This is a genomic window from Clostridium sp. (genome assembly GCF_036639235.1).
Classification (GTDB): Bacteria; Bacillota; Clostridia; order Clostridiales; family Caloramatoraceae; genus Clostridium_AB.
Genome location: NZ_JAVWJB010000008.1, coordinates 1 through 57,671, shown reverse-complemented (window position 1 = coordinate 57,671; position 57,671 = coordinate 1). Strand labels below are relative to the sequence as shown.

Sequence of the window (57,671 nt, the reverse complement as noted above, 5' to 3'; positions counted from 1 at the left end):
GATACAGCAACATATGTTAGAACACATGATATTATGGGTATAGTTGTTGACTATAATGAAGAAACTAAAATAGCAACAATCGAACAACGTAACAGATTATTTAAGGGAGATAAGGTTGAGATATTAAGTCCTAAGGATGACAATTATCACCTAACTTTAGACGTTATTTGGAATGAAGCAGGGGAAGAAATTGAAACTGCACCACATCCACAAATGATATTTAAGATTAAATGTGAGAAGAGTCTTAAGCCTTTTGACATGATAGTTAAAGAGAAGGGAGAATAATATGAGACCAATACTTATAGGAATAACTGGAGGTACAGGTTCAGGTAAGAGCACTGTAGCCAATGAAATCTATAATAGTTTACCGTCTGCTAATATCTGTATGATACAGCAGGACTCATATTACAAAGATCAATCACATCTGTCACATGATGAGAGAATCAAAACTAACTATGACCACCCAAATGCATTTGATACAGAGTTATTATTAAGTCATCTAAAGACTTTAATGGATGGAAAGAGCATAGATATGCCTATATATGACTTTTCAATTCATAATAGGACTAAGGACACTAAGAAGGTAGCCCCATGTGAGGTTATTATTATTGAGGGTCTTATGGTACTTGTTGAGAAGGAAGTTAGAGATCTTCTAGACATTAAGATTTTTGTTGATACAGATGCAGACCTTAGAATAGTTAGAAGAATCAAAAGGGATATTGAAGAGAGGGGTAGGACCCTAGAATCTGTTATTAATCAATATACAGATTCAGTAAGACCTATGCATCTTGAGTTTATAGAGCCTACTAAGAGATATGCAGATGTTATTATTCCAGAAGGTGGATATAATAAGGTTGCAATAGATATTATGAAGGCAAGACTTAAGCAGGTTATTGAAGATAGCAACATATAACAAAAAAGTAGCCATATGGCTACTTTTTTTATTTATTCAACAGTTAATGGGTTGTCTTTATCTATTAATAAATGGCCTGTTGCATATGGTTTAGAATTAACAGTAATTACAACGTTTTTACACTTATATGACTTGCCAAGTGTATTTGCAATAGACTGTAAAATACCCTCTTCACCACTTGTTCCAAGATTCATAGTTTCTGTAAATGACTCTGAAACATCAAGTGTTATAAGTGAAGCTGCATTATCAACCTTAATATTATTTATCTTAGTTGATGCAGGCATAAGTGGTTTAATTCCACTAGGTGGTGATTTGAAAAGGTTTTCAAAGAATTTTTTGGCATCCTTTGATGATGTATCCTTATCGATTGGTTTTTCTATAACCGCGTCTTTTTCAACATCATAGTAGTATATATTATCTACCTCAGCTGAAAGGTTATTATCCCCGGGTTCATTGTCCCCATCCTCAAGACTTGCTTCAATTGATGATAATATATATTCAGCAGATGTATTATTACTTAGTTCAACTATCTTAACTATACCTAAATTTTTAACAAAATAAAGTGTATAAGTTATAGGATCCTTTTTGATTTCTATTTCATACCCATAAAAGTCTCCAAGGCCTGTTGATATAGGAGCTGAATTGTTTTTAAGAGTAACCTTACCACCTGTAATATCCCATGATGAATTATTTTCAAGTGGAAGTTTAAGTATATATTCGTTATTAATTAGTATCCCATCATTACTAAACTTAATATTTGTTTCTTTTAATGAAGACAATACAATTGTATTATTTTCATTAGATTTAACCTTAACTTCTGTTGATTTTTTAGTAGTAGTGTTAAAGTACTCAAGTTTTGCATCCTTTGTATATGGGAATAGTTCTTTAAAATTCACTTGAACTTGAGGTTTGTTTGAGTCTGTATCCTCAGGTTTAGCGTTTGACTTAGAACATGATGTGAATATGAATGCTAAAGCTAGTAGAGTTAATATTGTAGTAAATATTTTGCGTCTCATAAATTACCTCCTAACCTAAAATAAGTTAATTTAACTTAATTATACCCTACTATGAGAGTTATAGCAAAATTAAAAGGGGATATAGCATAGCTATATCCCCTATAGGTAAGTAAAATAGATCTTTAAATAAAAATGTATTGGCTTTGATAACAATTACATAATACTCTGAAAATTTGATACTGTCAATAAAATAACAATAATAATTCTATAAATTATAGGGGTATAGGAAATAATTTGTTGGATTTGGGTATAATACCACTAAAAATTCATTTAATAATGAAAAATTTGTGATAAAATAGTATGAGAGTATTTTTGGCTTGGAGGATTGATTTCATGGTACTTATTGTTGATAATTATGATTCTTTCACATATAATTTAGAACACTATTTTATTATGCTTGGTGAAGAAACAGTAGTTAAAGGAAGAGACGAAATAAATATTTCTGATATAGAGAAAATGAACCCAGATTACATTGTCCTATCTCCAGGACCAGGAACTCCAGAGGAGGCAAGATTACCCCTTGAAATACTAGATAAATTTAAGGGTAAAATTCCAATACTAGGAGTATGCCTTGGGCATCAGTGTATAGGTCATTATTTTAATGGAAGCGTACTACAAGGTAAGGAGCCTGTTCATGGAAAGGTTCATCCAATAGTACATGATGGTGAGGGAGCATTTAAGGGACTTAAGAGCCCACTTAATGTAACAAGATATCATTCACTATCTATTGCACCGGAGACACTACCTGAGGAATTAGCAGTTACTGCTGAAACAGAAGATGGAGTTATAATGGGTGTTAGGCATAAAAAGTATAGAATTGAGGGGGTACAGTTCCACCCAGAGGCTATACTAACAGAACACGGAATAGATATGTTAAAAAACTTTTTAAGAGGTGACAAGTAATGTCTTTAACAACATTAGATTATTGCCTAGACCCTTTCTATGTATATATGAGCGTTAAGGGAGAGAATACTCATTTACTAGAAAGTAGTTTAAGGATAAAAGATACAGGAGATAATTCTATTATTACATTTAATCCTAAGGAAGTAATAAGCTATATTGATGGGGTTACATTTCTTGAGAAGAATGGTAACAAAATAAAGCTTAATGGATATATATTAGATGAAATGGATAAGCTTATTTCAGAAAAAAACAAGCTTTCAACTGGGCTTGTTTTTGATGGTGGGTTTGTTGGATACTTATCATATGACTTTGGAATGGAGATTATGGGAGTTAAGAAGAGTAATACAGACTCATTTAAGATTCCAGAGGTATATTTTGGTTATTATGAAGATTTTGTGATTATAGACCATGTAAACTCAAAAACATATATACACACAGATAATGAAGAAATTGTTAAAACTCTAAAAGGGCTTAAGGGTCTTGAGTATGATATGAAAGCAATTGAAGGAGTGAAGCTAACTTCTAACTTTACAAAGGAAGAGTTTGAGCAAAGAGTTACAGGAGTTAGGGACTACATTAAAAAAGGTGATGTGTATGAGGTTAATATAGCACAGCAGTATGCAGGCTATGGTAATGTTAATGCACATGATGTATATTCTGTTTTCAGAAGGGTTAATAGGGGTCCTTATAACGCATTTATGGATATAAGCGATGGAAATTATGTTTTATCAACTTCACCAGAACAGTTTATTAGAAAAAGAGGTAATACTATAACAACTAGACCTATTAAGGGAACTGTTCCTAGGGTAGATGATAAGGAAGAAAACGATAAACTTAAGGAATATCTATATTATAGTGAAAAAACAAGGTCAGAGCTACTAATGATAATTGACCTAGAGAGAAATGATTTATCTAGGGTATGTAAACCAGGTACAGTAAAGGTATCTTCATTATTTGATGTTGAAGAATATGCAACTGTAAACCACTTAGTTTCAACTATTGAGGGAGAAATTAAGGATGGGTCTACTTTTAAGGATATTATTCAGGGAACATTCCCAGGAGGTTCTATTACAGGTGCTCCAAAGCTTAGATCACTTGAGGTTATTGATGAACTTGAAAATGTATCAAGAGGAATATATACAGGTGCTATAGGTTATATATCAAATGATGGTAACTTTGACTTTAATATTGCAATTAGGACACCTGTTATTACAAAGGAAGGTGTGTTCTACAGCGTAGGTGGAGGAATGGTTTGGGACTCAGACCCTGAGGATGAGTACAATGAAACACTACACAAGGGACGTGCAATAAATAGATCACTAACTGGAAGGGAAGATTAGTATTGAATTTATTTAAGCCAGAGGTAGCCTTTGGATTAACACCATTTGAAACTATATACTTCAAAAACAAAAAACCTGAAAGATTACAAATGCATTATAATAGATTATTAAGGGCCTCAAGGGTCCTTAATGTTTTATATAGCAAAAATTTTAAGGATTTTGAAAAAAGTATATTAGTATATTTAGATTCGGTAGATATTAATGAAGGTGTTCTTAAGGCTATTCTTATAGATGATAATCTTGAATTTGCAACAAGACCTAGCGGGTATACAAATGAGTCATTTAATAGGGGAATGAGGCTAACTATAGCAGATGCTGTGCGTGATCCTAAAAACATACTTAATTATTTTAAAACATTAAATTATGGTGAAAATGTAATTGAGGATAGACGTAGTAAATCAAAGGGTTTTGATGGATGTTTATTTAGAAATTATAAGGGCTATATATGTGAAACTTCATATGCTAATATTGTTTTCAGAAAAGAAAATACACTATATACTCCTCATATAATGTGTGGAATTCTTAAGGGCGTTATGAGGGATGATGTTTTAAAATTTGCAAGAGAGAATGGATATACTACAGAAAAAGTATTTTTAAAACTTGATGACATAAAAGATATGGATGAATGTTTTATAACAAATTCTGTATGTGGACCATTTCCTGTTAATAGCATAGATAATATAGAATTTAAATCTAGAAATTTTATTAATAAAATAGTTAAGGATAATACATTTAAACGAGAATTTAATATGTAGATTAACATATACTAGAAGTAGGCTATTTAATAACTTTAATTAGCCTATTTTTGTTGTGAAAACTTAAATGATAAATTTTTTAATAAAATTATTAAAAATCCTATTGTCATTTTTGTGGAGTCGTGATATTATAATATTAACAAATAACAATTATTATTTAGGAGGAATTATTAATGAGTAAGAAAAATAAATTATATAGATGTGAAATTTGTAACCTAATCGCAAAGGTAGAGAAGGACGGATTTGGAAAGCTAGTTTGCTGTGGTAAGCCAATGGTTGAAATTGTAGAGAACACTGTTGAAGCATCAGTTGAAAAGCATGTACCAGTAATTGAAAAGGTTGATGGTGGAGTTAGAGTTAACGTAGGAAGCGTTGATCACCCAATGGAAGATGTTCACTTTATTGAGTGGATTGAACTACATGTTGGAGAAGAGGTATACGTTAAGTACCTAAAGCCAAGTGAGAAGCCAGAAGCATTCTTTAAGATCGAAAATGCTGATGGAGCAGTTGCGAAGGCTTACTGTAACCTACACGGATACTGGAAAAGTAACTAATAAGATAATTAAAAGGTGTCAGAAATGACACCTTTTTTTAGTTTTGAATAGCAATAAATAGATTTAAATAGCCTGCAAATGTAACCCATAAAAAATATGGAATCATTAAATAAGCAGCAGGTTTTGAAATTTTATAAAATTTAATTATGGTAATTAGTATAAGTATCCATAAAAGAATTAGCCAAATAAATGAGAAGAAATATAAATTAAAATTAAAGAATATAATAGACCAGAAAAAGTTAACTATAAGCTGAATAAAGTAAAGCCTAATAGCTGAGGATGTATTAACTGAGCTTTTACTAGAAGTAAGAATAAGGTAGGATGCTATTCCCATTAGTATGTATAAAATAGTCCATACTATCGGAAATACTATTCCAGGTGGTGAAAGTGGTGGCTTTATTAATGTTTGGAATTGCTCCATGCTATTTTGAGTAAATAGCGAGGCAATGCTACCAACAATTAGAGGAATAGCAATTAGGGTAACTAGGGTTTTAATATTTACTTTAATAGTTGTAACCTCCAATAAGTATTATTTTAATTTATATGAAAAAACTTAATAAAGTATTATGATAAATAGTGTAAATACTAAAAAATAACCTCCCTAATATAAAAGCATTAGCTTAAATTAAGGAGGTTATTATTAATTATGGCTCTTAATATATGAATCTATTTCATTATCATATAGTTTTATGATTCTTTGCATTAATTCTTCTTTAGGTGAGAATGTCATGTTATCAAGATTTTTTATAGGTAGAGCCTTAGGTGAGGTTCCACTTATAAATATTGACGAAAAGGAAGGAAGAGAATCTACGTGGATATCATCTTCAACAACATTAATACCATCTTTAATTGCAAGAGATATAATTCTATCTCTTGTTATTCCAAGTAAAACGTCACTTCCTTTAGTTGTATAAAGAGTATTATCTTTAATAAAAAATAGGTTAGAACGACTTCCCTCTGTTATATAGCCATTATTATTAACTAAGATAGCTTCAAAGCAGTTCTTTTCTTGCATAAGAGCATTAACTTTTTCACGTAAAGTAGCATTTATAACCTTAGCGTTAGGATTATCTCTTTCTGCTGAATAAAGGAATGCATCTACCCCCTTAGTATATAGTGAAGGGTCTGGGTAGTTAGTAGTTATGAAAAAATAATATACATTAGGAGATGGGTTATCTAAGTTATTTATAACAATTTTTAAGTTGTAGTCAGTAGCATTGTTTTTATTAATAATTTTTTTAATATTGCTTCTGATCTCTTCAAGTGTAAGTGTTAGGCTATACCCAACTATATTAGCTGACTTAAAAAGTCTATTAAGATGCTCTTCTAGGAATAATGGAGTACTAGAGCATACTCTAATAACTTCATATAGTGACTTTGCATCCTCAATATATAAATTCTCAAATTCACTAGATGGGTATATATTATCGTTGAAAATAAAGTAATCTAATTTAATATCTGCCATTATTATCACCTCTAATTATATTTTAATTCTTTTTGGATATTTATCAAACTTAACTTATTTATTATAATTTACAATGTTTGTGTTTCATAAACAAGATTTTTTGGTTAAAATAGATAATGTACGTAATAAAGATGAAATTTAAGGAGAGAAATTAATGAAATATAAATTAATTGCTACGGCAACATTTGGTCTTGAAAGTGTTGTTGCAAGTGAACTTAAGAATCTTGGGTATGAAAATCTTAAGGTTGAAAACTCAAGAGTAGAATTTGAAGGAGACGAAAGGGACATTGCAAGATGTAACCTTTGGCTTAGAACAGCAGATAGAGTACTTATTAAGGCTGCTGAATTTAAAGCAGAAAGCTTTGAGGAGCTTTTCCAAGGAGCTAAGGCTGTTAACTTTGGGAATATAATCCCACTAGACGGGAAGATGCATATTACAGGTAAATCTGTAAAATCAAAATTATTCTCAGTTCCAGATTGTCAATCAATAGTTAAGAAGGCTGTTGTTGAAGCAATGAAAAGAAAATATAAAACAGATTGGTTCTCAGAGGATGGTCCCGTTTATAAAATAGAAGTAGGAATACTTAAGGATATTGTAACTCTTACAATTGATACATCAGGTAAAGGACTACACAAAAGAGGATATAGAGAAATTGCAGGGGAAGCTCCTATGAAGGAAACTCTAGCTGCAGCACTTGTTCTTTTAAGTAGATGGAACCCATCAAGACAGCTTATTGACCCACTATGTGGTTCAGGAACAATTCTTATTGAGGCTGCTCTTATAGGTAAGAATATTGCACCAGGACTTAATAGAGAGTTTGTATCAGAGACTTGGCCAACAATAGACAAAAAGATTTGGGATGAGCTAAGAGAAGAGGCAAGAAACGCTATTAATGACGAGGAATTTAAAATATATGGTTCAGATGTTGATTATAGAGTTTTAAAGACGGCTATGGAAAATGTAGAGAAAGCAGGTCTTACAGACTATATTTATCTTCAAAAGCTTCCAGTTCAAGAAGTTAGTTCAAAGAAGAAGTATGGATGTATTATTACTAATCCGCCATATGGGGAGAGACTTCTTGAGGTTAAGGAAGTTAATAAGCTTTATAAGGATATGGGTAGAGTTTTCTCAGAACTTGATACTTGGTCAGTATTTGTTATTACATCACACCCAGAATTCCAAAAACATTATGGTAAGAAAGCTACTAAGAATAGAAAGCTATATAATGGAACACTGCAGTGTTATTACTACCAATATTTTGGACCACTTCCACCAAGAAGAAGAGACAATGACGCAGAGGCTATAGAGGGAAATAATCTGTAAAGTAGTAAAGTAGAAACGTATTTTATTCCTAAAGAATTTAATTAAATGTGATGTTTTTTCTTTAGAAAAAGGCACATATATTAGAAAGGTCTCATATAATGATTATGAGACCTAGTCTTTAGGGGGGTAAAGCTTGTTACCGGATATGTTTCTTAATTTTTTTCAAAATCTAGTCGTTCTTGTTGGATATGTTAGCAATGGAAATTCATTTCCCACTCCTTTAAATCAAGATGAGGAAAAGGAGCTGTTTAAAAAGTACCGTGAGGGAGATGAAAGTGCTAAGGGAGAACTTATAACTAGGAATCTTAGGCTTGTGGCACATATAATAAAGAAATTTAGCCCACAAATCAGAGATGCAGATGATTTGATTTCTATAGGCACTGTAGGACTTATTAAGGCTATTGAAAGCTTTGATTATAAAAAAGGGAACAGGCTTGCGACATATGCAGCAAGGTGTATAGAAAACGAAATACTAATGAGTGTAAGATCAAGTAAAAAAATCAAATCGGAAGTATACCTTCAAGACCCAATTGGGGTGGATAAAGAGGGTAATGAAATATGTTTAATTGACGTATTAGGAACTGATGGTGACGTTGTACTTGAAGAAGTTGAATACAAAATATCAGTTAAAAAGCTATATGACATTATAGAAAGTGTACTTGAAGGAAAAGAAAAAGAGATAATAAAGCTTAGATATGGATTAAATAGTGAACCTAAGACCCAAAGAGAAATAGCACAGAAACTTGGGATTTCAAGGTCTTATGTTTCAAGAATTGAAAAAAAAGCTTTGAAAAAACTTTCAAAGGAACTTTCACAGGGATAGCTTAAGCTATCCCTTGTTTTATTGACTTAATTATGCTTTAACGGTAATATGTAAGAGAAAAAATATTAGAAAGAAGTTTTATATGATTAGTATTAGAGGCCTTTCAAAGGTATATAAAGAAACAGTACTTGATAATATTAACCTTGAAATAGAGGGTAACAAAATAGTTGGACTTATAGGTAAAAATGGATGTGGTAAAACCACACTTCTTAAGATTATATCTTCATTAGTAAAGCCAACAAGTGGAGAGATAAGCATATTTTCTAATGAAATAAGTGATAAGTCACGTGAGATTGTATCATTTATGATGGATGAAAATATTTTATTTAAAGGAATGAGAGTTCGGGATGCATTAAACTTTTATAGGGAGTTTTTCTGGGACTTTAATGAAGGAAATGCAAGGGGAATGCTTGCAGAATTTTCTATTGATATAGATAGGAAAATAGATACCTTATCATTAGGATCACTTGAAAAACTTAACGTAGCACTTACATTTTCAAGAAAGGCTAAGGTATATTTACTTGATGAGCCATTATTCGGAGTAGATCCTGAGGATAGACGTAAGGTAATAGAAACAATTCTTGATAATTTTGAGGAAGGGTCTATTATGATTATAAGTACCCATTTAGTGTGTGATATTGAGCCAATTTTAGATGAGGTGATATTTATGAAGGATGGAAAAATAAAGCTACATTCAACTATTAAAGAACTTAGAAAAAATGGAATTAATTCTTTAGAGGAACTTTTTTAGTTATGAAACTTAATAGAGTAAACTTATATTTTTTAAATCAAAGCTTTATGATGAATATACTACTAGCGTTACTAGCAGTACTTTCAATATTTTTACATCCTATTTTTCACTATGGTCAGTACATAACAGCATTTTTAGTTACATTAATAGTTATTATAGGGCTAATTGCACCTATTCTCAGATTTAAAAGCTTAATGTTTGGTAGAAGTAGAATAATATTCTTAACTCCTAAGAAATACGGATATATAATAAGGGGATTCATATATTCAGAGATTGCTATATTTGCAACATTATTTCTTGGTATTGCAGTATGTTTATACTCAATAGATGGAAAAGTTCTTCTTGTAGAGTACTTTATGTATTCAAATTCTATATATCCATCACTACCTTATTATTCTACATGGTTATTTATAAGAACAGTTGATATTTGGTTTAATTTCCTTGCAGTTGGAATATTATCTGTTGTGTTTAGTAAGATTTATTTAGAAAGATTAAGATTTGTTCTTATTAAGATTTTTTTAATATTTTCATCTATGCAGTTTTTAAGTATTGTTATAGTTGAAATTTTAAATGTTATAATGAATGAAACTGTTACAAGGATGATTATTTCTCTATATGCAATATATTTAGCATATAGAAAACTTCAAAAGACTGATATTTACTAAAGGGTATAGGAGACTATACCTTTTTTAGGCTTAAATAAAATTGGTAAATAACATATAATAAATATATAATATGTATATAAAAGTTTTTATTGGGTATATACATAGATGGAGGGCAAAATGAATAATGTATATGGGTTAATAGGTGAGAAGCTTTCCCATAGCATATCACCAGAAATTCATAATAGTATTTTTGAGAAAACAGATTACAAAGGAAAATATTATATATTTGAAATAGAGAAAAATAATCTAAAATCCTCTATAGATGGATTTAGACTACTAAAAATAGGTGGACTTAATGTTACTATTCCATACAAAATAGATGTAATTGAAAGAATGGACTGTATTTCTGATGAAGCAAGGGAAATAGGGGCTATTAACACAATTAAATTTAAAGATGGTAAGTGTTATGGATACAATACTGACTATTATGGATTTAGTTATATGTTTGATAAAAACAATATTGATGTTAAGGGTAAGAGTACCTATGTTTTAGGAGCAGGAGGAGCTACGAAGGCTATAATTAAGTATCTTCGTGATAAGAATGCTAGTAGCATAAATATTGTTACAAGAGATGTTAGTAAGACTAAGGGTAACTTAGAATTTAAAGAGTATAATGTTATATCCTATAAAGATCTTGAGAAAATAGATGCTGGAGATATAATTATTAATTCTACGCCTCTTGGAATGTATCCAAATATTAATGATTGTCCTGTAAGTGAGGATGTTATTAAAAAGTTTAAGGTAGCAATGGACATAATATATAATCCAAGTGAAACAATGTTTTTAAAACATGGCAAAAAGTGGGGCCTTATATGTGAAAATGGTCTTCCTATGCTTATAGGTCAGGCTGTTTATGCACAGGAGATATTTAGGGATATTACAATAGACAAATCTATAATAGATGAGATTTGTAGGGAGTTTGCTGTTAAATACTAAATAGGAGAGATGTTATTGTTTAGTGTTAAGCAGGAATTTAATAATAAAAGGGTAGAGGGAACAGATAAAGTTGTAATTTGTAATTCTCTAGAGGGATTAAGGGTAGATAGTAAAGTTACTAGTTTAATTCCAAGAGATATATGCTTAAAGTACAACCTTATCCCCCTTGAAGCTAATCATCAACTTAAGACGGTTAATATTTTAACTTCATATCCAATTATGGGATTAAATAGTGAGGATATACGATTTATACTTGGCTATGAACCTATATTTTTACATTATCATAACCTACAGGAGTTAGAGCAATTCATATGTAATGCACTTCAAAGTACATTAATCATTAAGGATACAAGGGATGAAATTAAATCAGTAGATGCTCCTAAAGATCAAGAGGGGGATGCACCTGCTGTTAAGATAGTTAATTACATAATAAATGAGGCACTAAGGCTTTTAGCTAGTGATATACATATAGAACCCTTTAAATCATATTATAGGGTTAGATTTAGGGTAGATGGTTACTTACGAGAGGGTTTTAGATTTTCAAAAGCGTCATATAATGCAATAATATCTAGAATAAAGGTTATATCTAAAATAGATATTTCGGAAAAAAGGCTTCCCCTTGATGGAAGAATAGGTATAAATTCTAACGGAACTTTATGGGATCTAAGAGTTTCTACTATTCCAACAGTTAATGGTGAAAAAATAGTTATTAGAATATTCCAAGAAAAGACAAAAATTAAAGGACTTCATGACATCGGTTTAATTAACGAAAACTTAAGTATAATAGAAAGTTTCTTAAACCAGAAAAGCGGAATAATTTTAGTATCAGGACCTACAGGAAGCGGAAAAAGCACAACACTTTATACCATGCTTAGACAGCTTGATATGAACAAAAGGAACATAATTACAATTGAGGACCCTGTTGAACAATGCATTGAGGGTATAACTCAGGTTAATGTTAACTCTAAAATAGGCTTTGACTTTGCAAGTGGTCTTAGATCAATTTTAAGGCAGGACCCAGATGTAATTATGGTTGGAGAAATTAGAGATAGTCATACAGCAAGTATTGCTATGAGGGCTGCAATAACAGGACATCTTGTGCTTAGTACAATACATACACATGATAGTCACTCGGTGGTTGAGAGGCTTTTAGATATGGGTATAGAACCCTATCTTATATCCTCTGGTCTTTCAGGAGTTATATCCCAAAGACTTGTTCGAAAAATATGCAATAATTGTGTAGAGAGCTATACTCCAAGTGATTATGAAATAAATATTTTAAATATAACTAGAAGTGACCTTTTGAAAAAGGGATCAGGATGTATAAAATGTAGCTATACTGGATATCTGGGAAGAATAGGCGTTTTTGAAACATTACAAATTAGTAGTAGTTATAGAGAGTCTTTAGGAAATAGATTAGGGAGTAGTAACCTCATTAAAGAAGCTAATGAAGAGAATTTTATTTCACTTAAAGATTCTGCAATTAGTCTTTTGAAAATGGGAGTTACAACAACAAGTGAAGTTTTAAGTATAATTTAATCTAATTCAAGGGGGAAAATCATGATAGAATTTAAAGATTTATTAAAAGAGTGTGAGATGCGAGGTGCATCTGACCTTCATATAACGGTTGGTGTACCGCCTATGCTTAGAATAAATGGGACATTAGTTCCAATAGGAGAAGATAAATTATTACCTGAGGATACGAAAAAGTATGCACAGTTTATATTAGACAAGGATACATACCAAAAGTATGAGGAAACAGGGGAAGTTGATTCATCATATGCAGAAAAGGGAATAGGAAGATTTAGAGTTAATGTTTTTAAACAAAGAGGTAGTGATGCATTAGCACTAAGAGCAGTACCACTTAAGGTACCAACATTAGAAAGCTTTAATATGCCACCAATATTATCAGAACTTACAAAGAAAACAAGGGGACTTATATTAGTTACAGGTCCAACAGGTAGTGGTAAGTCAACAACCCTAGCTGCTATGATTAATGAGATTAATAATACAAGGAATTGTCATGTTATAACCCTTGAAGATCCAATAGAATATCTTCACAAGCACAAGAAAAGTATTATAAACCAAAGGGAAGTTGGAGGAGATACTAAGAGCTATCAAAATGCTCTAAGAAGTGCTTTAAGAGAAGATCCAGATGTAATACTAATAGGAGAGATGAGAGACCTTGAGACAATATCCATTGCTATAACAGCAGCGGAAACAGGTCACTTAGTGCTATCAACTCTTCATACAGTAGGAGCATCAAAAACGATTAATAGAATAGTTGATGTTTTCCCACCACATCAACAGCAGCAAATTAAGGTACAACTTGCTGCTGTACTTGAGGGAGTTATATCACAACAACTTCTTAAAACAGCAGATGGTAGCGGTAGAACATGTGCACTTGAAATTATGACTGCAAGTCCTGCTATTCGTAACCTTATAAGAGAAGGGAAGACCCACCAAATAGATTCTGTTGTTCAAACAAGTAGCAAAAATGGGATGAAAACTATGGATATGTCTTTAGTAGAACTGTGTAAGTCAGGAACTATAAGCCTTGAAGAAGCAATGACCTATGCAGTTGATAGAGATATAGTTATGAGGCTGATTAATTTATAGGAGGTGCCTATAATAATTAACAGCATTATTAATTACAAAAATATTTACTTATTGTGTAGGCAGATTTCAATTATGCTTAATTCAGGCATAAATGTGGTATCTGCCTTTACCACAATTAGAAATCAAACAAAAAACAGAAAAACATATAGAGCTTTAGATAATATAGTAGAGAGTATACATGAAGGAAAAAGTCTATATGAAAGCATAAAAGACACTAAACACTTTGAAGATTCCTTTTGTGAAATGGTAAGGGTTGGAGAAGAAACAGGAAAGCTAGATGTAATATTTGATAATTTGTCAAACTATTACTATAAAGAGTACAAATCGAAGCAATTCATTAAAGAAGCAATGACATATCCGATTTTCATTTTAGTTATTACAATTATAGCTTCTATTGTAATGATGTTTACTATTTTACCTATGATAGATGATATGGTAAAGAGCCTATCAATAAAAAGTATCCCAATGCCTACAAAGATATTGATTACAATAAGTAGATTAATAGAAGATGATATGTTTATTTTGGTTAGCATAAGTATAATAACCGGAGTCTTAAGTATAATAATTAAGTTTAAGGGGTTTATATTTCATAGAATAATAACTAAGATAGCAGGATTTTCATCTCTTTATAAAATGGTAATTGCAGAAAAATTTGCAAGAAGCTTAGCATTATTGTGGTCTAGTGGAGTTCCAATAATTGAGGCCTTATTTCTATGTGAAAGCTTACTTGGAAAGTATTACAGTAGTTATGTAAGAAATATTAAGGTTTTAGTTGAGGAGGGAGGAAGTCTTTTCCTCTCGATAAAACAGTCAGGATTATTTCCAGAGTTTTTTGCTAATATGATTGAAACAGGTGAAGAGTCAGGTAGACTTGATTCTGTACTTGAAAGTATTGCTGATTTTTATGAAAAAGAAGTAGGATTTGCATCTAAAAGACTTTCAAAGATATTTGAACCTATTTTAATAATATCTATGTCCCTTGTTGTTGGTTTTGTATTAGCAGGTGTTCTTCTTCCTGTATTTCAGATTTACGCTGAGGTATAGCCTATGAAAAATAAAGGATTTACCTTAATAGAGGTTATATGTACAGTTGCTATTATAGGAATTATTACATCAATTGCAATGCCTATAAGCTTAAGATATATAAATGAATCTAAAGAAAAACGTTATTTAGTTGAGGGAAAACTAATAGAAAGTTCAGTGGATATGTATAATTTCGAAAATCCAAATAGTCAAATTAGAAGATCAGATTCACTAGAGAGTATAAAGCAAAAGCTTAGTACTATAGGAGGTAGATACCTTCAGTCATGGCCTAAAAATATTTCCGTACTATATGAAGGAGAATGTATTAAGGCTGAAGAAAATAACTTAAGCAGGTATACATATGAAGATCTACTAAAATACTCAAGAAAAATAGAAGACAAAATAGAGTAATTGGAGGTTTATATGGTTGTTTATACTATATTTGTGTTTATACTTGGGCTTATTATAGGAAGCTTTCTTAATGTATGTATTTATAGAATTCCAAGGGAGGAGTCTATTTCATACCCACCTTCTAATTGTACAGGATGTAATTCAAATATAATGTGGTATGATTTAATACCAGTTTTAAGCTATATAATTTTAAGAGGAAAATGTAGACACTGCAGAGAGAAAATAAGTATTCAATATCCTATTGTTGAGGTTTTAACTGGGGTTTTATTTACTCTTATATATTTAGAGTTTGATTTCACATATAGGTTTTTCTTTTTTACTATTTTAACAGCAGTGCTTATTGTTACTGGGTTTATTGACTACTATACAGAGTATATTTATGAAAAGGTAAGTATAGTAGGATTAATACTTGCAGTAGGTTACGTAGGATACCAGTTTTATTTAGGTGAAGCATATGGAAACCTAATATTAGGTGGACTTATATGTTCAGGGGTAATTGCAGTATTTGCTATTTTTAAAGCTATGGGATGGGGAGATGTTGAACTTGCGCTTATGTGTGGATTGTTTCTTGGGGTATATAAGGGAGTGTTAATGCTTATAATAGCTGTTTTACTTGGAGGAATAGTAGGAAGCATTATTCTTATAAGGCGTAAAGATAAAAGTGAAAGAACAATGGCATTTGGCCCATACATAGGTATAGGAGGATATATAGCTCTAGTATACGGAGATTACATATTAGAGTTTTTAAAGAATTACTATGGTTTCTAAAAAAATATTTTCATATAAAAGGGGGATTACTTATATAGAAGTAATCCTCTCTTTGTTTATATTGGTGTCTATTATGACAATAGTATACCCATTTGTTTCATCAACTAAAACCAGTAGTTTGGATAGTGAGTCTAAAAAAATAGTTTCTGCACTAAAGCTTTGTAAGTCAGATGCAATTGGAAGTGGTAGCCTTATTAAGGTTAAGTTTGAGGATGTTAATAGCGGTGGATATAAAAGATTTGATGTTTATAATGAAGAGGGTTTTATAAGAACTGTTAACTTATCAAGTGGATTTGTTTTAAAGGTTAGAAAAACTGATCTTAATGGCGGCAACCTTGTGTTTAAAAGCGATGGGACCCTCGGTCATGGGGCAACTACAATTTTTATATCAGATATAGGAAGTAGTAAAGATGCTGAAATAACATTAACCATAGGTTATACAAGAATAAAGAGGATTAATTAATGAAAAAAGGATATGTTTATATAGAGGCATTAGTAGCATGTATTATAACGGCTATTATGGTTGTATCTGTTTCTAAGATAATAGGTGATGCAAAGGAAAATATTAATTACTCAAATGAGTATATAAGAGGTTCAAGCATTGTTAAAAGCCTAGGAAGTATATATAGAGATGGACATGATGTTTTAATAGATGGAAATGGAATAATAGTTAGTTCTCCAGATGATGTATATAACTTTGTTGTAAATGGAGTGAAAAAACAGGAAGGAGAATATATTCTATATTGTAGAAATGGTTTTGAAGAGGGAATTAAGCATATTAAAATAAGCCTTGTATTTAAGGGTAATAAATATGAAAAGATTAATGAGGTGGTGGCTAGGTGAAAAAAAGGGGATTTACACTAATTGAAGCATTAGTAGGTGTGCTTATACTGGCTATTACTATTATAGGGTGCGTTAAATTTTATAAGTCTGTTAGTCAAAGTTATAGTGTAATAGATAAGAAGGGGGAGAGTAGTGTTAACCTTCAAATAGCACATGAATTTACTGTAAGTAAGGTTCAAGAAGCTAATGATATAAGATTATTAGGACATGATTATTTAATAGATGGTAATAGGATATATGTTTATAAGGGTACACTAAGATACTCCTCAGCATCACAGCATATAGCACCGAATATATCTGAGTTTAAGATAGAACATGTTTCAAACAACCTTTATAGAATTACAACAGGTACTACATTTGAAAGATTATCTACAATAGTAAAAAGGGGTGAGATAAACTGAGGAAAAAGGGATTTGTGTCTATTTACGTTTTGCCGCTATTTGTTGTGCTAATACTTATAGCCTCTGATATGGCCTCTTTAACAGTTGATGGAAGAAAGATAACCTCTAACTATATGTCTAAGTCAACTACGATTAATTTATCAGATATAGGTATTAAACATGCAAAGATATTAGAGACTAGCCTAAATGGGAATAAAACATACTATATTAATATTGTAGATGAAAGCATTATGGCATCAGATAGTATTTTGTCAGATAAATATGCTTGTATTAATATTAAGATTTCAAAACGCTATGAGTCTAGGGTAGTTAATGGTCAGAAGAAAATGATTACAATTAAAGATGTTAATATAGATTCTACTGGAATATATAAAAAATTCTCAAATACAAAGAAAGTGAATTATATAATAGAAAATAATACATAACTTAAAATTGACATAGGGGGTTAATTAAGTGGTATTATTTAGTTATATAAACGTATGGGGGAATTATAATGATTAAAAAAATTGCACTTATTGGCATGCCTGGATGTGGCAAAACCACAATAGGAGAAAAATTAGAAAGTGAAACAGGAATAGGTTTAATAGATCTTGATAAGTATATTGTTGAGGTATCTGGTAGAAGTATTGAAGATATGTTTAATATATCTGAGGATGAGTTTAGAAGAGAAGAAACAAAGGCTCTTAAAATGGTTAATATGGATAGTGTTATTTTGTCAACTGGGGGAGGCATAATAAAAAGGGAAGAAAATAGAGACCATTTAAAGAAAAATTATAGGACTATATTTATAGATAGACCACTTGAAAGTATTTTATCAGATGTAGAGGATGAATCTAGACCTCTTATAAAGGGGAATAAGGAAAGACTTATAGGACTATATAATGAGAGATATGACCTATATAAAGAGGTATGTGATTTTCACATAGTTAATGATTCTACTTTAGAAGAAATTACCTCTAAAATACTAGATATTATAAACAGTAATTAACTTCTAGAGTGTCAATAATTATTTGCATTATAGGGTTAAATTTGTTAAAATACTAAGTGCTATAAGTATATTTAAGTTGTGTTTAGGATGTGATTGTATGAACATTTTAGTTATAAACGGACCGAACCTTAATTTTCTTGGAATCAGAGAAAAAACTATATACGGAAGCGGAACATATGATGATTTATGCGCATTTATTCAAAGTGAGGCAAAGGAAATTGGAGTTAAGGCAGTAATCGTCCAGTCTAATATTGAAGGTGAGATAATTAACATTATTCAAGATGCATTAGACAAGTATGATGGTATAGTTATTAACCCAGGTGCTTATACCCATTACAGCTTTGCGATTCATGATGCATTAAAGTCAGTATCAATGCCAATTGTTGAAGTTCATTTAAGCAATATACATAACAGAGAAGAATTTAGAAAAAATTCAGTTACAGCCCCAGCCTGCGTTGGCCAGATTTGTGGTCTTGGATTCCAGGGTTATTCACTTGGAATGAGGGCACTATTTAATATGGGAGGAAAGTAACAAATGATTAGTACTAGATTAAGTAATTTTAGAAGCAAATTATTAAGTAAGAATATAGATGGGGCTTTAATTGCAAGTGATTTTAATAGAAATTATCTTACTGGATTTACAGGAGATGAAAGCTATATTTTAATTACACAGGATAAGGCTTATTTTATAACAGATTCTAGATATACACTTCAAGCAAAAAACGAAGTTAAAGGGTACCAAATACTTGAGTATAAGCATCCTATAACTAATATTTTAGAGGAGCTAATAAAAGAAAATAATATTAGAACCCTAGGTATTGAAGAGGAGCATATTACTCTTAAAACATACGAAGCCTACAAAAATAAGTTTAATACTATTTCACTTGTATATCTTGAGGGTATAGTAGATGAACTTAGAATTGTTAAAGACGAGTATGAAATTGAGCAAATCGCTAAAGCTGCAGCTATAGCAGATAAGGCATTTGCACATATATTAACTTTCATTAAAGAGGGAATAAAAGAAGTGGAGGTTGCAATAGAACTAGAGAGATTTATGAAAATGCAGGGTGCATCATCACTATCATTTTCAACTATTGTAGCATCTGGAGAAAGATCAGCACTTCCACATGGTGTTGCATCAGACAAAGTTATAGAAAATGGAGATTTTGTAACATTAGATTTTGGATGTATATACAATGGATATTGTTCAGATATGACAAGAACTATTGTTGTTGGAAAAGCATCAGATAAGCAAAGGGAAATATATAATTTAGTACTTAAGGCAAATGAAGAGGCACTAAAAAATATAAAACCAGGAATTAAATGCTTAGAATTAGATAAAGTTGCAAGAGACATAATAATAGAAGGTGGATATGGAGAGCGTTTTGGACATGGTTTAGGACATGGTCTAGGTCGTGAAATTCACGAGGAACCAAGGGTTTCACCTAAGGGAGAAACTATTCTTCAAGAGGGAATGGTTATTACAGATGAACCTGGTATTTATATTGAAGGTTTTGGAGGAGTTAGAATTGAGGATCTTATAGTTGTTACTAAGGATGGCTATAGAGTATTATCATCATCTCCAAAGTCATTAATTGAAATATAATTTTTTAGTAGTATGTATATTTATATTTAAAATGTTAATAATTACTAGATGGAGGGATATTATACATGATTACAGCAGGAGATTTTAGAAAAGGTAGTACATTCGAGATGGATGGTCAAGTATTTACTATAATTGACTTTATGCATGTTAAGCCAGGAAAGGGTGCTGCTTTCGTAAGAACTAAAACAAGAAACGTTATAACTGGAGCAGTTAACGAAAGAACTTTCAACCCAACTGAAAAGTACCCAGAAGCTATTATCGAAAGAAAAGAAATGCAATACTTATACAACGATGGAGAGTTATACTACTTCATGGACATGCAAAGTTTTGATCAAGTACCTTTAGAGTACTCAAAGGTTGAAGATGCTATTAAGTACATTAAAGAAAATGAATTTGCTATTATAAAGTTCTACAAGGGTGAGTCATTCTCAGTTGAAGCTCCTAACTTTGTTGAGCTTGAAGTAGTTGAAACAGAACCAGGAGTTAAGGGTGATACTGCAACTAACGTTACTAAGCCTGCAACTGTTGAAACTGGAGCTGTATTTAATGTTCCTATATTCATCAACCAAGGTGACAAGATCAGAATCGACACTAGAAGTGGAGACTACATGTCACGTGCATAGTTAATAATAATATTGACCTTCGTGGTCAATATTTTTTTATAAGGAGGGAATATTATGGATAACCTAATTAAAAAAGCAGCATACCTTAAGGGACTTTGTGATGGTCTGGAAATATCAGAGGGAACTAAGGAAGGAAAGGTCCTAGTTGCTATAGTTGATATGTTAGAGGAAATGGCTCTTGATATGAGAGAAATCAACGAATCATATGATGAACTTGATTCTTACGTTGAGTCAATTGACGAAGCTTTACTTGAGGTAGAAGAAGTTCTATTTGAAGATGAAGAAGACGGATGTGGATGTGGATGCCACGATGAGTATGACGAATATGATGAAGATGGATATGTAGATATAGACTGCCCAAACTGTGGGGATAAGATTTATCTTGATGAGGGTATGTTTGAAGAAGAAGATGAACTACATTGCCCAAACTGTGATGAAGCAATTAGCTTTGAGACTTCATGCGGCGGCTGCGACTGCACATGTGATGACTGCGAGTAATAACTAAATTACATAAAAAAAATAACACCTAATTTTTATTAGGTGTTATTTTTTTTATCATAATACTCTACTTTACGTAATATATATTTATTATGAAGGAGGGGATTAGTTGGCAGTACATATTAATGAAAAATCTAAGCTGGATTTACACCATGATGTTTTATCTGCTCTTCCTGAGAGTATATCTTCACCTATTAAGAAAATAAGTTTAGATTATCTAGAAAAATTAGAGGAAATAAGAATAAGGGTTAATAGACCATTAATGGTTGTTATAGCTGGAAGTGATTATTTTTTAAGTGATAATGGTACATTATCAAGGTTTGTTGCAGGAAATTTAATAGTTAATAAACAGGATATAGATAAGTGTATACAGCTAATGAGTAGTTTTTCTCTTTATGCTGTTGAGGAGGATATTAAACAGGGATTTATTACAATTAAGGGTGGACATAGAGTTGGAATGACAGGAAGAGTTGTATGTGAAAATAAAAAAATAAAAACAATAAAGAACTTATCTTCACTAAACATAAGAATGGCAAGAGAAATTAAAGGATGTTCAATAAATTTAATAAATAGGTTATATCAAGGAGACATAAAACATACATTAATAGTGTCTCCACCGGGATGTGGAAAAACTACTCTTTTAAGAGATCTTATAAGAAATTTAAGTAGTGGTGTTTCAGAGTGTAATTTAAGGGGACATAGGGTTGGACTTGTTGATGAAAGGTCTGAAATTGCAGGGTCTTATATGGGAGTTGCCCAAAGAGACGTAGGGTCAAGAACAGATATTTTAGATAGCTGCCCAAAGAGCATTGGAATGACAATGCTGCTTCGTAGTATGTCACCTGAAATAATTGCTGTTGATGAGATAGGAAGCGAAGAGGATTCTATTGCAATACAAGATGCTATTAATGCAGGAGTCAAAATAATTGCTACTGTACATGGAAGTAGCTACGATGAGATTTGTAAAAGAGCATATGTAGGTAGATTAATTGAAAAGGGTGAGTTTAAATACGTTGTAACCCTTAGTAGAAAAAAGGGGCCAGGTACAATTGAAGAAATTATAAGTATATAAGGAGGAGGGAAGATGTTATCAATTATTGGGTCAGCAATGATAATACTTTCAACTACACTAGTTGGGTTTTATTATGCAAGGGGGTTCTCCTATAGAGTAAAGATAATTAGGGACTTTCAATATGCACTTACAATGCTCCAGTCAGAAATACTATATTCATCATCGCCCTTGATTGAAGCACTTGATTATGTAGGTGAAAAAACAGATGGGAATGTAGGTAGATTTTTTAAGGAGTTTTCGAAATCACTGTATAAAAGGGAAGTTGAGGGTATACAAGAAGGGTTTACCCTTACAATGAATACATATAAAAAGCCTTTAATGCTTGAAGGTGATGAGATAGATACTATATCATCATTTTTAAAGTCCTTAGAATCTAGTGATAGTGAGAGTCAAAAAACTAGTTTTAATATAACAATGAAAAAGTTTGAAGCCTTTGAAAAACGAGCAGAGGAAATAATGAATAAAAATGAAAAGCTATATAAATACCTAGGTATTTGCTCAGGCTTATTAGTTGTAATAGTTTTAATCTAATATGAAAGAGGTGGTAAAGTGGACGTTACACTAATTTTTCAAATAGCAGCAATTGGAGTTGTTGTTGCTGTCCTTGATAGGCTACTTGATGGAATGGGAAGAAAGGAACAGGGAACCATGCTTGTAATAGTAGGACTTGTTACAGTGCTTTTATTAGTGCTTGGTTTAATAACACAGTTATTTACTGACGTAAGATCAATGTTCCAGTTTTAGAGGGGGATTAAATGGAAATAGGACAAGTTGTAGTTATAGGAATAGTAGCTACGATAATAGTAGTTTTTTTAAAGGATCAAAGACCTGAACTTGCCCTTCAATTAAGTTTAGCAGCTGGAATAATAATATTTTTGTTTATGGTAACAAAGCTTACAGTTGTGGTTCAGGCTCTTCAGCAAATATCACAAAGAGTTAATATTGATATGGCCTATTTAAATATAGTTCTTAAAATTATTGGAGTTGCTTATCTAGCCTCCTTTGGAGTAGAAATATGTAGAGATGCAGGTCAATCATCAATAGCCTCAAAAATAGAGTTTGCAGGAAAGATAATAATAATATCCTTATCAATACCAATACTTATGGCAGTAATGGATTTGGTAGTGAAAATATTACCTTAGGGTGGTTAGTATGAAAAAGATAATAATTGGACTTTTCATAGCAGTTATACTCTTGGCTTTACCGTCTAAGGTATATGCATATGAAGATGGTGGAGTTGACCTTAAGAGAATAGAAGATTTTGCCAATGATCTTAAGGAAAGTTCAGACTACATACCGGAATTTAGTATTAAAGAGATTGTAGCTACATATCAAGAGACAGGTTCCTTTTCTGGAACTGTAAAGGAAGCATTTGCTTCCCTAGGTAAGGTTATAGTTAAGGAAGTAGTAGCAAGTTCAAGGCTTTTAGTAGAACTTTTAATACTTGGAATTTTAAGTGCAGTGCTCCAAAACATACAATCTGCATTTAATGAAAGTAGTATAGGTAAAGTTGCACATTATGCCTGTATATTTACCTTAATAATGATAATAGTAAAAAGCTTTTTACTTGTATATAACCTTGCAATAAACACTATAGATAAGATGATGGAATTTATATGTATATTAATACCTCCTCTTATGATGTTAATAGCAGGAACCGGTGGAGTAGTGTCAGCTGCAACATTAGACCCTGTAATGATGATTGTTATAAGTATATTTAGCACAGTAATTAAGGGGTTTATTATTCCTTGTACTGCATGTGTTGTAGCCTTAAATATTGTAAACAGCTTAAGTGATGAACCTAAGGTTAAAAAGCTTGCATCATTAATAAAGCAGGTAAGTCTTTGGGCACTAGGATTTATAATGACAATATTTATAACTATGATGACAATAAGAAGCTCTACAGCAGCAACAATGGATGCAGTAACACTTAAAACCACAAGGTTCTTTGTTGATAATTTTATACCACTAGTTGGGAAGTCCTTATCAGACGCAATAACAACAGTAGTTGGCTATTCTGTAGTTCTTAAGGATGCATTAAGTATAGTAGGGCTTATTATAATGATATTTATTTGTATTTTCCCATTACTCAAAATAATGATAATTACACTTATATATAAATTTGTAGCTTCAGTTATGGAGCCTGTAGTTGATAGAAAAATAATAGACTGTTTAAGTAGTGTTGGTGGAAGTTTTACTGTTATTTTCTCAAGTCTTCTATGTGTTGCCATAATGTTTTTCATAATGATAACAATAATAACAACCACAGGAAGGTTGATCATGACTGTAGGGTGATAATTAATGATAGATTTTTTTAGAGAATGGATAATGTCGGTTGTTACAACTGTACTTTTTATAACAATAGTAGAGTTAATACTCCCAGACAATCCTATAAAAAAGTATGTAAAAATAGGAACTGGACTTTTGATTATGATAGTGGTTCTTACTCCAATATTTAAGGTTATACATAACGATTTTAATGTTGGGGATATGATGGACAAGTACACAGCATCACTTAATAATTATGAAAAAGTAGATAGTGAAAAGGCTAAGAAGCAGTTTGATAAAAAAACAATAGAGGCTTTTAGTGTTAGTTTTAAAACAAATATAAAGCAGCAAATAAAAAGTCAAACAGGTAAGGATTATGAAGTTGTTTCAATAAGTCTTAAAAATACCAATATGGGAAGTGGATATGAGGGAGTTAAAAATATAACCCTTAGGAAAACCCAAGGCGAAATGGCTGTATCTACAGTTGAGGAAGTAGTGATTGGGAAAGAGAAGAAAGAAGTAGCAGAAAGTGACCCTGATGTTTTAAGGGTGCTTAAAAATGACTTTAATATATCAGCATCTGAGGTTAAGTTTATAAAGTAAGGAGAAGGGTATGAAAATTAAAGAATATCTAAAAAAGCTTTATGAAGATCCTAAGAAATTTTTTACTAATGTTGCCTTCTTTTTAGTGCTTGGTGTTTTATTTATGTTAGTAGGTAAAACGGGAGCAGGGCTATTAAATATAAATAGTGATAAAAAGAGTATAGATAAGCCTGCTAAGGAAATAGTTGAGGATAGTGAGGTTGAGGTTACATCAAGTGAAAGTCAGCAAACAACTGGAGTTAAGGATTACGAGGAAAAACTAAAGAAGGATGTTGAAAATACATTAAATCAAATTGCAGGAGTGGGTAAGGTTACAGTTGCTATTTATTTTGAGGGAAGTAGTGAAAGTATTCCTGCTGTAAATAGTAATGATAGTAACAAAAAAACTGAGGAAAAGGATAAGGAAGGCGGAGTTCGTACCATTACAGAAAATAATAAGTCAAGCACTGTTGTTACAACAGGAGAATCATCTAAGAGTAAAGCCTTAATAGTTAAGGAAGTAAGGCCAACTATAGGTGGGGTTATGATTGTTGCAGAGGGTGCTACAAATTCCTCAGTTAAGGAGGATGTTATAGGTGCAGTTAAAACACTTTTAAATTTACCAGCAAATAAAGTTTTTGTTGCTCCTATGAAAAAAAGTTAAGAATATATCATCTTAACTTTACATATAATTTATTAAACATAATGGAAGGTGGGGTTATTAATGCCAAATTTTAAAAAACAAACAGTAATAATTGCAGTGTTAATAGGACTTATAGGATGTGCGAGTTTCTTTGCTAAAGAGTTTAACGATTCTTTTAAAGATACAGATATGGTCCTTAAGCCTGAAACAGAGATCACTGAAACTTTAGGTATGAAAAAGGAAACAACTAAGAACTTTTTTGCAGAGGGAAGAATGGCTAGAGAAAATCAAAGAACAACAATGAAGCAAGAACTTGAAAGCATAATCAACAATAAAAATGCAACTAAGGAGTCAAAGGAAAAGGCTACAAGAAAACTTATGAGCATAATTGAAAAGGGTGAAAAAGAAACTAAAATCGAAACTATGGTTAAGGAAAAAGGCTTTGAAGAAGCTCTTTGCATAATTGATGATAATGGTGTTGAGATTTGCGTTAAGAGCCAAGATAAGTTAAATGGAGAAAGAGTTAACCAAATTAAAGATATTGCTGTAAGGGCTAGTGGAGTAGCTCCAACAGGGATTATTGTTAAGCAAAACCAATAATACATATAATACGCCTACTAGTTAGGCGTATTTTTTATAAGGATTATGTGCAAAATACTATATAAAGCATATTAAACTTTGTAAATTAAAGTTTTTTCTGATATAATAACCTTAAAATATCCGATTCCTATTTGGGAGGTGTATATAATGGAAGAAAACATAAACGTAACTGAAGAAATTGGGTCAGTTAGAATCGCTTCAGATGTTATAACAGTAATAGCTTCAATGGCTGCTTCAGAAGTTAAGGGAGTAGCATCACTAGGTGGTAAAGACTTTACAGAGAAACTTGGAGTTAAGAGCTCTACTAAGGGAGTAAAGGTTCAAGTTGGCGAAGATGATGCTACTATTGATATACATTTAGTAATTGAGTATGGCGAAAAGATACTTGATGTAGCGTCAAAGGTACAAAGTAACGTAAAGAAATCAGTTGAGACTATGTCAGGTCTTTCAGTAGCATGTGTTAACGTACATGTACAAGGCATTACTATGCCAAAGGAAGACAAAGATAAATAATTAATTCATAATTAACCCTCTGTTTGCAGAGGGTTAATTTGAGTAAAAATACGTTTAGACCTATTCTATAACATGCACAGTAGGGTAATACCAGAATAATGGAGGAAGACACATGAGTAGAAGAAAAGCTAGAGAGGTAGCAATGCATCTTGTTTATCAGCTTTCTTTAAAGGATGCAGTAGCACAAGAGATTTTAGATAATTATAATGAAGCAAAAAGCATAGTCTTTGAAGGTGACGATGAGACAGAGTTTGATACATTAGAGCTATCAAATAGCGAAATGGATTATATCGGAACTACTGTTATGGGAATTGAAACTAATCTTGATAACATAGATTCTTATATAGAGAAGTATTCAAGAGGATGGAAGGTTTCTAGAATCGGTAAGGTAGAGCTTGCTATTATGAGAATTGCAATATATGAAATGACAAGCGAAAATGATATACCTAATGCTTCAGCTATTAATGAAGCCTTAGAATTATCTAAGATCTACTGTGAAGATAAATCAAAATCATTTGTAAACGGAATACTTGGAAGTATACAGAAGGAGTTTGATAAGTAGTGAAAAAAGTGCTTGGTATTGATACAAGTAACTACACAACTTCAATAGCTATATATTCTGAAAAAGGAATTATAATTGATAATAGGAAAATGCTTTCTGTTGAAAGTGGAAAAAGGGGTCTGAGACAATCAGATGCCCTTTTTGAGCATATAAAGAACTTACCTCTACTTCTAGAGTCTATTAAGGGACATAATGTTAATGGAGTAGCAGTAAGCACAAAGCCAAGACCTGTTAAGGGTTCATATATGCCTGTGTTTTTAGGTGGGCATTCAGTAGCATCAAGTATAGCATCTGCACTTAATGTTCCACTTATAGAAACAACTCATCAGGAGGGGCATATAGAAGCGGGACTTAATTCAATTAATAAGTCATTTAAGGAATTTATAGCAATACATATATCAGGTGGAACCACAGAGGTTTTACATGTTTTAGATGAAGGTAGTGGATATAGTATAGACTTAATAGGGGAAAGTCTTGATATTAGTGTAGGACAATTTGTAGATAGAGTAGGGGTTAAAATGGGATATAGTTTCCCAGCAGGAAGTGAAGTAGATAAGCTAGCCTTAAAGAAGATAGGGAATTTAATTATTCCATCTAAGGTAAATGGACTTAATATGAATTTTTCTGGTCAAGAAACAATGGCTATTAGATTTTTTGATAATAAGTATAGTAATGAGGAAATAGCATACGCTGTTATGAAATGTATCTCAAAAACTTTACATAAGATATGTGAAATTCTTATCAAAACGTACGAATTGCCAATAATATTTATAGGTGGAGTAAGTTCAAGTGAGTTTTTGAAGGCCCATTTTAAAAGAAATAACTTATGTAACATTCATTTTGCAAAAAGTAAATATGGTGCAGATAATGCAGTTGGTGTTGCTAAAATAGCTTATAAAAGGTTGTTTGAAGAGGGTTGTTAATAAAAAATCTTTTAATTTTTTATATTTTCACACTAGACATTTTTGCAACAAAATGATAAACTAATTTCAATTATAAGTAATGTATTCTTTTTAATTAAATGTGTTACACAATTGGTTTAGTTTGATAAAATATTAGTATTATTTAATTGTTTATTTATAGGTTTATGAGGTGATCAAATGAGTGGAATAGTAATTAACGCTAAGGAAATAGCTGCAAATATAAGAGAAGAACTTAAGGAAAGAGTTAAGGAGCATATTAATATTAAGGGAAGAGCTCCTGGAATTGCTGCAATATTAGTAGGAAGTGACCCTTCATCAATATCATATGTTAAGGGTCAACAGAAAGTGTCCCATGAGGTTGGGGTAGAATATACAATGTTTGAACTACCAGAGGAGAGCACTGAGGATGAGGTAATCTCATTAATAGAGAACCTTAACGAAAGAGAAGATATTAACGGAATTATTGTACAAGTTCCACTTCCAAAGCACATATCTCCAGACAACGTAGCAAGATCTATTTCTCCAAATAAGGATATTGACTGTTTTAATCTTGATAATACAGGAAAGCTTTTTAGGGGAGAAAAATGTCTAAAGCCATGTACTCCAAAGGGTATAGTTAGACTTATTAAAGAATGTGGCATGGATCTTGTTGGGACAAGGGTATGTGTAGTAGGTAGAAGTAATGTAGTTGGTAAGCCAGTTGCCCTGTTACTACTAAATGAAGGTGCGACGGTTAACATCTGTCATTCTAAAACAAAGGACTTAAAGTCAGAAACTCTAAATTGTGATATAATAGTAAGTGCAGCAGGTAAAGCTAACCTTATTACTGCTGATATGGTAAAAGAGGGCACTGTAGTTATAGACGCTGGAGTTAACATGGTTGATGGAAAACTAAAAGGTGATGTTGACTTTGAAGGCGTGCTTGAAAAAGCATCACATATTACACCAGTACCAGGTGGAGTTGGAGCTATGACAACTACAATGCTTGTAGAAAATGTTTTGGAGGCTTCATTAGAATATGAACAATAAATACTTTAGTGTTTATGAGGTTAACTCATACATTAGGGAACTTTTTGAATATGATTTAGAACTTAACAATATATATATAAGTGGAGAACTCTCTAACTTTACCCACCATTCGTCTGGGCATATGTACTTTACCCTTAAGGACGATAAGGCAAAACTTAGCTGTGTTATGTTTAAAACAGACGCAACTTCATTAAAGTTTAAGCCACAAAATGGACAAAAGGTTCTAGTTAGAGGTAGAGTTTCCGTGTACGAAAGAGACGGAAAGTATCAGTTGTATTGTAAGAGCATGAATGTAGATGGTATTGGGGATCTATATGAAGCTTATCAGCAGCTTAAGAAAAAACTAGAAACAGAAGGTTTATTTGATGTGGCAAGGAAGCAATCCTTGCCACTTTTTCCACAAAAAATAGGTGTTGTAACCTCTCCAACAGGTGCAGTTATTAGGGATATTATTAATGTTTCTACTAAAAGGTATAAGGGAGTTAATATTCTACTATACCCTGCAACGGTACAGGGAGAAGGTGCACATAAAACTATAATAGAAGGAATAAATTATTTTAATAGTAGAGGCGATGTTGATGTTATTATTATTGGACGAGGGGGAGGGTCTATTGAGGAGCTTTGGTGCTTCAATGAAGAAGAACTTGCTAGATGTATATATTCAAGCAAAACACCTATAGTTTCAGCAGTAGGACATGAAACAGACTATACGATTGCAGACTTTGTAGCAGATTTTAGAGCTTCAACTCCATCACATGCTGCAGAGGTTACAGTACCTTCTTATGATGAAATTAGTTATAAGATTAATGCGATTGTTTCAAGAATACACACTATTACAAAAAACTCTATTAAGCAAAAGAGAAATAACAACCTTTCATACGAAAAAACAATTAATATGTTATCACCTGAAAGAAAGCTTAAGGAAAATATGCAATATGTAGATACAATTTATAACAAGATATTTAATAGCTTTTATGATAATATAAAATCATCAAGAAATGATATAAATTTATACCAAAAGGACATATCAATTAATATCGAGAAATTAATTAATGCTAAGAAGCAAAAGTATATAGAATTAATTTCAAAAATTGATGTTTTAAGCCCACTTAATACTCTTCAAAGAGGATATTCATTTGTAACCTTAAATGATAAGGTTGTAAACACGGTACAGGATGTTGAAAAAGGTGATAGTATTAAGATTAACATGATTGATGGTATGGTAAATTGTAAAGTAGAAAAGATAATGGAGGGAACAAAATGGCAACTAGAAAAAAAGAAAAAAACTTCGAAGAAGCAATAGAGAGACTTGAAGAAATAGTTTCAAAAATGGAAAGTGAAGATCTTTCCCTTGAAGAATCTATAAAAGTTTTTAAAGAAGGAATGGACCTTGTATCACTTTGTAATGCCAGACTTGATGATGCTGAAACAAAGATAAACGTTATTATGAGGGAGAAAAGTGGAGAACTTAAGGAAGAAAAATTCCTACCTCAGGAGGAGATATAATGACATTCCAAAAAGACGTAGTAGAGTATAAGGAATTAATAGATAGCCATTTAAGTTCTATTTTAAAATATGATGATTCACATAAGACTATAATTGATTCTATGAATTACAGTCTATTAGCCGGTGGAAAAAGGGTTAGACCAACTCTTACACTTGCAATAACAAAGGCACTAGGTGGTGACGTTTTATCTGCACTACCTTTTGCTATTTCTATAGAATGTATTCATACCTATTCTTTAATTCATGATGACTTACCAGCAATGGATAATGATGATTTAAGACGTGGTATGCCTACTAATCACATTAAGTTTGGTGAGGCTAATGCAATACTTGCAGGAGATGGACTTTTAAATCTTGCCTATGAGATTATATTTAATAAAATTAAAGATCTGAATAATATTAAGTACATTGAAATTGGTAATGTAATATCAAGGGCAGCGGGTACAAGAGGCATGATACTAGGTCAAGTAATTGACATGGAATCTGAGAATCAGAAGATACCACTTGATACACTTATTAAGATGCATGCGAATAAAACAGGTGCATTAATAGAAGCTTCATGTGTAGTAGGTGCTTTAATATCTAATAGAGAAGATTTAGTATCTAAAATATCAGAGTATGGAAAGAATATTGGACTTGTATTCCAAATTGTTGATGATGTTTTAGATTATACAAGCGATTCAAAGTCCCTTGGAAAACGCGCTTTAAGCGATAAAGAGAATAATAAATCTACCTTTGTAACATTACTAGGGATAGAGGAATCTTTAAGTCTTGCAAATGATCTTACTAATGAGGCTCTTGTTATATCTAAAGAAATAGACAAATCAGGATTTTTAACATATTATACAGAGTACCTACTTAATAGGAAGTCATAATTTAGAATAAAATGTTGTTAGATTAAAGTTTATATGATAAATTAGAAATTACTTAGATGGTGCAGTATTCTAGTCAACTATATCCTCTTTGAAGGCGGGGCTAAAAATTCGTCAAAGGGCACATCGATGAAGCTTCTTGTGCTGGCTCGCTACGCCCAGTTGTGGGTTGGTGCTGGGAGAGAGAATTGTGGGGCGACCGCAATGGCATGCGCAATCGACCCTACTTTTCGTGGAGACCTATCCTCGTGGGTAACAAGATTATCTACGGCATAGGATTAAACCTGCGTAGTGGTTGGAAACAGCTACTTGCAGTGTAGCCTGCCTTGAGTGAGGTTGGCGGAGGATGGATCAGATTTATATTCTCAGGGCCCGAGGATATAAGTAATTGCTATAGGAAACCAATTTTGCAAAAGAGGCTAGGAGAGGATTATGTTGTTGAGGAAAACTCCTAGACTGTTCGTAATGAGATATTTTGGGGATTGCAGTGTGGACTAAGTGGTAATTCAGCCCTATATTTGGTAACAATATAGATTTTCAGTGAAAGGGAAACCACCATTATGGCGACAGATGGACATGAGAATGGGAAAGCCTGCTGGACCTAAGCCGCAAACTTAACTCAATATATTACCATCTAAGTTTATTAATTAAAGGTGATAAAATGGGAGAGAATAAAACTAAAAGGAAAGTAAAGTTTCATAGTAAAATTCCTCAAAAGGGGGCAAATGCAAAGTGGATAATATCAATTTTTATTCTTGCATTTATAATTTCATCTACAATAAGCTATGTTTCTGATATTTTCCTACACAGAGTAGATATTTTAATTGCATTTTTAATACTTATTTCTATAATTTTTATAGGAATAATTTTTGATATTGTTGGTATGGCGGTAGCAGCAGCAGATGAGACCCCGTTTCATTCCATGGCGTCAAGGAAGGTAAAGGGTGCTAAGGCGGCTGTTTTTTTAATTCGTAATGCAGACAAAGTATCAACATTTTGTAATGATGTTATAGGGGATATTTGTGGAATCATTAGTGGTACAACAGGTGCGGTTATAGTAGTGAAGATTCTTTCAACAACTACTACAGCAAGTGGTGGTGTTATAACACTTTTTATTAGTGGAATAGTAGCCTCATTAACTGTTGGCGGAAAAGCAATTGGTAAAATTTTTGCTATATCTAAAAGTAATAACATTGTATATAACGTAGCATGGATTTTGGAATCATTCATGATGAAAAAATAAATTTAATATAGGTGAAGAGTATGTCATTACTAGATAATATAAAATACCCTAAGGATATAAAAAACTTAACTACAGATGAATTATATAGATTAGCAGATGAGATTAGAAATTTTCTTATTTGTTCTGTATCTAAAACAGGTGGTCATTTAGCTCCTAATTTAGGAGTTGTAGAACTTACAATTGCACTTCATAAGGTGTTTAATATGCCTGAGGATAAAATTGTTTGGGACGTTGGTCATCAATCCTATGTACACAAGATTTTAACCGGTAGAAAAGAGAGATTTGATACACTTAGAAAGTATAATGGGCTAAGTGGATTCCCAAGACCTAATGAAAGTGAATACGATTCATTTTCAACAGGGCATAGTAGCACATCAATATCAGCAGCTTTTGGAATGGCTAAGGCACGTGATATTATGTGTAGGAATAATAGTGTGGTTGCAGTAATAGGTGATGGTGCCCTAACAGGTGGAGTGGCACTTGAGGCATTAAACCATGCAGGAAACACAAATACAAATATGATAGTTGTTTTAAACGACAATGAAATGTCAATAGCACCTAATGTTGGTAGCTTATCTAGTTATTTAGCTAGAATAAGAACCCAGCCTACATATATGAATCTTAGAGATGATATAGAGTATATGGTTAAGAAAATTCCTGCTGTTGGTAATAATTTATATAAAGCAGCAGAGAGGGTTAAGGAAAGTGTTAAATCACTTTTAGTTAAGGGAATGTTATTTGAAGAACTTGGATTTACTTATTTAGGACCAATAGATGGTCATAACATTAAGGAAATATCAAATGTTCTAACTAGGGCTAAGAAAATAAGAGGACCGGTACTTGTACACGTTATTACCAAAAAAGGTAAGGGATATTATTATGCTGAGAATAAGCCTGATAAATTCCATGGTATAGGTCCCTTTAGTATAGAGACAGGAGAGGCTTCAAAGGGTAAGGCTAATTATTCATCTGTATTTGGAGATGCAATAGTTAATGCTGCAAGTGAAAACGAAAACATAGTTGCAATTACTGCTGCTATGCCAGATGGAACTGGATTAAGTGACTTTGCATCAAAATATAGTGATAGATTTTTTGACGTAGGTATTGCAGAACAACATGCTGTAACATTTGCAGCGGGACTTGCAAGTCAGGGTCTTAAGCCTGTTTTTGCTGTTTATTCTACATTCCTTCAAAGGGCATACGATCAGGTTTTACATGATGTGTGCATACAAAATTTACCTGTTATGTTCTGTATAGATAGGGCAGGTATAGTTGGAGAAGATGGAGAAACCCATCAAGGAGTATTCGATATATCATATCTTAGGGATATACCAAACCTTGTGATTATGGCGCCTAAGAGTATTAGTGAATTTAAATCTATGCTTAAGTTTGGATTTAAGTATAATGATTCACCAATTGCTATTAGATACCCAAGAGGTGGAGATATATTTGAGGGATTTAAAGAAGATAATTTAATTGAGGTTGGTAAGTGGGAAAAAATACTAGAAGGTAGTGAAGTGGCTATAGTTGCAACAGGTAAAATGGTTCAACATGGATACTTAGCTGCTAAGAAACTAGAGGAATATGGCATAAAACCCACACTTATCAATGGTAAATTTATTAAACCTTTAGACGAAAATATGATAGAATATATATACAAAAGTCATAACATAGTATTCACCATCGAAGACAATGTAATAAGTGGCGGATTTGGTGAGGCTATAGTTAAGTGTGTATCTGATAAGGATATATACAAGAAAACTATTACTTTAGGATATCCTGATGAATTTATTCATCATGGAAGTGTTAATGAGCTGTATGAGGATTACGGTTTAAATACTGAGGGTATAGTAAGTACAATATTACAAAGCATTGAAGGAGAACATCATGGCAGAAGCTAAAGAAAGAATTGATGTATTACTAGTTGAAAAGGGATTTTTTGACTCAAGGGAAAAGGCTAGAAAAAACATAATGGCAGGACTTGTTTTTGTTAACAATAACAGAGTAGATAAGGTTGGAGAGAAGATTAAGGTAGACTCAGACATAGAGGTTAAAGGTGTTGCAATACCATATGTTAGTAGAGGTGGACTTAAGCTTGCTAAGGCTATGAAGTCATTTGGAATTTCTCTTGAGGGAAGAGTTTGTATGGATGTTGGAGCATCAACAGGTGGATTTACAGATTGTATGCTTCAAAACCACGCAGTTAAGGTATATGCAGTTGATGTTGGTTATGGACAAATGGCTTGGGTTTTAAGAACAGATGAGAGAGTTGTTTGTATGGAAAGAACCAATATTAGATATGTAACACCTGAGAATTTAGATGAACAATTAGATTTTGCATCTATTGATGTTTCATTTATTTCCCTAAAGCTTGTATTACCAGTTCTTAAGACTCTTTTAACTGACAAGGGTGAAATTGTTGCTCTAATAAAGCCACAATTTGAAGCTGGAAGAGAAAAGGTTGGCAAAAAAGGTGTTGTTAGAGATCCTAAGGTTCATGAGGAGGTTATTCTTATGATTATGAACTTTGCAAAGTCTATAGGTTATAAGATTAGGGGACTTGACTTCTCACCTGTAAAGGGACCTGAGGGTAATAGAGAGTATTTATTATATCTTTCAAAGGATGTAGATTTACAAGAGGATAAAGAAGTTATAGACCATGAAGAATTAACTAAGAATGTTGTTAAGTCTTCACATGAGAGTTTATAGATAATATTAAGTGCGGCGGTGAAAAAATGGCGAGATTTGGAATAATAGCTAATCTGACTAAGGATAAGGGACTTGAGTTTACATCTTCAATAATTAAATGGCTTGAAGATAAGGATTGTAAGGTTTGTTTATCAGAAATATCAGCTTCGAAGCTTTCAAGAAGTGATATTGGATATTCACATGATGAGATGTATTCAATCTGTGATTATCTAATTGTTTTAGGTGGAGATGGAACTTTACTTGGAGTTGCTAGAGGAGCATTTTTATCAGGTATACCTTTACTTGGAATTAATATGGGGAATCTGGGATTTATAACCGAAGTTGAGAAGGAAGATGCTTTTTTTGCGCTTCAAAGAATTATTGATGGTGAATATTCAATTCAAGAAAGAATTCTTCTTCAAGCAAATGTTATAAGAGACGGTGAAATTGGAGATAATCTATACTGTTTAAATGATGTTAACATAGCTAAGGGTACATTAAGTAGAATGATTACCCTAAACACTTATTCAGATGGTGAATTTGTTGATGATTATCATGCAGATGGACTTATTATTTCAACTCCAACAGGGTCAACTGCTTATTCACTTTCAGCAGGAGGTCCTATAATCAGTCCTGAGGTAGGGGTTATGTTAATGACTCCTATATGTCCACATACTTTATATTCAAGGAGTATTGTTATTGCTGATTCTAAAGAGATTACTGTGGAGATTGAAAGGGACGCTGATGAGATATTTTTAACTTGTGATGGTCAGCAAGGCCAAAAGCTTAGTAAGCTAGATAAGGTTATTGTTAAGAAGGCACCAGCAAATGTTAAATTTATTAAATTAGGTAATAGAGGATTCTATGATGTTTTAAGAAATAAATTTAGACAAAGAAATTTTTAAGTAGCGAAAGGAGTATCTAAATGAAAATCGCAAGGCATGCCAAAATTTTAGAACTCATAACACAAAATGATATTGAAACACAAGAGGAGCTTGTTGATGCATTAAGATGTCAGGGTATGGATGTTACTCAGGCAACAGTATCAAGAGACGTTAAAGAACTTAAACTAATTAAGGTGTTAAGTGCACAGGGAAGATACAAATACGCATCAATTACCCAAAGTGAAAATGTACTATCAGAGAAACTAGTTAATATTTTTACACAAACAGTTATTAATGTTGACTATGTTGGTAACGCTATACTACTAAAGACTCTATCAGGGTCAGGTTCAGCAGCTGCAGAGGCTATAGATACGCTATCCTTTGATGGTATAGTAGGAACGATTGCTGGAGATAATACTATATTAGTACTTGCAAGAACCGAAGAAAAGGCACAGGAACTAGTTGGTAAATTCAAAAAATTACTTAACTAATAGGAGAAGGTTATAATGCTTATTGAACTTCACATTAAAAATTTTGCACTTATAGATGAGGCATGTATTAGTTTCCATAGGGGACTTAATATGTTTACAGGAGAAACGGGTGCAGGTAAATCAATTCTTATTGACTCTATTAACTTTATACTTGGTGACAAGCAAAACAAAGACATAATAAGAGTAGGTGAAGAGTCTGCCTTTGTTGAAGGCATTTTTAGTGTAAATAACAAAAATATCAATAATTTATTTGAAGAAAACGGTATTGATTGTGAAGACAATATTATTATATCAAGGGAAATAAATAAATCAGGAAAAAGTATTTCAAGAATAAATGGGAAGGCTGTTACTGTATCGCTACTTAAGTCTATTGGAAAACACTTAATAGATATACATGGTCAGCATGAACATCAGTCACTTCTAAATGAAGGGTCTAATATTCATATTCTTGATTTATTCTGTGGGGAGGACCTATATTCTATAAAACAAGAATATAAGGATCTTTATAAGAAATACATATCTATTAATGAGCGTATAGATAGCCTTTCAACTAATGAGAAGGAAAGACTTCGTATGATTGACCTATTATCTTTTCAGGATGAGGAAATCAGAGAGGCAGACCTAAGGCCTAATGAAGATGAAGAGTTAAAGAAGGAGAGGGATATCCTTGCAAACTCACAAAAAATTCATTCTTCACTAACTAATATTTATAGCAAACTTTATATGGCCCAAATAGGAGATTCAGCATTAGATGCACTTTCAAGTTCACTTAAGGGTATATCAGCTATTGAGGAATATGATACGAATTTAGCATCTATGAGGGAAGCAATTGAAGGGGTATATTATCAACTTGAATCAATATGTGAAGATATTAGAGGATATAAGATAGGTATTGACTATAATGAGGGTCGACTTAATGAAATAGAGGGAAGACTTGATACCATAAATAAGCTTAAGCGTAAATATGGCTCTACAATAGATGAAATTATTGATTTTCATAATGGAATACAAGCAGAGTTATCAAATGTTCTTCAAGGTGATGAGATTATAAAGGACCTTGAAAAGGAAAGAGATTCACTACTTAGGGATGTTGAAATATTAGCTGATAAAATAACATTTCTAAGAAAAAAGGGGGGTCAAATTCTTGAAACAATGATAACACAGGAATTTAAGTATCTTGGAATGGAAAAAGCTATATTTAAGGTTTCTATTACAAGTGAAGCAGATCTTCATTCAAATGGACGTAATAAGGTAAGTTTCCTAATGACAGCAAACCCAGGGCAACCATTAAAGCCACTTTCAAAGGTTGCTTCAGGTGGTGAAATGTCAAGAATAATGCTTGCCATTAAAACAGTTATAGCAGATATAGATGATATACCTACATTGATTTTTGATGAGGTAGATACTGGTATAAGTGGGCGTACAGCACAGGCAGTTGCAGAAAAAATGTCCAATATATCTAAATCTCACCAATTATTATGTGTAACTCATCTTCCACAAATTGCTGCTATGAGTGATTGTCATTTTAAAATCGAAAAAACAACTAGTAATAACTCTACACTTACATCAATTAAAACTCTTACAAAACTAGAAAGAATTGAAGAGCTTGCAAGAATGCTTGGTGGAATGACTATTACTGACTTAACTAGAAAAAATGCTCTTGAAGTTTTAGAAATGGCTCAAAGCTATAAAAAGGCTTCAGTTTAAAGGAATCTTCACCAAATATTATTTGGTGAAGATTTTTCGCATTTTAAAACAATAACAGATTATCTTTTTATTGCTATTATTGTTGTTTTTCTTATAGTATATGTGGACAACAAAAAGGTTAAGTTAAAAACATCGAAGGGTGTTGATTTAACAAATTGGCAATAAGGAGTGATTTACTTGAAACTTAAATTCCCCCAAATATTAATTTCATTATTAATAGTTATTGCCGTTACTTTTTCAGTTGGATTTGTTAAAGTAGCATCTTTACCTGAGTCATTAAGTATTACCAGTAGTAAGTTAGAACTTAATAGCCTAGATAACAATAACCTAAAATCTAATATAATTTATACTGTTGAAACATTTAATAATACCAATACTTTAAAAGAAGATTTAGATCTGAATGTTAAATTATTTGGAATTATACCTGTAAAAACAGTAACAGTTAATTTAAAGCCAGACATTAAATTAATTCCAGGAGGAAAACCAATAGGAATAAAATTATATACGGAGGGTATTATTGTTGTTGGTTTTTCGGATGTTGATACGAATGATGGCAATAAGGAAAGTCCTGGTATAGCATCTGGTATAGAGATAGGAGACGTTTTACTTGAGGCTAATGGAGAGAAACTTAACGAAATTAATACACTTTCAAGTGTAATACTAAAGTCAAAGGGTAATAAGATAAAGTTAAAGATAAAAAGAAGAGAGAAGACGGAAAATATAACTGTTTCACCTGTTTTATCCTCTGGAGAATATAAAGTAGGATTATGGGTTAGAAACACAACTTCAGGTGTTGGTACATTAACTTTCTATGACGAGAAATCAGGAGTTTTTGGTGCACTTGGACACCCTATAAATGATATTGATACTGGAAAGCTTCTAACAATTAGAGAAGGTAGTTCTTATGACGCTAAGATAATATCAGTAGAAAAAGGTGAAAAAGGTAATCCAGGAGAGCTTAGAGGCATATTTCATGAAAAAGATCAGGTAGGTAGTTTATCAAAAAATTCTTTTAGCGGAGTATACGGAAAATCAGAAAAAATGAAAAATCAGTGTAAAAATCTAAAACCAATATCAATTGGTAGACAAAATGAAGTTAAAGAAGGCCCAGCTAAAATTTTAACATGTGTAGATGGTGTTGAAACTAAAGAATATAGTATTAACATCGAAAAAGTTATAAATCAGACTAAGCCTAGTCCTAAAAGTATGGTTATTAAGGTAACAGATAAGGAACTCCTTGAAAAAACAGGAGGTATCGTTCAAGGTATGAGTGGAAGTCCTATTATACAAAATGGAAAGATAGTAGGAGCAGTAACACACGTATTTGTTAATAACCCTACAATGGGATATGGTATTTATATTGAGTGGATGCTTAAAGACGGAAATGTAGCATCTTAAATTAGAAGGCCAGCACTTTGTGAAGTTCACAAATGTGTTGGTTTTTCTACATTGTTTATTAAATCTTTTGGTGAAATAGTAAACTTTTATATACATTTTAAAATATTTCTACCAAATTTAACTTTTTAATAAAAAATTAGAAGGAGTTATTTTCTTATTGTCGAATTAGTATAACAAAGAGATAATGGAGCACATTAGGAGGATATATAATGGAGAATAGAAAGATTAAAATTTTAATCGCAGACGACAACAAAGAATTTTCAAGCATACTTAGCCAATACCTTAAGGAGCAAAATGACTTTGAAGTTGTTGCAATTGCAAATGACGGACTTGAGGCAGTTGAGCTAGTTGGAAATTACAAACCTGACGTTTTAGTTTTAGACATAATCATGCCACATCTTGACGGACTTGGAGTGCTTGAAAAGATAAACTCAATGACGGGAATTAATCTTCCTAAGGTAATAGTTCTTTCAGCAGTTGGACAAGACAAAATTACACAAAGGGCAATTAACCTTGGAGCGGAATATTATGTTGTAAAACCGTTTGATATGGATATTTTTAGTAAGAGAATTAGACAAATGTTCTCACAGGGTTCTATGGATGAAATCAGAAGACCATCACTATTAATGCCAGAGTCTACTCCATTTTCTAATGTAAACTCATTAGAGGCTGACATAACTAATATAATTCATGAAATAGGTGTACCAGCACATATTAAAGGATATTTATATTTAAGAGAAGCTATTCAAATGGTAGTTAAAGACATAGAGCTATTAAGCGCTGTAACTAAAGAACTTTATCCATCAATAGCAAAGAAGTATAATACTACTGCAAGTAGAGTAGAAAGAGCTATTAGACATGCAATAGAAGTTGCTTGGTCAAGAGGTCAAGTAGAAACTATAAACAGAATTTTTGGATATACTGTTCACAACGATAAGGGCAAGCCAACAAATTCTGAGTTTATTGCAATGGTTGCTGACAAGCTTAGATTACAATCAAAGCTTGGTTAAATAAATATAAAGCACAATTTATTACCCTTAATTTTGAACTTTTTCCTAAGAAAAAGTTCTTTTTTTCTACAATTTTTTATGACTTTTAACTTTAATTTCGCAAAAAACGTCATAAAAACCTATTAAATATATTATAACGTCATTATAATAATAAGTAAATGAAAGAATTTCGACAAAGTGAGAATATTCGTTCATTTAAAAACTAAAATAAAATTAGGGGAATACATATATAATATATAAAAGGAATTATGAGGTGATAGGTTTGTTAATTAGAGAAAAGACAATAAGCAGTGAGTATATATACAAAGGTAAAATATTAAATCTAAGACGTGACTTGGTAAGAATTAATGATGGTAAAACATCTTATAGAGAGGTTATAGAACATAACGGAGCTGTTGGTATATTATGTGTAGATGAGTGTGGTGAAGTAACAATGGTTAAGCAGTATAGAAAGGCAGTAGAGGATGCTGTACTTGAAATTCCTGCTGGGAAAATAGATGGACGTGAACAACCATATGCATGTGCAGTTCGTGAAATGGAGGAAGAAACAGGGCTAATTCCAAAGGAGCTTATTTTCCTTGGTGAGTTTTATTTAGCAGCAGGTTACTCAGGTGAGAAAATGTACTTATACCTATGTAAAAACTTTACTAGGGGTTTACAAAAGCTTGATGAAGGAGAGAACCTTGAGGTTTTAAAGTTTAAGTACGAAAAGTTAGTTTCAATGGTAGAAAATGAAGAGATAACAGATGCTAAAACAGCACTTGCAATTTTGCTAGCTAAAAAATATATTTAGTTTTCATAAAATCCCTCTTTCTCTCATATAAATTTAAAGACAACAAATGAGAAGGAAGGGGGAATTTTTTTGTGAGAACTCTTTTAGGTGAGCGTATAACAAAAAACATAAAAGAGAACATAGGAATTTACTTCATAATAATCTTATTTTTTTCTATTGGACTTGCTATAGGAGGTTTTACTATAAAATCCATATCTATAGAGGAGAAAAATGAACTACTAACCTATATGAATAGCTTTTTTAAGGTTTATTCTGGAGAAAGTGTTTCAGGTAGTAGTGTTTTCATGCAGTCTGCAAGAAATAACTTTTTATCAATTCTTATAATATGGGTTTTAAGCTTAACAATTATTGGTGTACCTGTTGCATTAATAGTTATAGGATTTAGAGGTTTTGTTCTAGGATTCTCAGTTGGCTTTTTTATAGAAAGTATGGGTATACGTGGACTTATGTTCTCATTAATTGGGATCATACCTCAAAACATAGTATACATACCATGTTTACTTATTGCAGTTGTAATTAGTTTATCCTACACTACATCGGTTATTAGGAGGAGAAAAGGAAAGGGATTTTCTAATAATCAAGGACTTAGTTTTATGTCTTATTCTTTAATAATAGGTGTAATATTTATAGTAACCTTAATTGGGAGCTTTATAGAAGGTTTTATTAGCCCACTTATTATTAAGGCGCTGTCATCATATTTCATTGTAGGTTAGGGGAGATACAAGTGGGGTGTAAAAATTTATTTACTTTCATAAAGGTATTTTGCGTACTTTTGTTTTTAGGATTAGTACTTCCATATGTAGTTAATTTATTGATCCTAAAACTAGGGTTTATAAACCATCAAATTCCTTCAGGGAATAGTGTTTTTGTACTACAAAATAATGTGGAAGTAACAGGTTTAAAAAATGTTATATTCAATTTAATACAAAAGTTTCTTGGATTTTCATAAAAATTGAAGGATATAGAAAACTTTTGTAGAATATTAGCGGTGTGAATAATTTAAAAGGGGACTTGTTAATGGAAAAGGTTTTAAAGGATTTTGTACAGGAGTTAAGGGAAGATAATAGACTTAGTGAGAATACCCTAGAGTCATATACAAGGGATATAAAGAAGTTTTTAATATACCTTGCAGAAAATAATTTAGACTTTAAAGTAGTAAAGAAGACAAATATAATTGCATATATTTTATATCTTCAAAAGGCAGGAAGGGCGACTTCTTCAATTTCAAGAAGTATAGCATCAATAAGAGCCTTTTATAAGATGCTTTTAAAGAATAATGTAGTTGCAAAAGATCCAACCTTAAATCTTGAGTCTCCAAAATCTGAAAAGAAGGTTCCTCAAGTGTTAAGCGTTGAGGAAATAGAAAAACTATTATCACTACCTAATATATCTGAGTCTAAGGGTGTTCGTGATAGGGCAATGCTTGAAATGCTTTATGCAACAGGAATAAGAGTTACAGAGCTTATTAATCTTAACATTCAAGATGTTAATCTTGAAATAGGATTTATTAGATGCAGCGGCACAAAGGAAAGAATTATTCCAATGGGTAAGGTTGCAATAGATATATTAAAAACATATATATCAGAATATAGACAAAAGTTTGTTTCAAGACAAGAAGAACAGGCATTATTTTTAAACTTTCATGGTGAGAGAATGACAAGACAAGGGTTTTGGAAGATTATTAAGCACTATGCTTCACTTGCAGATATAAACAAGGATATTACTCCACATACATTAAGACATTCATTTGCAGCCCATTTAATTGAAAATGGAGCAGATTTAAAGTCAGTACAGCAAATGCTAGGGCATTCAGACATATCAACAACGCAAGTTTACGCTGAGCTTATAAAAAATAGAATCAGCGATGTATATAAAAAGACTCATCCTAGAGCATAAACTTAAGGATGAACTATAAAACCTAAAACTTTTTGGTGTGAAAATAAAAATTTTCATGCCTTTTTTTTATTATTATATATTTATGATAATATTTATTGATTTTTAGTATAATACTAAGTAAGGAAATAAATAGGGAGTTGGATATATGAATAGAGTTATTATTATGGTTCTAGATAGTGTAGGTATAGGAAGCCTACCTGACGCTCATGTATATGGAGATGAAATGTGTAATACTGTTGGACATATTTCAAAATTACTTAATGGGCTAAGTATTCCTAATTTAGTATCATTAGGCTTTGGCAATATTGATGGCATTGAAGGAGTAAATAGTACTACTTCACCTAAAGGAAATTTTGGTAGACTTATGGAAAAGTCAAATGGTAAAGATACAACAACTGGCCATTTTGAAATTGCAGGGGTTATTGTTGAGGAAAATTTTCCTACTTATCCTAATGGATTCGATAAGGAGATTATTGAAGAGTTTGAATCCTTAACAGGAAGACGCGTAATAGGGAATATTGTAGCTTCTGGAACAGATATAATTAGAGATCTTGGTCAAAAACATGTTGAAACAGGTGATTTAATTGTATACACATCAGCTGACAGTGTATTTCAAATTGCAGCCCACGAGGATGTTGTACCACTTGAGGAGCTATATAAGATATGTAATATAGCTAGAGGGATTTTAAGAGGAAAACACAACGTTTCAAGGGTTATAGCAAGACCTTTTATAGGAGAAGAGGGTTCATTTAAAAGAACTCCAAATAGACGTGATTTTTCAGTTAAACCACCAAGGAAAACAATGCTTGATTATATAAGTGATGAGTCACTTGATGTAATTGGAATTGGGAAGATATCTGATATATACGCAGGATGTGGCATTACTAAGTCATATCATGCTAAGAGTAACAAAGAAAATGTTCAAAAAACAATTGAATTAATTAATGAAAAATCAACTGGGCTTATATTTAGTAACCTTGTTGATTTTGATATGCTTTATGGTCATAGAAATGACCCAGAAGGATATAAGGCAGCACTTGAAGAATTTGATGTTATGCTTAAAGATGTTCTAGATTCAATGAAAGTAGAAGATATACTTATATTAACAGCAGACCATGGATGTGACCCAACTACTAAGGGAACAGATCATACAAGGGAATACACGCCTTTATTAGTATATGGTAGTAGCATTAAGGGTGGAGTTAATATAGGAACTAGAGACTCATTTGCTGATATTGGGAAAACAGTACTTGATATATTAAATATTAATAATGATATTGATGGTAATAGCTTTAAGGATAAAATCATAAAATAGGAGGATGGATATGATAGATAAAATTAAATCATCATGTGATAAAATAAAATCTATAATTAAGGATGTACCTGATGTTATGGTAATACTAGGTTCAGGTCTTTCATCACTTGCTGATAACATAGAAAATAAAATAGAAATACCATATGGTGAGATAGAAGGATTTCCTATTTCTACTGTTGAGGGACATAAGGGACAATTTGTTTATGGAACACTATCAGGTAAAAAGGTTATTATGATGCAGGGTAGATTCCATTTCTACGAGGGATATAACATGAATGAAGTTACATTCCCGATTAGAGTTATGGCATATATGGGATGTAGGAGCCTTATAGTAACTAACGCAGCAGGTGGTGTCAATACTTCATTTAAGCCTGGGGATTTAATGATAATTAATGACCATATTAATTTTTCAGGAACTAATCCTTTAATTGGGAAGAATCTAGATGAATTTGGACCAAGATTCCCTGATATGAGTGAGGCATATAATAAGGAGTATATTTCAATTGCAAAGGAAGCTGCAAAGGATCTTTCAGTTAAGGTTGTAGATGGAGTATATGTAATTGTTACTGGACCAACCTATGAAACACCAGCAGAAATTAGAATGCTTAGAACACTTGGTGCTGATGCAACAGGAATGTCAACAGTACCTGAGGTTATTGTTGCTAACCATGCTGGTATGAAGATACTAGGCATATCATGTATTACTAATATGGCCTGTGGAATACTAGATCAGCCACTTTCACACGATGAGGTAATAGAAACATCAAACAGAGTAAATAAGGACTTTAAAGCTTTAATAGGTGAGATCATAAAGAGAATGTAAGATAAGGAGGCCTTTATGAGAATTTCTGATATTATCCTAAAAAAAAGAAATAACCAAAAGCTTACTAAGGAGGAAATAGAGTTTTTTGTAGATGGTTATACAGATGGCTCTATTCCAGATTATCAGGCATCAGCACTATTAATGGCTATATACTTTAATGGTATGGATAGTGAAGAAACACTTAATTTAACTATGGCAATGGCATCATCAGGTGATATGATTGACCTATCTAAAATTTATGGTGTTAAAGTTGATAAGCATTCAACAGGTGGGGTTGGAGATAAAATTTCAATCTGCCTTGCACCTATGGTTGCAGCATGTGGATGCAAAGTTGCTAAAATGTCTGGAAGGGGACTTTCACATACAGGTGGAACAATTGACAAGCTAGAGTCAATTGAGGGTATGAAGCTTAATATGAGTGAAGATGAGTTTATAGATAGTGTAAACAACATATCTATTGCAATTGCGGCTCAAACAGGACATATTGCACCTGCTGATAAGAAGATATATGCCCTAAGAGATGTTACAGCAACAGTTGATAATCTATCACTTATAGCATCAAGTGTTATGAGTAAAAAACTTGCATCAGGAGCTGATGGAATAGTACTTGATGTTAAAATGGGCTCAGGTGCATTTATGAAGACTTTAGATGATGCTAAGGATTTAGCACAGGCTATGGTTGATATAGGTAAAGGTGCAGGAAGACAAATGGTTGCCCTTATTACTAATATGGATGAACCATTAGGATATAATATTGGAAACTCACTTGAGGTAATTGAAGCTATAGATGTATTAAAGGGAACTGGACCTAGTGATGTTTATGATTTAACACTTGAAATAGGTGGATATATGCTTATGATGGCATCACTTTCAGATAACCTTGAGGAGGCTAAGAGTAAGCTTCAAAGCGCAATAGATTCTGGAAAGGCTCTAGATAAGCTTTGTGAAATGGTCTCAAATCAAGGTGGTAACAAGGATTATATACATGACACCTCCCTTTTTAAGACTTCATCTAAGAGCTTAAGCATTATAAGTAGAGAAACAGGATATATAAGTCATATAGATTCTCAGCTTATAGGAGAAGCAGCTCTTTGTCTTGGTGCAGGACGTGAACACAAGGACAGTATAATAGATTTATCAGCTGGAATTACCTTAAAGAAAAAGGTAGGAGATTATGTAGAGATAGGAGATGAGGTTGGAATTTTATATTATAATAATGATTCACAACTTGAGGATTCTATTAATAGATTTTATAGAGCATATTCCTATAGCATTAACAAGGTTAATAAGAGGGACTTAATACAGGAAATTGTTAAATAATAATTATATAAAGTTAATGCCTGCAATTTAATTGCAGGCATTTTTATTTTAGGCGTTTTTCTTAGTGTTATAAGAGTTAATAACACGTAAAAACTGTGAGCCGTATTTTTGAAGTTTTTTCTCTCCAACACCAGAAACATTAATAAAGCTTTTTTCGTCTATTGGCATTGTATTAACCATGTTTTTAAGGGTAGAGTCTGAAAATACAAAGTATGGTGGGATCTTATTCTCCCTTGCAATGACTAGTCTTTCAGCTTTAAGTAGTTCAAATAAATCATCATTAATATCTTGAGATTTCTTAACTACATACTGTTTAAGAAGTACATTAACCTCGCCTCTTAAAACCTTCATAGACATAGGATTAAGCTTTAAAAGGGGGAACTTCCCATCTGTTATATCTAAATATCCATGACTTATTAATGTGTTAACAAAATCTAATAAATCATCTTTTTTAGTGTTTTTCATAATTCCATAGGTAGATAAAGTATCAAAGGAGTTTTCAATTACCTTTTTATTAGTGGAGCCTCTTAAAACATCTACAACCATACCACTTCCAAAGCTCTTTTTCATTCTATAAACGCAGCTTAAAACCTTTTGGGCATCTAAGGTTTTATCAACTACCTCTCCCTCAGATGTACAGTTACTGCACTTTTCACAGTTAATAGAAGAGGCTTCATCACCAAAATACTCTAATATGTATTTTTTAAGGCAGTGATTAGTATAAACATAGTTAATCATTAATTGAAGTTTTTCCTCTTCAAGTGATCTTGAATAATCATTTTGACAGGAGACTTCAATAAGATATTTGTTTACTGATATATCCTTTGGGGAAAATAAAAGGATACATTCAGAGTCAATGCCATCACGGCCAGCTCTGCCTATTTCCTGATAATATGCCTCTATGCTTTTTGGCATATTATAGTGGATGACGAATCTAACATTAGACTTATCAATACCCATACCAAAAGCATTAGTAGCAACGATTATATTTGATTTGTCATAGACGAATTCTTCCTGCATAAGGCTTCTCTCACCTTCAAGTAGCCCTGCATGATATCTACCACAGTGTATTCCAATATTATTAAGGTATTCGTATATAGTATTTACTTCTCTTCTAGTAGATGCATATATAATACCTGAACTTCCTTTGTTTTCTATAAGGTAATCTTTTATATATTCAAGTTTATTTGATATTTTAAGGGATTTAATATGAAGATTTTCACGATTAAATCCTGATACATAAACATTAGGACTACTCATATTAAGTAGATTTATAATATCCTCTTTAACAAGTTTAGTTGCAGTTGCAGTAAATGCACTAATAATCGGTCTCCTGTTTAATGAATTTATAAAGGTAGTAATGTTTTTGTAGCTAGGTCTAAAGTCGTGTCCCCATTGGGATATACAGTGGGCTTCATCAATAGCTACCTGGGAAATCAAAGTATCTCTGCAGCTATCTAAAAAATCCCTAGAAAGTAATCTTTCAGGTGCAACATATAAAAGCTTAATCTTACCCTTTGAAAGTCTATTAAGGGTTTTGTCGACTTCAAAGGAGGATAAGCTACTATTTATATAGGCAGCATTAAATCCATTTTCAATAATAGAATCTACCTGATCCTTCATAAGTGAAATAAGTGGGGACACTACAATAGTGGTTCCCTCAAAACACATTGATGGTATTTGGTAACAAATAGATTTTCCTCCACCTGTTGGCATAATAGCTAGGGTATCATAACCTTCTAAAAGACTTTTTATAACAGGCTCTTGACTTTCCCTAAATGAAGAGTATCCAAAAAAGCCTTGAAGATACTCTAGTGCACTATTAAACAAGTAAATACACCTCACAATTTAATTTGATAATTAATCATAACATAAATACTAAAAATTTGCTTAATGATTAAATTTTAAAAAATAAAAATAAATTTTATAAAAAATACTATAAATTTTGAAATTTAGGGGAAAATAAAACAAGATTATAGATTTCTTAATTGAAAGGAGAATTTTTTATGAAAAGAATTTTAGCGTCATTATTAGTTGGTATTATGCTTGTGTTAGCAGTTATGCCAAGTGTTAATGCGAATACTTTACCAAGTGATAGTAAGAAGGTAGAGAATAAGGAGCAAAAGCCTGAAGGTGGAATGAAGCTTAACTGTAAGTCAGCAGTGCTTGTTGATCCTATGTCAGGTAAGGTTTTATATGAATATAATTCACATGAGAAGTTTGCACCTGCAAGTGTTACTAAGGTAATGACAATGCTTTTAACTATGGAGGGTGTAGATAATGGTACATTTAAGTTAAGCGACAAGGTAACAGTTAGTGAGAAGGCTCAGTCAATGGGTGGAAGTACTATGTTCCTTGAAGCTGGGGAAGTTAGAACAGTTGAGGATTTACTTAAGGGTATTGCTGTAGAGTCTGCTAATGATGCAGCTGTATGTCTTGCAGAGTTTATTGGAGGTAGTGAAGATGAATTTGCTACATTAATGAACAAGAAAGCACAGATGCTTGGAATGAAGAACAGTAATTTTGTTAATTCATATGGTTTTTATGACGAAAACCACTATACAACAGCATATGATATTGCTTTAATGAGTAGAGAACTTTTAAAACATCCTAAGATATTAGATTATACTAAAATTTGGATGGAAACTATTAGTGAGGGACGTAAAGAACCATTTACTCTTACTAATAGAAACAAAATGATTAAACACTATAGTGGGTGTGATGGACTTAAAACAGGCTACATAAAGGAAGCAATGTTCTGTATATCATCTACAGCTAAAAGAGGAGATGTTAGAATGCTTTCAGTAGTAATGGGAGCACCTAGCTGGAAAGAGCGTAATGCACAGGCAGGGGCGTTACTTGATTATGGATTCTCAAAGGTAGCATCACAGAAGGTTCTTAAAAAGGGAGATGTTGTTAAAGAAGTTAAGATAGAAGGTGGTAAGCCTGCAATTGTAAAGGCTATAGCATCAGAAGATCTAGTTGCTTTAACTGAAAAAGGTAAGAAGATTAATATTACTACTAAGATAGAACTTAACAAAGACATGAAGCTTCCACTTAAAAAGGGAGATAAGATTGGTAAGGTTGTAGCAGTTGATGGTAGTGAGGTTTATGGTAGCGTAGACCTAATTATTGATCAAAATGTTGAAAAAGCTGGATATTTAGATATGCTTAAGGGATCATTTAAATCATGGCTTAACCTTAAATAAAATATAGAGAGTTTTTAGGCCACTACTAAAATTTGTAGTGGCCTATTTTTGTGTATTAATAGGGTTATCATGATTATTGCTTTAACTTGTCAATATACATATTGTTATCAGCAATACTTAATAAATTACTTATAAACTTTGGGTCGTTTATAAAATTATCAGTTGAAGAAATACCGAAATTAGCCTCTGCATAGGAATTAGTTTCTTCATCATATATAAGGCAAGATTTCATTTGATTTTTTATACTGTTAACTATAAAATGGGGGTCAATAATTAATTGTCTATTAAGAATAATTAAAAATTCATCTCCACCAAGCCTTATAGCAAAGTCACAGGGCTCTAAATTATCATTAATAATCTTAGCTGTTTTACTTAAAACCATATCACCTTTTATGTGGCCAAAATTATCATTAATACTTTTAAAGTTTTTAAGGTCTATAACTATAAAAGTTATATGGTTTTCAAAATCAATATAATTACAAAATACCCTTTCGTCAAAGTACTTTCTATTATATATCTTTGTTAATGAGTCAATATAGACCCTATTTTCAGAGGCAATAATTTTATCTATAGTTTTATCTATTCCATAGGTACCAAATGATATTTCATTAGTAACATTACTAACAACTTCTATACAGCATTTAATATTATTACCATCATGTGTTAATAGGGAGATTGGTTTAGTAACTATATAGAAAATATCATTGTTTACAAACTCATATTTGGAAATACGTTTGTTTAGAATTGTTGATTGATAACTAATACAGTTTGAACAGCTTTTGTGTTTATCCCACACCTTATAGCATTCATGGGGCTTTATGCTTAGGGAAAAGGAATCAATAATGCTAATCACACTATTATTTAAGGGATCAACTATCCTAACATCATCAAAAACATAGGATAGGGCAGATAAGATCTCTTTTGCATTTGATTGTTTAAGCACCTATACATACTCCTTTACTATACTTTATAATAATCTCAAAATTAGACTATTTTGATAAAAAAGTCTAATAAATCAAATATAACATATAATAGATTTTGTTGTATATACTATGGCTGAACATTAATTTAGTATTATAAAAATTATATAATTGTTACTAGTAGATATGATATAATAATAAAGATTACTTTAAATAAAGGAGGATATTATGGATTATATTGCAGAGATTATGATTACAGGTATTGTTGTAATTATAGCGTTAACTTTTCATGAGTATGCCCATGGGCTTGCATCATATGCACAGGGTGATAATACTGCAAAATATGAAGGGAGATTAACACTTAATCCATTTGCACACATAGATTTAGCAGGATTATTAATGCTGTTAATAGTAAAGTTTGGTTGGGCAAAGCCTGTACCTATTAATTCCTATTATTATAAAAATCCTAGGAGAGGAATTATAATAACATCTATTGCAGGACCATTTGCAAACATATTACTTGCATTTCTTTCTTACCTTACATATTATCTTATTAGCGCTAATGGGATTATGCTAAGTGAAGGCATGGATATGTTCTTTGTTTATATGGTAGTGCTTAATATTAACTTTGCTATATTTAACCTATTACCTATTCCCCCTCTAGACGGGTCTAAGATTTTTGCTGAGATTTTTGGAGGAAAGGTCCGTGAAGCTATCTACAAAATAGATAATAGAGGTATATTAATATTATTTGTGATTTTATTATTCCCACCTACTAAGCAGCTGCTTTCCAGTGCTACTATGGCAATTATGCAGGGTATGGAATATATAATTTTCTTATTTGTATAGGTGATTTATGGCTATAAATGTTAAAATAGATGCATTTGAAGGGCCACTTGACCTTTTACTGCATCTTATAAAAAAAACAGAGGTTGATATATACGATATTCCAATTGCAGATATTACAGATCAGTACCTTGAATACCTTAAAAAAATGGAAGAAATGGACCTTGATATAACAAGTGAGTTTCTAGTTATGGCAGCAACACTTGTTGAGATTAAGTCTAAAATGTTACTTCCAAAGAAAAAGGTTGAAGAGGAAGCTATGGAAGATCCTAGACTTGAACTTGTAGAGAAGCTACTTGAATATAAGAAGTATAAGGAATTTGCTGAAAGCTTAAAGGTTATAGAAGAAGAAACGGTTATATTTTTTAAGGAGCCTGAGGTTATTGATGATATTGAAGATAAGGAAGTTTTCTTTAAAAATATTACTGTAGAAAATCTTATGGTAGCTTTTAAAAATATAATGGACAACTATGAAAATAGACATAAAAGTGAAAAAAGGGTATATGAAAATATATCTAAGGATTCATTTACTATTGAGGATAAAATGGGATACTTAAGGGAGTTACTTATTATTAATGAAAAGCTAAAGTTTAGCTCAGTATTTAGTGAGGCAACTTCTAAAATAGAGATAATAGTAACTTTTATTGCAATGCTTGAACTTATAAAGGTTCGAGAAATTTTTGTATACCAAAACAGAAATTTTGAAACAATATATATAGAAAGGCAGGTCTAAGATATGGAGAATTTTTTAGACAAGCTTGGAGAATTTGAAAGTGAACAAAATAGTAATAAGGGTATAATAGAGGCCTTGTTATTTACATCAGGTGAACCTCTTTCATATAAGGCTCTTTCAGATGTTCTGGAAATTGATGTAAGGCATATAAAAAAGCTTATTCAAAGTATGAAAAAAGATTATGAAGGTGCATCAAGGGGACTTACAATTAAGGAGTTTAATGATAAGGTTCAGTTATCAACCAAGGTAGACTATGGAAGATATATAAAAAAGTTTGTTAAGTCAGACTCTAGGCAAAATCTATCACAGGCAGCACTTGAAACACTGTCACTTGTTGCATACAAGCAGCCAATAACTAAAAGTGAAATAGATGATATTCGTGGAGTTAGAAGTGATAGGGCGGTTGCTACTCTTTTAGAGAGAAGCCTTATAAAAGAGGCAGGAAGACTTGAGGCTACAGGAAGACCAATTTTATATACTACAACAGATGATTTTTTAAAGTATTTTGGATTTAAAAATATTAAGGAACTTCCTGAACTTGTTGAATTTAATATGGATTTAGTGGAAGAATAAAATACAATATGTATTTTATTCTTTTTTGTTTGGAGTGAATTAGATGGATGTGATTATGATTTGTTTGATTTTATTAATTTTATATTTGTTATTAGTTAAGATATCCCTAAATTTTAAGTATGAAAACCTATATATTACCCTAAGTATTAACATATTTCCATTTAAGATTACAATTATTAATAATAAGAAGCTCCCACTAAAAAAAGAAAGTAAGGAAAAGCCTAATTTTAACTCTAAATTTAATATATATCTTAGAAAGAATAGAAAATACATAATAACAAAATCACTTAAGAGAATTCATACTAAAATCCATAGTAAATTATTAGCTAAATTAAGTATTAACATAGAGTATGGATTTGAAAGAAAGGATATTACAGCACTTTTATATGGAGGTTTGCTAAGTATGTTACCTATTATTAAAATAGAACTTTTTAATTTTAAAAGGTTTAATTTTACATATAATGTTTATCCTGATTTTAGTAGAAGTTATTTTAATATGAAGGTTAATTATGTTTTAAATGGCAGAGGATTTCAGCTAATTTCAATCATATTTATTTTGCTTAAGGAAATATTAATAATAAGAAAAAATACTAAGGTCAAGGAGTGATAATATGTCTGAAAATACTCTACAAGGTCTAATGAAGACTACAATGGATAATCTAAAGGATATGATAGATGTTAACACTATTATAGGAGATCCTGTTGAAACTGTTGATGGAACAATAATTATTCCAGTATCTAAGGTTACATTTGGATTTGGTTCAGGTGGAACAGAAAGTCCTGTATGCTACCAACAAAAAGATGGTGCAAGTGGATATCCTTTTGGAGGAGGAAGTGGGGCAGGAATTAATGTTAGCCCAGTATCATTTTTAGTAGTTACAAAGGATCAAGTTAGAATGATTCCTGTAACTCAAACAAATTCTATAGATAGACTAATAGATAACATTCCTGAAATGATTAATAAGGTTATAGATAGTATCCAATCAAAGCTTAAGCAGTCAGATGATAATAGTGAAGTAATTAACCCAAGCTAAGTGGGGGTGATTATATGAAAAATAAAATAATAACATTAGTTTTATGCTTTACACTAATATTTCAAACATCTGCTTTAGCTGCATACAAAAAAGATGAGGTTAAGATTAATTGCCATGGAGCGGTTGTTATTGACCAATATTCTAAGCGAGTATTATATGGAAAAAATCATGATAAAATACTTGCCATGGCAAGTACAACTAAGATAATAACAGCAATTGTTGCAATAGAAAATGCACCATTAAATGATATGGTTACAGTTTCTAAAAAGGCAGCATCTGTTAGTGGTTCCTCAGCAGGTCTTAAGGAAGGGGAAAAAGTAGCCCTTGAAGAACTAATATATGGACTTATGATGAAATCAGGAAACGATGCTGCAGTTGCAATTGCAGAACATATAGGTAAGGGAAGTGTAGATAATTTTATAGCCTTAATGAACAAAAAGGTTTTAGATATGGGTCTTTATAACACCCACTTTGTAACTCCACATGGCCTTGACGCTAAGGGTCATGAAACAACTGCAAGGGATTTAGCAGTTGCAACTGCATATGCACTGAAAAACCCTTTATTCCAAAAGGTTTCTTCATGTCGTGAAATAGCTTCTGGAGAAAGTGGAGAGTTTAATAGAGGATATAACAATATAAATAAGTTTTTATTTAGAGTAAAGGATGCAGATGGTGTTAAAACAGGATATACAGGTAATGCTGGAAAATGCCTTGTAGCATCAATTAAGCATCCCTATGGAAGATATATTGCTGTTGCCTTAAACAGTGGTGATAGATGGAGGGACTGCGAAAGTCTTGTTAACTTTGCTAGGGAAAATTATTCACATGTTAAGATTTCGGTAGACTCTATTAAGGTTAATAAATTAAGGGTTCAATCATCTAAAACAAGAAGTATAGTTCCTTGCCTTAAGGAAGATATTTATTTTCCTATAAGGAAAGGGGAAGAAAATAAAATTACAACTAAAATTAACATACCCTCTAAAGTAATGTCCCCAATTAGGGCTGGTGAGGTTATAGGGAATTTAAGTATTGAAATTAATAATAACTTAGAGAGTTTTTATCCACTTGTAAGTTGTGATAAGGTAGAACATAATTTATACAAATAACTTCAATTATATATACAAACTTTTAAAAAGTGCCATAAGGCACTTTTTTTGTTATCAATGTAACAAACCTAAGACTTAAAGAATATTTTGATTATATGGGAAAGGAGGTAAGTATATGTTTAGTTATGTTGATTGCATAGATTCAGGGTCAGAGTTTTGTCCATGTTCATTAGCTGAAAAAGGTGAGTGTATAGTATGTTCCCAGCTTAAGGGTAAAAAATTTTGTGACTGCTTAAACTGGAAAGGGACATGTATATATCAGGACTATATATGGAATATGGAAAGAGCTAAAAAATGTAGAGAATACCTTGAATTTAAGGTCTTAGAAAAAGAATTTATAAGGGAAGATTTATTTGTACTAAAGGTTGAGGTTGATAGTTACTTATCACGTGAACTTAATGAGTTTGGGGCATATGTTTTCTTAAAAAGAAGAGAGGATACAGAAGCATATAACACGCCTATATCTATACTTGAAAGTGATATAAAAACTAATATTATAACCATGATTATAAAGGTAGAAGGGGTTAAGACTAAGTCACTAAAGCTTGTTGAAGATAAAATTCTTATAAAGGGGCCGTATCATAATGGCATACAGGGAGTTAATAACCTTAAGCAATTAAAGGGAGGAAGTTGTTTAATTTTAGGAAGAGGGGTTGGAACTGCTCCTGCTGTACTTGCATGTAAGAAACTGGGATATAGAGAAAATAAGAGTTTTGTACTACTTGATAAGGGACGAAGTGAAGAAAATTGTGCCACGAATTATTTTAAAAATTTAAACTGTAATTTGGTTGAAAATACAAGATTCCTGGATGAAAATGGAAATCTTTTAGAAGATATAAAGGTTCAAGTGAAAAACATAATTAAGGATAATAATATAGATGTTGTATTAAGCGCAGGAAGTGATGATTTTCATAGTAAAATTGTAAATTATATTTACTCTTTAAATAAGAATATGAAATTTTCAACAATTAATAATGCTATTATGTGCTGCGGAGAAGGTATATGTGGAAGTTGTCATATAAGAAATAGAAAAGGGGAACTTATTAAAACCTGTAAACAGCAATATAATCCCGCAGAAATATTCGTAAAGGAGACTTAAGGATGAAAGTGATTGTTATAGGTGGTGGCTGGGCAGGATGTGCAGCCGCATTACAAGCTAAAAAGAGTGGTTCCGATGTTGTTTTAATAGAAAGATCTGATCTTCTTTTAGGACTTGGAAATGTAGGTGGTATTATTAGAAATAATGGAAGATTTACTGCAGCAGAGGAAATGATTAAACTAGGTGCTGGGGATTTATTTCATTTAATGGATAGCTGTGCTAAGCATAAGAATATAGAGTTTCCAGGTCATAAACATGCCACATTATATGATGTATGTAGAATAGAGCCTGAGGTTAGGAACTATCTTCTAGATTTAGGTATAGAGATAATGTTTCAAAGTAGAGTTTGTGATGTTGAGTTTAAAGATAGTAGATTATATGGAGTATACCTTCAAGATGGAGAGTATGTAGAGGGTGATGTGTTTGTTGAAACAACAGGATCAACAGGTCCTATGGGTAACTGTGTAAGATATGGTAACGGATGTTCTATGTGCATTTTAAGATGTCCATCCTTTGGTCCTAGAATTAGTATAAGTAAGCGCTGTGGAATTGAAGACATTCTAGGTATGAGAGGAGACGATAGCTACGGTGCTATGAGTGGGTCATGTAAACTTAACAAGGATTCATTGTCAGATGAAGTTAGAGGGGAACTTGATGAAAAGGGCGTTGTAATTATAAAAATTCCTGAAGAGGATGTAAATATGGACAAGTTGAGTATGAAAGTTTGCCAGCAATATGCATTAAAAGAGTTTGCTGAAAATATAATCCTATTAGATACTGGACATGCT

68 protein-coding genes (1 of these 68 running past the window's edge) are annotated in these 57,671 nt (G+C 32.0%); 63 read left to right on the top strand and 5 right to left on the bottom strand.

What is annotated here, in order from left to right; genetic code table 11:
• Together RR539_RS03935 and udk are read left to right on the top strand one after the other, a co-directional pair.
• Window positions 1-285: the end of a peptidase U32 family protein gene (locus RR539_RS03935; protein WP_332472729.1), read on the top strand. It extends 939 nt beyond the left edge of the window; 285 of the gene's 1,224 nt are visible here — the last part of the coding sequence; its start codon lies off the left edge, out of view; its stop codon occupies window positions 283-285.
• A 1-nt stretch (window position 286) separates the two neighbouring features.
• Window positions 287-913 carry a uridine kinase gene (gene udk / locus RR539_RS03930; RefSeq protein WP_332472730.1) on the top strand — a complete coding sequence of 209 codons (627 nt, stop codon included), beginning with the start codon at window positions 287-289 and terminating at the stop codon, window positions 911-913.
• 32 nt (window positions 914-945) lie between these two features.
• Here udk and RR539_RS03925 read toward each other — a convergent pair whose 3' ends face one another.
• On the bottom strand, window positions 946-1,929 hold the full coding sequence (locus tag RR539_RS03925) for a GerMN domain-containing protein (RefSeq protein WP_332472731.1): 984 nt from the start codon (window positions 1,927-1,929) through the stop codon (window positions 946-948).
• 333 nt (window positions 1,930-2,262) lie between these two features.
• Between RR539_RS03925 and RR539_RS03920 the strand changes: the two genes are divergently transcribed.
• The 4 genes from RR539_RS03920 (at window position 2,263) to RR539_RS03905 (ending at window position 5,481) form a co-directional block, all read left to right on the top strand.
• Window positions 2,263-2,832: an anthranilate synthase component II gene (locus RR539_RS03920; protein ID WP_332472732.1), complete on the top strand. Its 570-nt coding sequence runs from the start codon at window positions 2,263-2,265 to the stop codon at window positions 2,830-2,832.
• On the top strand, window positions 2,832-4,172 hold the full coding sequence (gene pabB / locus RR539_RS03915) for an aminodeoxychorismate synthase component I (RefSeq protein WP_332483406.1): 1,341 nt from the start codon (window positions 2,832-2,834) through the stop codon (window positions 4,170-4,172). Before RR539_RS03920 ends, pabB begins: the two co-directional genes overlap by 1 nt.
• Window positions 4,173-4,174: 2 nt before the next feature.
• Complete coding sequence (locus RR539_RS03910; protein WP_332472734.1) at window positions 4,175-4,927, top strand: aminotransferase class IV; 753 nt, start codon at window positions 4,175-4,177, stop codon at window positions 4,925-4,927.
• A 173-nt stretch (window positions 4,928-5,100) separates the two neighbouring features.
• Window positions 5,101-5,481: a desulfoferrodoxin gene (locus RR539_RS03905; RefSeq protein ID WP_332483405.1), complete on the top strand. Its 381-nt coding sequence runs from the start codon at window positions 5,101-5,103 to the stop codon at window positions 5,479-5,481.
• Between the two features lie 37 nt (window positions 5,482-5,518).
• On the opposite strand, the gene RR539_RS03900 is transcribed toward RR539_RS03905, so the two are convergent.
• Window positions 5,519-6,004: a TspO/MBR family protein gene (locus tag RR539_RS03900; protein WP_332472736.1), complete on the bottom strand. Its 486-nt coding sequence runs from the start codon at window positions 6,002-6,004 to the stop codon at window positions 5,519-5,521.
• Between the two features lie 117 nt (window positions 6,005-6,121).
• On the bottom strand, window positions 6,122-6,946 hold the full coding sequence (locus RR539_RS03895; RefSeq protein ID WP_332472737.1) for an aminotransferase class IV: 825 nt from the start codon (window positions 6,944-6,946) through the stop codon (window positions 6,122-6,124).
• Between the two features lie 154 nt (window positions 6,947-7,100).
• Between RR539_RS03895 and RR539_RS03890 the strand changes: the two genes are divergently transcribed.
• The 48 genes from RR539_RS03890 (at window position 7,101) to RR539_RS03655 (ending at window position 47,363) form a co-directional block, all read left to right on the top strand.
• Window positions 7,101-8,270, top strand: coding sequence for a THUMP domain-containing class I SAM-dependent RNA methyltransferase (locus RR539_RS03890; protein WP_332472738.1), 1,170 nt, complete (start codon window positions 7,101-7,103; stop codon window positions 8,268-8,270).
• A gap of 145 nt (window positions 8,271-8,415) precedes the next feature.
• Window positions 8,416-9,093 (top strand): RNA polymerase sporulation sigma factor SigK, encoded by a 678-nt coding sequence (gene sigK, locus RR539_RS03885; protein ID WP_332472739.1) that lies wholly within the window; start codon window positions 8,416-8,418, stop codon window positions 9,091-9,093.
• A gap of 82 nt (window positions 9,094-9,175) precedes the next feature.
• Window positions 9,176-9,844 carry an ABC transporter ATP-binding protein gene (locus RR539_RS03880; protein ID WP_332472740.1) on the top strand — a complete coding sequence of 223 codons (669 nt, stop codon included), beginning with the start codon at window positions 9,176-9,178 and terminating at the stop codon, window positions 9,842-9,844.
• A gap of 2 nt (window positions 9,845-9,846) precedes the next feature.
• Window positions 9,847-10,509: a hypothetical protein gene (locus RR539_RS03875; RefSeq protein ID WP_332472741.1), complete on the top strand. Its 663-nt coding sequence runs from the start codon at window positions 9,847-9,849 to the stop codon at window positions 10,507-10,509.
• Window positions 10,510-10,626: 117 nt separating this feature from the next.
• Complete coding sequence (gene aroE, locus RR539_RS03870) at window positions 10,627-11,445, top strand: shikimate dehydrogenase (protein ID WP_332483404.1); 819 nt, start codon at window positions 10,627-10,629, stop codon at window positions 11,443-11,445.
• Between the two features lie 15 nt (window positions 11,446-11,460).
• Entirely contained in the window at window positions 11,461-12,984 is a 1,524-nt protein-coding gene (locus RR539_RS03865; protein ID WP_332472743.1) for a GspE/PulE family protein, read from the top strand.
• 21 nt (window positions 12,985-13,005) lie between these two features.
• On the top strand, window positions 13,006-14,064 hold the full coding sequence (locus RR539_RS03860; RefSeq protein ID WP_332472744.1) for a type IV pilus twitching motility protein PilT: 1,059 nt from the start codon (window positions 13,006-13,008) through the stop codon (window positions 14,062-14,064).
• A gap of 3 nt (window positions 14,065-14,067) precedes the next feature.
• Entirely contained in the window at window positions 14,068-15,108 is a 1,041-nt protein-coding gene (locus RR539_RS03855) for a type II secretion system F family protein (RefSeq protein WP_332472745.1), read from the top strand.
• Between the two features lie 3 nt (window positions 15,109-15,111).
• Entirely contained in the window at window positions 15,112-15,498 is a 387-nt protein-coding gene (locus RR539_RS03850) for a type II secretion system protein (protein WP_332483403.1), read from the top strand.
• Window positions 15,499-15,510: 12 nt separating this feature from the next.
• A complete protein-coding gene (locus RR539_RS03845; RefSeq protein ID WP_332483402.1) occupies window positions 15,511-16,266 on the top strand; it encodes a prepilin peptidase in 756 nt (251 codons plus the stop codon).
• Window positions 16,267-16,339: 73 nt separating this feature from the next.
• Window positions 16,340-16,729, top strand: a complete 390-nt coding sequence (locus RR539_RS03840; protein ID WP_332472748.1) for a hypothetical protein — start codon at window positions 16,340-16,342, stop codon at window positions 16,727-16,729.
• Complete coding sequence (locus RR539_RS03835; RefSeq protein WP_332472749.1) at window positions 16,729-17,109, top strand: hypothetical protein; 381 nt, start codon at window positions 16,729-16,731, stop codon at window positions 17,107-17,109. Before RR539_RS03840 ends, RR539_RS03835 begins: the two co-directional genes overlap by 1 nt.
• A complete protein-coding gene (locus RR539_RS03830) occupies window positions 17,106-17,510 on the top strand; it encodes a PilW family protein (RefSeq protein WP_332472750.1) in 405 nt (134 codons plus the stop codon). The genes RR539_RS03835 and RR539_RS03830 overlap by 4 nt, the downstream gene beginning before the upstream one ends.
• Window positions 17,511-17,524: 14 nt before the next feature.
• Window positions 17,525-17,935 (top strand): hypothetical protein, encoded by a 411-nt coding sequence (locus tag RR539_RS03825; RefSeq protein WP_332472751.1) that lies wholly within the window; start codon window positions 17,525-17,527, stop codon window positions 17,933-17,935.
• Between the two features lie 68 nt (window positions 17,936-18,003).
• Window positions 18,004-18,498, top strand: a complete 495-nt coding sequence (locus tag RR539_RS03820) for a shikimate kinase (RefSeq protein WP_332472752.1) — start codon at window positions 18,004-18,006, stop codon at window positions 18,496-18,498.
• 97 nt (window positions 18,499-18,595) lie between these two features.
• Entirely contained in the window at window positions 18,596-19,030 is a 435-nt protein-coding gene (gene aroQ, locus RR539_RS03815) for a type II 3-dehydroquinate dehydratase (protein ID WP_332472753.1), read from the top strand.
• 3 nt (window positions 19,031-19,033) lie between these two features.
• The gene (locus tag RR539_RS03810) at window positions 19,034-20,104 is read left to right on the top strand and encodes a M24 family metallopeptidase (RefSeq protein WP_332472754.1); all 1,071 of its coding nucleotides are present in this window, start codon (window positions 19,034-19,036) and stop codon (window positions 20,102-20,104) included.
• A 65-nt stretch (window positions 20,105-20,169) separates the two neighbouring features.
• Window positions 20,170-20,727 carry an elongation factor P gene (gene efp, locus RR539_RS03805; RefSeq protein WP_332472755.1) on the top strand — a complete coding sequence of 186 codons (558 nt, stop codon included), beginning with the start codon at window positions 20,170-20,172 and terminating at the stop codon, window positions 20,725-20,727.
• A gap of 54 nt (window positions 20,728-20,781) precedes the next feature.
• Window positions 20,782-21,225 (top strand): CD1247 N-terminal domain-containing protein, encoded by a 444-nt coding sequence (locus RR539_RS03800; RefSeq protein WP_332472756.1) that lies wholly within the window; start codon window positions 20,782-20,784, stop codon window positions 21,223-21,225.
• Between the two features lie 109 nt (window positions 21,226-21,334).
• The gene (gene spoIIIAA, locus RR539_RS03795) at window positions 21,335-22,297 is read left to right on the top strand and encodes a stage III sporulation protein AA (RefSeq protein WP_332472757.1); all 963 of its coding nucleotides are present in this window, start codon (window positions 21,335-21,337) and stop codon (window positions 22,295-22,297) included.
• Window positions 22,298-22,309: 12 nt separating this feature from the next.
• Window positions 22,310-22,828, top strand: coding sequence for a hypothetical protein (locus RR539_RS03790; RefSeq protein ID WP_332472758.1), 519 nt, complete (start codon window positions 22,310-22,312; stop codon window positions 22,826-22,828).
• An 18-nt stretch (window positions 22,829-22,846) separates the two neighbouring features.
• The gene (gene spoIIIAC / locus RR539_RS03785) at window positions 22,847-23,041 is read left to right on the top strand and encodes a stage III sporulation protein AC (RefSeq protein ID WP_332472759.1); all 195 of its coding nucleotides are present in this window, start codon (window positions 22,847-22,849) and stop codon (window positions 23,039-23,041) included.
• A gap of 11 nt (window positions 23,042-23,052) precedes the next feature.
• Window positions 23,053-23,439: a stage III sporulation protein AD gene (spoIIIAD, locus tag RR539_RS03780; protein ID WP_332472760.1), complete on the top strand. Its 387-nt coding sequence runs from the start codon at window positions 23,053-23,055 to the stop codon at window positions 23,437-23,439.
• 10 nt (window positions 23,440-23,449) lie between these two features.
• The gene (gene spoIIIAE, locus RR539_RS03775) at window positions 23,450-24,592 is read left to right on the top strand and encodes a stage III sporulation protein AE (RefSeq protein ID WP_332472761.1); all 1,143 of its coding nucleotides are present in this window, start codon (window positions 23,450-23,452) and stop codon (window positions 24,590-24,592) included.
• Window positions 24,593-24,598: 6 nt separating this feature from the next.
• A complete protein-coding gene (spoIIIAF, locus tag RR539_RS03770; protein WP_332483400.1) occupies window positions 24,599-25,168 on the top strand; it encodes a stage III sporulation protein AF in 570 nt (189 codons plus the stop codon).
• Between the two features lie 10 nt (window positions 25,169-25,178).
• Window positions 25,179-25,811, top strand: coding sequence for a stage III sporulation protein AG (gene spoIIIAG / locus RR539_RS03765; RefSeq protein WP_332472763.1), 633 nt, complete (start codon window positions 25,179-25,181; stop codon window positions 25,809-25,811).
• A 60-nt stretch (window positions 25,812-25,871) separates the two neighbouring features.
• Entirely contained in the window at window positions 25,872-26,390 is a 519-nt protein-coding gene (locus tag RR539_RS03760; protein WP_332472764.1) for a SpoIIIAH-like family protein, read from the top strand.
• A 147-nt stretch (window positions 26,391-26,537) separates the two neighbouring features.
• Window positions 26,538-26,903 (top strand): Asp23/Gls24 family envelope stress response protein, encoded by a 366-nt coding sequence (locus RR539_RS03755; protein WP_332472765.1) that lies wholly within the window; start codon window positions 26,538-26,540, stop codon window positions 26,901-26,903.
• A gap of 112 nt (window positions 26,904-27,015) precedes the next feature.
• Window positions 27,016-27,465, top strand: coding sequence for a transcription antitermination factor NusB (nusB, locus tag RR539_RS03750; protein WP_332472766.1), 450 nt, complete (start codon window positions 27,016-27,018; stop codon window positions 27,463-27,465).
• A complete protein-coding gene (locus tag RR539_RS03745; RefSeq protein ID WP_332472767.1) occupies window positions 27,465-28,388 on the top strand; it encodes an O-sialoglycoprotein endopeptidase in 924 nt (307 codons plus the stop codon). The genes nusB and RR539_RS03745 overlap by 1 nt, the downstream gene beginning before the upstream one ends.
• Window positions 28,389-28,565: 177 nt before the next feature.
• Window positions 28,566-29,417 (top strand): bifunctional 5,10-methylenetetrahydrofolate dehydrogenase/5,10-methenyltetrahydrofolate cyclohydrolase, encoded by an 852-nt coding sequence (locus tag RR539_RS03740; RefSeq protein ID WP_332472768.1) that lies wholly within the window; start codon window positions 28,566-28,568, stop codon window positions 29,415-29,417.
• A complete protein-coding gene (gene xseA, locus RR539_RS03735) occupies window positions 29,407-30,720 on the top strand; it encodes an exodeoxyribonuclease VII large subunit (protein ID WP_332472769.1) in 1,314 nt (437 codons plus the stop codon). The genes RR539_RS03740 and xseA overlap by 11 nt, the downstream gene beginning before the upstream one ends.
• Window positions 30,678-30,923, top strand: a complete 246-nt coding sequence (gene xseB, locus RR539_RS03730) for an exodeoxyribonuclease VII small subunit (protein WP_332472770.1) — start codon at window positions 30,678-30,680, stop codon at window positions 30,921-30,923. Before xseA ends, xseB begins: the two co-directional genes overlap by 43 nt.
• Complete coding sequence (locus tag RR539_RS03725) at window positions 30,923-31,798, top strand: polyprenyl synthetase family protein (protein ID WP_332472771.1); 876 nt, start codon at window positions 30,923-30,925, stop codon at window positions 31,796-31,798. Before xseB ends, RR539_RS03725 begins: the two co-directional genes overlap by 1 nt.
• A gap of 658 nt (window positions 31,799-32,456) precedes the next feature.
• Entirely contained in the window at window positions 32,457-33,038 is a 582-nt protein-coding gene (locus RR539_RS03720; RefSeq protein ID WP_332472772.1) for a hypothetical protein, read from the top strand.
• A gap of 20 nt (window positions 33,039-33,058) precedes the next feature.
• Window positions 33,059-34,939: a 1-deoxy-D-xylulose-5-phosphate synthase gene (dxs, locus tag RR539_RS03715; RefSeq protein ID WP_332472773.1), complete on the top strand. Its 1,881-nt coding sequence runs from the start codon at window positions 33,059-33,061 to the stop codon at window positions 34,937-34,939.
• On the top strand, window positions 34,926-35,747 hold the full coding sequence (locus tag RR539_RS03710; protein ID WP_332472774.1) for a TlyA family RNA methyltransferase: 822 nt from the start codon (window positions 34,926-34,928) through the stop codon (window positions 35,745-35,747). The genes dxs and RR539_RS03710 overlap by 14 nt, the downstream gene beginning before the upstream one ends.
• Window positions 35,748-35,773: 26 nt before the next feature.
• Window positions 35,774-36,631, top strand: a complete 858-nt coding sequence (locus tag RR539_RS03705; RefSeq protein ID WP_332472775.1) for an NAD(+)/NADH kinase — start codon at window positions 35,774-35,776, stop codon at window positions 36,629-36,631.
• Window positions 36,632-36,651: 20 nt separating this feature from the next.
• Window positions 36,652-37,101, top strand: a complete 450-nt coding sequence (locus RR539_RS03700; protein ID WP_332472776.1) for an arginine repressor — start codon at window positions 36,652-36,654, stop codon at window positions 37,099-37,101.
• A 15-nt stretch (window positions 37,102-37,116) separates the two neighbouring features.
• A complete protein-coding gene (gene recN, locus RR539_RS03695) occupies window positions 37,117-38,808 on the top strand; it encodes a DNA repair protein RecN (RefSeq protein ID WP_332483399.1) in 1,692 nt (563 codons plus the stop codon).
• A 177-nt stretch (window positions 38,809-38,985) separates the two neighbouring features.
• Window positions 38,986-40,206: a SpoIVB peptidase gene (gene spoIVB, locus RR539_RS03690; protein WP_332472778.1), complete on the top strand. Its 1,221-nt coding sequence runs from the start codon at window positions 38,986-38,988 to the stop codon at window positions 40,204-40,206.
• Between the two features lie 209 nt (window positions 40,207-40,415).
• Window positions 40,416-41,216, top strand: coding sequence for a sporulation transcription factor Spo0A (gene spo0A / locus RR539_RS03685; protein ID WP_332472779.1), 801 nt, complete (start codon window positions 40,416-40,418; stop codon window positions 41,214-41,216).
• Between the two features lie 262 nt (window positions 41,217-41,478).
• Window positions 41,479-42,009 carry an NUDIX hydrolase gene (locus RR539_RS03680; RefSeq protein ID WP_332483398.1) on the top strand — a complete coding sequence of 177 codons (531 nt, stop codon included), beginning with the start codon at window positions 41,479-41,481 and terminating at the stop codon, window positions 42,007-42,009.
• Window positions 42,010-42,080: 71 nt separating this feature from the next.
• Window positions 42,081-42,722 (top strand): stage II sporulation protein M, encoded by a 642-nt coding sequence (spoIIM, locus tag RR539_RS03675; protein WP_332472781.1) that lies wholly within the window; start codon window positions 42,081-42,083, stop codon window positions 42,720-42,722.
• A 304-nt stretch (window positions 42,723-43,026) separates the two neighbouring features.
• Window positions 43,027-43,905, top strand: a complete 879-nt coding sequence (gene xerD, locus RR539_RS03670; protein WP_332472782.1) for a site-specific tyrosine recombinase XerD — start codon at window positions 43,027-43,029, stop codon at window positions 43,903-43,905.
• A 145-nt stretch (window positions 43,906-44,050) separates the two neighbouring features.
• Complete coding sequence (locus tag RR539_RS03665; protein ID WP_332472783.1) at window positions 44,051-45,220, top strand: phosphopentomutase; 1,170 nt, start codon at window positions 44,051-44,053, stop codon at window positions 45,218-45,220.
• Window positions 45,221-45,224: 4 nt separating this feature from the next.
• Window positions 45,225-46,043, top strand: coding sequence for a purine-nucleoside phosphorylase (locus tag RR539_RS03660; RefSeq protein ID WP_332472784.1), 819 nt, complete (start codon window positions 45,225-45,227; stop codon window positions 46,041-46,043).
• Window positions 46,044-46,058: 15 nt separating this feature from the next.
• Window positions 46,059-47,363, top strand: coding sequence for a pyrimidine-nucleoside phosphorylase (locus RR539_RS03655; RefSeq protein ID WP_332472785.1), 1,305 nt, complete (start codon window positions 46,059-46,061; stop codon window positions 47,361-47,363).
• A 48-nt stretch (window positions 47,364-47,411) separates the two neighbouring features.
• Here RR539_RS03655 and recQ read toward each other — a convergent pair whose 3' ends face one another.
• A complete protein-coding gene (recQ, locus tag RR539_RS03650; RefSeq protein ID WP_332483397.1) occupies window positions 47,412-49,193 on the bottom strand; it encodes a DNA helicase RecQ in 1,782 nt (593 codons plus the stop codon).
• Between the two features lie 176 nt (window positions 49,194-49,369).
• On the opposite strand from recQ, the gene RR539_RS03645 reads away from it, so the two are divergent.
• Window positions 49,370-50,572 (top strand): D-alanyl-D-alanine carboxypeptidase family protein, encoded by a 1,203-nt coding sequence (locus RR539_RS03645; RefSeq protein ID WP_332472787.1) that lies wholly within the window; start codon window positions 49,370-49,372, stop codon window positions 50,570-50,572.
• Between the two features lie 73 nt (window positions 50,573-50,645).
• Here RR539_RS03645 and RR539_RS03640 read toward each other — a convergent pair whose 3' ends face one another.
• Window positions 50,646-51,515 (bottom strand): GGDEF domain-containing protein, encoded by an 870-nt coding sequence (locus RR539_RS03640; RefSeq protein ID WP_332472788.1) that lies wholly within the window; start codon window positions 51,513-51,515, stop codon window positions 50,646-50,648.
• 205 nt (window positions 51,516-51,720) lie between these two features.
• Between RR539_RS03640 and RR539_RS03635 the strand changes: the two genes are divergently transcribed.
• From RR539_RS03635 to RR539_RS03600, 8 genes are all read left to right on the top strand, one after another.
• Window positions 51,721-52,341 carry a site-2 protease family protein gene (locus RR539_RS03635; RefSeq protein ID WP_332472789.1) on the top strand — a complete coding sequence of 207 codons (621 nt, stop codon included), beginning with the start codon at window positions 51,721-51,723 and terminating at the stop codon, window positions 52,339-52,341.
• Window positions 52,342-52,348: 7 nt separating this feature from the next.
• Window positions 52,349-53,071: a segregation/condensation protein A gene (locus RR539_RS03630; RefSeq protein WP_332472790.1), complete on the top strand. Its 723-nt coding sequence runs from the start codon at window positions 52,349-52,351 to the stop codon at window positions 53,069-53,071.
• Between the two features lie 3 nt (window positions 53,072-53,074).
• Window positions 53,075-53,644: an SMC-Scp complex subunit ScpB gene (gene scpB / locus RR539_RS03625; protein WP_332472791.1), complete on the top strand. Its 570-nt coding sequence runs from the start codon at window positions 53,075-53,077 to the stop codon at window positions 53,642-53,644.
• An 85-nt stretch (window positions 53,645-53,729) separates the two neighbouring features.
• Complete coding sequence (locus RR539_RS03620; RefSeq protein WP_332483396.1) at window positions 53,730-54,251, top strand: DUF2953 domain-containing protein; 522 nt, start codon at window positions 53,730-53,732, stop codon at window positions 54,249-54,251.
• A gap of 4 nt (window positions 54,252-54,255) precedes the next feature.
• The gene (gene ytfJ / locus RR539_RS03615; protein ID WP_332472793.1) at window positions 54,256-54,678 is read left to right on the top strand and encodes a GerW family sporulation protein; all 423 of its coding nucleotides are present in this window, start codon (window positions 54,256-54,258) and stop codon (window positions 54,676-54,678) included.
• Between the two features lie 14 nt (window positions 54,679-54,692).
• Window positions 54,693-55,784, top strand: a complete 1,092-nt coding sequence (locus tag RR539_RS03610; protein ID WP_332472794.1) for a D-alanyl-D-alanine carboxypeptidase family protein — start codon at window positions 54,693-54,695, stop codon at window positions 55,782-55,784.
• A 115-nt stretch (window positions 55,785-55,899) separates the two neighbouring features.
• Window positions 55,900-56,883, top strand: a complete 984-nt coding sequence (locus tag RR539_RS03605) for a sulfide/dihydroorotate dehydrogenase-like FAD/NAD-binding protein (RefSeq protein ID WP_332472795.1) — start codon at window positions 55,900-55,902, stop codon at window positions 56,881-56,883.
• 2 nt (window positions 56,884-56,885) lie between these two features.
• The coding region (locus RR539_RS03600) for an FAD-dependent oxidoreductase (RefSeq protein WP_332483395.1) at window positions 56,886-57,671 on the top strand (786 nt) is incomplete at its 3' end.

Excerpts from the sequence above, each read along its gene's own strand:
- udk (WP_332472730.1), top strand. The coding sequence starts at position 287 with ATGAGACCAATACTTATAGGAATAACTGGAGGTACAGGTTCAGGTAAG.
- RR539_RS03925 (WP_332472731.1), bottom strand. The coding sequence starts at position 1,929 with ATGAGACGCAAAATATTTACTACAATATTAACTCTACTAGCTTTAGCA.
- RR539_RS03920 (WP_332472732.1), top strand. The coding sequence starts at position 2,263 with ATGGTACTTATTGTTGATAATTATGATTCTTTCACATATAATTTAGAA.
- pabB (WP_332483406.1), top strand. The coding sequence starts at position 2,832 with ATGTCTTTAACAACATTAGATTATTGCCTAGACCCTTTCTATGTATAT.
- RR539_RS03905 (WP_332483405.1), top strand. The coding sequence starts at position 5,101 with ATGAGTAAGAAAAATAAATTATATAGATGTGAAATTTGTAACCTAATC.
- RR539_RS03895 (WP_332472737.1), bottom strand. The coding sequence starts at position 6,946 with ATGGCAGATATTAAATTAGATTACTTTATTTTCAACGATAATATATAC.
- RR539_RS03890 (WP_332472738.1), top strand. The coding sequence starts at position 7,101 with ATGAAATATAAATTAATTGCTACGGCAACATTTGGTCTTGAAAGTGTT.
- sigK (WP_332472739.1), top strand. The coding sequence starts at position 8,416 with ATGTTTCTTAATTTTTTTCAAAATCTAGTCGTTCTTGTTGGATATGTT.
- RR539_RS03880 (WP_332472740.1), top strand. The coding sequence starts at position 9,176 with ATGATTAGTATTAGAGGCCTTTCAAAGGTATATAAAGAAACAGTACTT.
- RR539_RS03875 (WP_332472741.1), top strand. The coding sequence starts at position 9,847 with ATGAAACTTAATAGAGTAAACTTATATTTTTTAAATCAAAGCTTTATG.
- aroE (WP_332483404.1), top strand. The coding sequence starts at position 10,627 with ATGAATAATGTATATGGGTTAATAGGTGAGAAGCTTTCCCATAGCATA.
- RR539_RS03860 (WP_332472744.1), top strand. The coding sequence starts at position 13,006 with ATGATAGAATTTAAAGATTTATTAAAAGAGTGTGAGATGCGAGGTGCA.
- RR539_RS03850 (WP_332483403.1), top strand. The coding sequence starts at position 15,112 with ATGAAAAATAAAGGATTTACCTTAATAGAGGTTATATGTACAGTTGCT.
- RR539_RS03845 (WP_332483402.1), top strand. The coding sequence starts at position 15,511 with ATGGTTGTTTATACTATATTTGTGTTTATACTTGGGCTTATTATAGGA.
- RR539_RS03840 (WP_332472748.1), top strand. The coding sequence starts at position 16,340 with ATGACAATAGTATACCCATTTGTTTCATCAACTAAAACCAGTAGTTTG.
- RR539_RS03835 (WP_332472749.1), top strand. The coding sequence starts at position 16,729 with ATGAAAAAAGGATATGTTTATATAGAGGCATTAGTAGCATGTATTATA.
- RR539_RS03820 (WP_332472752.1), top strand. The coding sequence starts at position 18,004 with ATGATTAAAAAAATTGCACTTATTGGCATGCCTGGATGTGGCAAAACC.
- aroQ (WP_332472753.1), top strand. The coding sequence starts at position 18,596 with ATGAACATTTTAGTTATAAACGGACCGAACCTTAATTTTCTTGGAATC.
- RR539_RS03810 (WP_332472754.1), top strand. The coding sequence starts at position 19,034 with ATGATTAGTACTAGATTAAGTAATTTTAGAAGCAAATTATTAAGTAAG.
- efp (WP_332472755.1), top strand. The coding sequence starts at position 20,170 with ATGATTACAGCAGGAGATTTTAGAAAAGGTAGTACATTCGAGATGGAT.
- RR539_RS03800 (WP_332472756.1), top strand. The coding sequence starts at position 20,782 with ATGGATAACCTAATTAAAAAAGCAGCATACCTTAAGGGACTTTGTGAT.
- RR539_RS03790 (WP_332472758.1), top strand. The coding sequence starts at position 22,310 with ATGTTATCAATTATTGGGTCAGCAATGATAATACTTTCAACTACACTA.
- spoIIIAD (WP_332472760.1), top strand. The coding sequence starts at position 23,053 with ATGGAAATAGGACAAGTTGTAGTTATAGGAATAGTAGCTACGATAATA.
- spoIIIAE (WP_332472761.1), top strand. The coding sequence starts at position 23,450 with ATGAAAAAGATAATAATTGGACTTTTCATAGCAGTTATACTCTTGGCT.
- spoIIIAF (WP_332483400.1), top strand. The coding sequence starts at position 24,599 with ATGATAGATTTTTTTAGAGAATGGATAATGTCGGTTGTTACAACTGTA.
- spoIIIAG (WP_332472763.1), top strand. The coding sequence starts at position 25,179 with ATGAAAATTAAAGAATATCTAAAAAAGCTTTATGAAGATCCTAAGAAA.
- RR539_RS03760 (WP_332472764.1), top strand. The coding sequence starts at position 25,872 with ATGCCAAATTTTAAAAAACAAACAGTAATAATTGCAGTGTTAATAGGA.
- RR539_RS03755 (WP_332472765.1), top strand. The coding sequence starts at position 26,538 with ATGGAAGAAAACATAAACGTAACTGAAGAAATTGGGTCAGTTAGAATC.
- nusB (WP_332472766.1), top strand. The coding sequence starts at position 27,016 with ATGAGTAGAAGAAAAGCTAGAGAGGTAGCAATGCATCTTGTTTATCAG.
- RR539_RS03740 (WP_332472768.1), top strand. The coding sequence starts at position 28,566 with ATGAGTGGAATAGTAATTAACGCTAAGGAAATAGCTGCAAATATAAGA.
- xseA (WP_332472769.1), top strand. The coding sequence starts at position 29,407 with ATGAACAATAAATACTTTAGTGTTTATGAGGTTAACTCATACATTAGG.
- xseB (WP_332472770.1), top strand. The coding sequence starts at position 30,678 with ATGGCAACTAGAAAAAAAGAAAAAAACTTCGAAGAAGCAATAGAGAGA.
- RR539_RS03725 (WP_332472771.1), top strand. The coding sequence starts at position 30,923 with ATGACATTCCAAAAAGACGTAGTAGAGTATAAGGAATTAATAGATAGC.
- RR539_RS03720 (WP_332472772.1), top strand. The coding sequence starts at position 32,457 with ATGGGAGAGAATAAAACTAAAAGGAAAGTAAAGTTTCATAGTAAAATT.
- dxs (WP_332472773.1), top strand. The coding sequence starts at position 33,059 with ATGTCATTACTAGATAATATAAAATACCCTAAGGATATAAAAAACTTA.
- RR539_RS03710 (WP_332472774.1), top strand. The coding sequence starts at position 34,926 with ATGGCAGAAGCTAAAGAAAGAATTGATGTATTACTAGTTGAAAAGGGA.
- RR539_RS03705 (WP_332472775.1), top strand. The coding sequence starts at position 35,774 with ATGGCGAGATTTGGAATAATAGCTAATCTGACTAAGGATAAGGGACTT.
- RR539_RS03700 (WP_332472776.1), top strand. The coding sequence starts at position 36,652 with ATGAAAATCGCAAGGCATGCCAAAATTTTAGAACTCATAACACAAAAT.
- recN (WP_332483399.1), top strand. The coding sequence starts at position 37,117 with ATGCTTATTGAACTTCACATTAAAAATTTTGCACTTATAGATGAGGCA.
- spo0A (WP_332472779.1), top strand. The coding sequence starts at position 40,416 with ATGGAGAATAGAAAGATTAAAATTTTAATCGCAGACGACAACAAAGAA.
- xerD (WP_332472782.1), top strand. The coding sequence starts at position 43,027 with ATGGAAAAGGTTTTAAAGGATTTTGTACAGGAGTTAAGGGAAGATAAT.
- RR539_RS03665 (WP_332472783.1), top strand. The coding sequence starts at position 44,051 with ATGAATAGAGTTATTATTATGGTTCTAGATAGTGTAGGTATAGGAAGC.
- RR539_RS03660 (WP_332472784.1), top strand. The coding sequence starts at position 45,225 with ATGGATATGATAGATAAAATTAAATCATCATGTGATAAAATAAAATCT.
- RR539_RS03655 (WP_332472785.1), top strand. The coding sequence starts at position 46,059 with ATGAGAATTTCTGATATTATCCTAAAAAAAAGAAATAACCAAAAGCTT.
- RR539_RS03645 (WP_332472787.1), top strand. The coding sequence starts at position 49,370 with ATGAAAAGAATTTTAGCGTCATTATTAGTTGGTATTATGCTTGTGTTA.
- RR539_RS03635 (WP_332472789.1), top strand. The coding sequence starts at position 51,721 with ATGGATTATATTGCAGAGATTATGATTACAGGTATTGTTGTAATTATA.
- RR539_RS03630 (WP_332472790.1), top strand. The coding sequence starts at position 52,349 with ATGGCTATAAATGTTAAAATAGATGCATTTGAAGGGCCACTTGACCTT.
- scpB (WP_332472791.1), top strand. The coding sequence starts at position 53,075 with ATGGAGAATTTTTTAGACAAGCTTGGAGAATTTGAAAGTGAACAAAAT.
- ytfJ (WP_332472793.1), top strand. The coding sequence starts at position 54,256 with ATGTCTGAAAATACTCTACAAGGTCTAATGAAGACTACAATGGATAAT.
- RR539_RS03610 (WP_332472794.1), top strand. The coding sequence starts at position 54,693 with ATGAAAAATAAAATAATAACATTAGTTTTATGCTTTACACTAATATTT.
- RR539_RS03605 (WP_332472795.1), top strand. The coding sequence starts at position 55,900 with ATGTTTAGTTATGTTGATTGCATAGATTCAGGGTCAGAGTTTTGTCCA.